Annotated in this window: 51 protein-coding genes, 1 other RNA gene and 1 riboswitch; of the genes, 14 read left to right on the top strand and 38 right to left on the bottom strand. The window is 49.8% G+C overall.

What is annotated here, in order from left to right; genetic code table 11:
* Nucleotides 1-58: 58 nt before the first annotated feature.
* Together EKM75_RS05210 and EKM75_RS05205 are read right to left on the bottom strand one after the other, a co-directional pair.
* Complete coding sequence (locus tag EKM75_RS05210) at nt 59-394, bottom strand: hypothetical protein (RefSeq protein WP_125692679.1); 336 nt, start codon at nt 392-394, stop codon at nt 59-61.
* 200 nt (nt 395-594) lie between these two features.
* Nucleotides 595-2,430 (bottom strand): DUF2207 domain-containing protein, encoded by a 1,836-nt coding sequence (locus EKM75_RS05205; protein ID WP_125692677.1) that lies wholly within the window; start codon nt 2,428-2,430, stop codon nt 595-597.
* A gap of 494 nt (nt 2,431-2,924) precedes the next feature.
* Here EKM75_RS05205 and EKM75_RS05200 point away from each other — a divergent pair, with 494 nt between their 5' ends.
* The 4 genes from EKM75_RS05200 (at nt 2,925) to EKM75_RS12700 (ending at nt 5,308) form a co-directional block, all read left to right on the top strand.
* Nucleotides 2,925-3,743, top strand: a complete 819-nt coding sequence (locus EKM75_RS05200) for a helix-turn-helix transcriptional regulator (RefSeq protein WP_191988792.1) — start codon at nt 2,925-2,927, stop codon at nt 3,741-3,743.
* Nucleotides 3,744-3,817: 74 nt separating this feature from the next.
* The gene (locus EKM75_RS05195) at nt 3,818-4,246 is read left to right on the top strand and encodes an SRPBCC family protein (protein WP_125692673.1); all 429 of its coding nucleotides are present in this window, start codon (nt 3,818-3,820) and stop codon (nt 4,244-4,246) included.
* Nucleotides 4,246-5,190: an NAD-dependent epimerase/dehydratase family protein gene (locus tag EKM75_RS05190; RefSeq protein ID WP_125692671.1), complete on the top strand. Its 945-nt coding sequence runs from the start codon at nt 4,246-4,248 to the stop codon at nt 5,188-5,190. Before EKM75_RS05195 ends, EKM75_RS05190 begins: the two co-directional genes overlap by 1 nt.
* Entirely contained in the window at nt 5,168-5,308 is a 141-nt protein-coding gene (locus EKM75_RS12700; protein WP_164508731.1) for a hypothetical protein, read from the top strand. The genes EKM75_RS05190 and EKM75_RS12700 overlap by 23 nt, the downstream gene beginning before the upstream one ends.
* Nucleotides 5,309-5,435: 127 nt before the next feature.
* Here the strand turns inward: EKM75_RS12700 and EKM75_RS05185 are convergent, their stop codons facing one another.
* The 7 genes from EKM75_RS05185 to EKM75_RS05155 all read right to left on the bottom strand — a co-directional run bounded on the left by EKM75_RS05185 (nt 5,436) and on the right by EKM75_RS05155 (nt 10,706).
* On the bottom strand, nt 5,436-6,086 hold the full coding sequence (locus EKM75_RS05185) for an endonuclease III domain-containing protein (protein WP_125692692.1): 651 nt from the start codon (nt 6,084-6,086) through the stop codon (nt 5,436-5,438).
* Between the two features lie 79 nt (nt 6,087-6,165).
* A complete protein-coding gene (locus tag EKM75_RS05180) occupies nt 6,166-6,714 on the bottom strand; it encodes a hypothetical protein (protein ID WP_125692669.1) in 549 nt (182 codons plus the stop codon).
* A gap of 413 nt (nt 6,715-7,127) precedes the next feature.
* On the bottom strand, nt 7,128-7,469 hold the full coding sequence (locus tag EKM75_RS05175) for a type II toxin-antitoxin system PemK/MazF family toxin (RefSeq protein ID WP_125692667.1): 342 nt from the start codon (nt 7,467-7,469) through the stop codon (nt 7,128-7,130).
* Entirely contained in the window at nt 7,463-7,726 is a 264-nt protein-coding gene (locus EKM75_RS05170) for an AbrB/MazE/SpoVT family DNA-binding domain-containing protein (RefSeq protein ID WP_125692665.1), read from the bottom strand. Before EKM75_RS05170 ends, EKM75_RS05175 begins: the two co-directional genes overlap by 7 nt.
* 136 nt (nt 7,727-7,862) lie before the next feature.
* Complete coding sequence (locus tag EKM75_RS05165) at nt 7,863-9,380, bottom strand: endonuclease MutS2 (protein ID WP_164508730.1); 1,518 nt, start codon at nt 9,378-9,380, stop codon at nt 7,863-7,865.
* Nucleotides 9,381-9,707: 327 nt separating this feature from the next.
* Nucleotides 9,708-10,031 (bottom strand): MazG nucleotide pyrophosphohydrolase domain-containing protein, encoded by a 324-nt coding sequence (locus EKM75_RS05160; RefSeq protein WP_125692661.1) that lies wholly within the window; start codon nt 10,029-10,031, stop codon nt 9,708-9,710.
* A 105-nt stretch (nt 10,032-10,136) separates the two neighbouring features.
* Nucleotides 10,137-10,706: a TetR/AcrR family transcriptional regulator gene (locus EKM75_RS05155; protein WP_164508729.1), complete on the bottom strand. Its 570-nt coding sequence runs from the start codon at nt 10,704-10,706 to the stop codon at nt 10,137-10,139.
* Nucleotides 10,707-10,859: 153 nt separating this feature from the next.
* On the opposite strand from EKM75_RS05155, the gene EKM75_RS05150 reads away from it, so the two are divergent.
* Nucleotides 10,860-12,605 carry an MFS transporter gene (locus EKM75_RS05150; RefSeq protein WP_125692657.1) on the top strand — a complete coding sequence of 582 codons (1,746 nt, stop codon included), beginning with the start codon at nt 10,860-10,862 and terminating at the stop codon, nt 12,603-12,605.
* Between the two features lie 117 nt (nt 12,606-12,722).
* Here EKM75_RS05150 and EKM75_RS05145 read toward each other — a convergent pair whose 3' ends face one another.
* Entirely contained in the window at nt 12,723-13,031 is a 309-nt protein-coding gene (locus EKM75_RS05145) for a hypothetical protein (RefSeq protein WP_125692655.1), read from the bottom strand.
* Nucleotides 13,032-13,493: 462 nt separating this feature from the next.
* Here EKM75_RS05145 and EKM75_RS05140 point away from each other — a divergent pair, with 462 nt between their 5' ends.
* Nucleotides 13,494-14,009, top strand: coding sequence for a VanZ family protein (locus EKM75_RS05140; RefSeq protein WP_125692653.1), 516 nt, complete (start codon nt 13,494-13,496; stop codon nt 14,007-14,009).
* A gap of 582 nt (nt 14,010-14,591) precedes the next feature.
* Here EKM75_RS05140 and EKM75_RS05135 read toward each other — a convergent pair.
* From EKM75_RS05135 to EKM75_RS05110, 6 genes are all read right to left on the bottom strand, one after another.
* Nucleotides 14,592-15,029 (bottom strand): GtrA family protein, encoded by a 438-nt coding sequence (locus tag EKM75_RS05135; RefSeq protein ID WP_125684693.1) that lies wholly within the window; start codon nt 15,027-15,029, stop codon nt 14,592-14,594.
* Between the two features lie 296 nt (nt 15,030-15,325).
* Complete coding sequence (locus EKM75_RS05130) at nt 15,326-15,850, bottom strand: folate family ECF transporter S component (RefSeq protein WP_225426664.1); 525 nt, start codon at nt 15,848-15,850, stop codon at nt 15,326-15,328.
* A gap of 42 nt (nt 15,851-15,892) precedes the next feature.
* Nucleotides 15,893-15,989, bottom strand: a riboswitch (THF riboswitch).
* 51 nt (nt 15,990-16,040) lie between these two features.
* Entirely contained in the window at nt 16,041-16,907 is an 867-nt protein-coding gene (locus tag EKM75_RS05125; RefSeq protein ID WP_125692690.1) for a DegV family protein, read from the bottom strand.
* Nucleotides 16,908-16,968: 61 nt separating this feature from the next.
* Nucleotides 16,969-18,216 carry an MFS transporter gene (locus EKM75_RS05120; protein ID WP_125692649.1) on the bottom strand — a complete coding sequence of 416 codons (1,248 nt, stop codon included), beginning with the start codon at nt 18,214-18,216 and terminating at the stop codon, nt 16,969-16,971.
* Complete coding sequence (locus EKM75_RS05115) at nt 18,203-19,507, bottom strand: alkaline phosphatase family protein (protein ID WP_263853490.1); 1,305 nt, start codon at nt 19,505-19,507, stop codon at nt 18,203-18,205. The genes EKM75_RS05120 and EKM75_RS05115 overlap by 14 nt, the downstream gene beginning before the upstream one ends.
* A gap of 20 nt (nt 19,508-19,527) precedes the next feature.
* Nucleotides 19,528-19,956 carry a MarR family winged helix-turn-helix transcriptional regulator gene (locus tag EKM75_RS05110; RefSeq protein WP_125692645.1) on the bottom strand — a complete coding sequence of 143 codons (429 nt, stop codon included), beginning with the start codon at nt 19,954-19,956 and terminating at the stop codon, nt 19,528-19,530.
* Between the two features lie 202 nt (nt 19,957-20,158).
* Here EKM75_RS05110 and EKM75_RS05105 point away from each other — a divergent pair, with 202 nt between their 5' ends.
* Complete coding sequence (locus EKM75_RS05105; protein WP_125692643.1) at nt 20,159-21,874, top strand: NFACT RNA binding domain-containing protein; 1,716 nt, start codon at nt 20,159-20,161, stop codon at nt 21,872-21,874.
* A gap of 410 nt (nt 21,875-22,284) precedes the next feature.
* On the opposite strand, the gene EKM75_RS05100 is transcribed toward EKM75_RS05105, so the two are convergent.
* The 7 genes from EKM75_RS05100 to EKM75_RS05070 form a co-directional block, all read right to left on the bottom strand.
* Complete coding sequence (locus EKM75_RS05100; RefSeq protein ID WP_125692641.1) at nt 22,285-24,858, bottom strand: carbamoyl phosphate synthase preATP-grasp domain-containing protein; 2,574 nt, start codon at nt 24,856-24,858, stop codon at nt 22,285-22,287.
* A 2-nt stretch (nt 24,859-24,860) separates the two neighbouring features.
* A complete protein-coding gene (locus EKM75_RS05095; protein ID WP_125692639.1) occupies nt 24,861-25,937 on the bottom strand; it encodes a carbamoyl phosphate synthase small subunit in 1,077 nt (358 codons plus the stop codon).
* A 23-nt stretch (nt 25,938-25,960) separates the two neighbouring features.
* Complete coding sequence (pyrR, locus tag EKM75_RS05090; protein WP_125684677.1) at nt 25,961-26,494, bottom strand: bifunctional pyr operon transcriptional regulator/uracil phosphoribosyltransferase PyrR; 534 nt, start codon at nt 26,492-26,494, stop codon at nt 25,961-25,963.
* A 138-nt stretch (nt 26,495-26,632) separates the two neighbouring features.
* Complete coding sequence (locus EKM75_RS05085) at nt 26,633-27,556, bottom strand: RluA family pseudouridine synthase (protein ID WP_125692637.1); 924 nt, start codon at nt 27,554-27,556, stop codon at nt 26,633-26,635.
* 4 nt (nt 27,557-27,560) lie between these two features.
* Nucleotides 27,561-28,025 (bottom strand): signal peptidase II, encoded by a 465-nt coding sequence (gene lspA, locus EKM75_RS05080; protein ID WP_125692636.1) that lies wholly within the window; start codon nt 28,023-28,025, stop codon nt 27,561-27,563.
* Between the two features lie 1,064 nt (nt 28,026-29,089).
* Nucleotides 29,090-30,748 carry a formate--tetrahydrofolate ligase gene (locus tag EKM75_RS05075; RefSeq protein WP_125692634.1) on the bottom strand — a complete coding sequence of 553 codons (1,659 nt, stop codon included), beginning with the start codon at nt 30,746-30,748 and terminating at the stop codon, nt 29,090-29,092.
* A 2-nt stretch (nt 30,749-30,750) separates the two neighbouring features.
* Nucleotides 30,751-31,164: an EbsA family protein gene (locus tag EKM75_RS05070; protein ID WP_125692632.1), complete on the bottom strand. Its 414-nt coding sequence runs from the start codon at nt 31,162-31,164 to the stop codon at nt 30,751-30,753.
* Between the two features lie 37 nt (nt 31,165-31,201).
* On the opposite strand from EKM75_RS05070, the gene EKM75_RS05065 reads away from it, so the two are divergent.
* The gene (locus EKM75_RS05065; RefSeq protein ID WP_125692630.1) at nt 31,202-31,609 is read left to right on the top strand and encodes a ribonuclease HI family protein; all 408 of its coding nucleotides are present in this window, start codon (nt 31,202-31,204) and stop codon (nt 31,607-31,609) included.
* Here EKM75_RS05065 and EKM75_RS05060 read toward each other — a convergent pair.
* From EKM75_RS05060 to EKM75_RS05050, 3 genes are all read right to left on the bottom strand, one after another.
* Complete coding sequence (locus EKM75_RS05060) at nt 31,585-32,709, bottom strand: NAD(P)/FAD-dependent oxidoreductase (RefSeq protein WP_125692628.1); 1,125 nt, start codon at nt 32,707-32,709, stop codon at nt 31,585-31,587. The genes EKM75_RS05065 and EKM75_RS05060 overlap by 25 nt on opposite strands.
* Nucleotides 32,710-32,862: 153 nt before the next feature.
* Entirely contained in the window at nt 32,863-33,465 is a 603-nt protein-coding gene (locus tag EKM75_RS05055) for a nitroreductase family protein (protein WP_125692626.1), read from the bottom strand.
* A gap of 166 nt (nt 33,466-33,631) precedes the next feature.
* A complete protein-coding gene (locus tag EKM75_RS05050; protein WP_225426662.1) occupies nt 33,632-34,114 on the bottom strand; it encodes a TetR/AcrR family transcriptional regulator in 483 nt (160 codons plus the stop codon).
* Between the two features lie 239 nt (nt 34,115-34,353).
* Between EKM75_RS05050 and EKM75_RS05045 the strand changes: the two genes are divergently transcribed.
* From EKM75_RS05045 to EKM75_RS05035, 3 genes are all read left to right on the top strand, one after another.
* Nucleotides 34,354-35,019, top strand: a complete 666-nt coding sequence (locus EKM75_RS05045) for a CPBP family intramembrane glutamic endopeptidase (protein ID WP_125692624.1) — start codon at nt 34,354-34,356, stop codon at nt 35,017-35,019.
* Between the two features lie 200 nt (nt 35,020-35,219).
* Nucleotides 35,220-35,486, top strand: coding sequence for a plasmid mobilization protein (locus EKM75_RS05040; RefSeq protein WP_125692622.1), 267 nt, complete (start codon nt 35,220-35,222; stop codon nt 35,484-35,486).
* Nucleotides 35,473-35,787 (top strand): type II toxin-antitoxin system RelE/ParE family toxin, encoded by a 315-nt coding sequence (locus tag EKM75_RS05035; protein ID WP_125692621.1) that lies wholly within the window; start codon nt 35,473-35,475, stop codon nt 35,785-35,787. The genes EKM75_RS05040 and EKM75_RS05035 overlap by 14 nt, the downstream gene beginning before the upstream one ends.
* 72 nt (nt 35,788-35,859) lie before the next feature.
* Here EKM75_RS05035 and EKM75_RS05030 read toward each other — a convergent pair whose 3' ends face one another.
* From EKM75_RS05030 to EKM75_RS04985, 10 genes are all read right to left on the bottom strand, one after another.
* On the bottom strand, nt 35,860-36,204 hold the full coding sequence (locus EKM75_RS05030) for a hypothetical protein (protein ID WP_125684657.1): 345 nt from the start codon (nt 36,202-36,204) through the stop codon (nt 35,860-35,862).
* A gap of 183 nt (nt 36,205-36,387) precedes the next feature.
* Nucleotides 36,388-36,852: an 8-oxo-dGTP diphosphatase gene (locus EKM75_RS05025; protein WP_125692619.1), complete on the bottom strand. Its 465-nt coding sequence runs from the start codon at nt 36,850-36,852 to the stop codon at nt 36,388-36,390.
* Nucleotides 36,830-37,951 carry an acyltransferase family protein gene (locus EKM75_RS05020; protein WP_225426661.1) on the bottom strand — a complete coding sequence of 374 codons (1,122 nt, stop codon included), beginning with the start codon at nt 37,949-37,951 and terminating at the stop codon, nt 36,830-36,832. The genes EKM75_RS05025 and EKM75_RS05020 overlap by 23 nt, the downstream gene beginning before the upstream one ends.
* 187 nt (nt 37,952-38,138) lie before the next feature.
* On the bottom strand, nt 38,139-38,330 hold the full coding sequence (locus EKM75_RS05015) for a hypothetical protein (protein ID WP_125684972.1): 192 nt from the start codon (nt 38,328-38,330) through the stop codon (nt 38,139-38,141).
* A 635-nt stretch (nt 38,331-38,965) separates the two neighbouring features.
* A complete protein-coding gene (locus EKM75_RS05010; RefSeq protein ID WP_125692617.1) occupies nt 38,966-40,306 on the bottom strand; it encodes an ammonium transporter in 1,341 nt (446 codons plus the stop codon).
* 169 nt (nt 40,307-40,475) lie between these two features.
* Nucleotides 40,476-40,856 (bottom strand): HIT family protein, encoded by a 381-nt coding sequence (locus EKM75_RS05005; protein WP_125692614.1) that lies wholly within the window; start codon nt 40,854-40,856, stop codon nt 40,476-40,478.
* 5 nt (nt 40,857-40,861) lie between these two features.
* On the bottom strand, nt 40,862-42,004 hold the full coding sequence (locus EKM75_RS05000) for a THUMP domain-containing class I SAM-dependent RNA methyltransferase (RefSeq protein ID WP_125692612.1): 1,143 nt from the start codon (nt 42,002-42,004) through the stop codon (nt 40,862-40,864).
* A gap of 230 nt (nt 42,005-42,234) precedes the next feature.
* An RNA gene (gene rnpB, locus EKM75_RS04995) (RNase P RNA component class B) lies at nt 42,235-42,614 on the bottom strand.
* A 19-nt stretch (nt 42,615-42,633) separates the two neighbouring features.
* Entirely contained in the window at nt 42,634-42,987 is a 354-nt protein-coding gene (gpsB, locus tag EKM75_RS04990; RefSeq protein ID WP_125684964.1) for a cell division regulator GpsB, read from the bottom strand.
* 55 nt (nt 42,988-43,042) lie between these two features.
* Nucleotides 43,043-43,612 (bottom strand): DUF1273 domain-containing protein, encoded by a 570-nt coding sequence (locus tag EKM75_RS04985; RefSeq protein ID WP_125692610.1) that lies wholly within the window; start codon nt 43,610-43,612, stop codon nt 43,043-43,045.
* 1,194 nt (nt 43,613-44,806) lie between these two features.
* On the opposite strand from EKM75_RS04985, the gene recU reads away from it, so the two are divergent.
* Nucleotides 44,807-45,412 (top strand): Holliday junction resolvase RecU, encoded by a 606-nt coding sequence (gene recU / locus EKM75_RS04980; protein ID WP_125692608.1) that lies wholly within the window; start codon nt 44,807-44,809, stop codon nt 45,410-45,412.
* A gap of 45 nt (nt 45,413-45,457) precedes the next feature.
* Nucleotides 45,458-47,788 (top strand): transglycosylase domain-containing protein, encoded by a 2,331-nt coding sequence (locus EKM75_RS04975; protein ID WP_125692606.1) that lies wholly within the window; start codon nt 45,458-45,460, stop codon nt 47,786-47,788.
* Between the two features lie 225 nt (nt 47,789-48,013).
* On the opposite strand, the gene EKM75_RS04970 is transcribed toward EKM75_RS04975, so the two are convergent.
* Nucleotides 48,014-49,003, bottom strand: coding sequence for a hypothetical protein (locus EKM75_RS04970; protein WP_125692604.1), 990 nt, complete (start codon nt 49,001-49,003; stop codon nt 48,014-48,016).
* A gap of 575 nt (nt 49,004-49,578) precedes the next feature.
* A complete protein-coding gene (locus EKM75_RS04965; protein WP_125692602.1) occupies nt 49,579-50,523 on the bottom strand; it encodes a zinc-binding dehydrogenase in 945 nt (314 codons plus the stop codon).
* Between the two features lie 95 nt (nt 50,524-50,618).
* Between EKM75_RS04965 and EKM75_RS04960 the strand changes: the two genes are divergently transcribed.
* Nucleotides 50,619-51,425, top strand: a complete 807-nt coding sequence (locus tag EKM75_RS04960; RefSeq protein ID WP_125692600.1) for a MerR family transcriptional regulator — start codon at nt 50,619-50,621, stop codon at nt 51,423-51,425.
* Nucleotides 51,426-51,685: the final 260 nt, after the last annotated feature.

Raw genomic sequence — 51,685 nt, 5'->3', positions numbered from 1 at the left:
TTAGGATACTTAAAAGTGTAAGCCTGCCAGGCTTTTTATGTACTTTAATTGTCCCATTTCAACTAGCACAACGGGTATTAGCATATTTAAAAATAGTACTTATCTCATCGTATACTGATTTTCCTGTAACATAATTCGGTGCAAAGTATGGTCTTAATACGTCATTCATAGTGGGTTTATCTAGTTGACTGATATCAGTAGATATATCTGGAGTTTCAATTTGTACAGACTTGCCATCTGGCGTCTGAAAAAGCAAATCCACCTCAACCAACGTTGGCGGAGTGCTATCGTCCGCCGATGCAATTACGGATTTTCCGGTGAATACCCCCAGAACCAAGGCAGTCATTACCAATCCTAATCCGATCATTATTCGACTTATCAGTTTGTTTTTCAATGAAATCACCCCTTAAGAATAGTTTAAAGCTTCACAAGAATGATTGCCACCGAAAGTTTAAGCGTTTGCATTCTTTGGGGTGCTTTATAGGCCAGGTCATACCTTTTCCACAGTCAAAAGGCCAACCTCATAATTACCTCCTTAAGGTTAGCCTTGGTTGCAGTAGCTCATATTCCATTACCAAATTGCGCCGAAACTGGCTAAAAAGCCCCACCGCCGGAACCGCCACCAAAACCACCTGAGCCGCCAAAGCCGCCACCCGAGAATCCACCAGACTTACCTGCCAGACTGACACTGTCCGCTGTGCTGATAGCAGTAGCAATGCTGCCCCCAACGACCCCCATCAATGGTTGCCCAATGTTGCCTATGAAATACACTGAATAAAGCTCCGGCATGCTGGTTTCAATTATCCGCTGGTCAAAGTCTGCGTTCATCTGCTTAGTTACCTGCTTCGCCAAGCCGAAAGCCACGGCGTACGGCAGAATTTGTTCCCAGAGGATAAGGTCCCCAATCTTAGCCGTGTTGAAGTGGCCAATATCTTTGAGCATCCGCCGAAACCCCTGTGCCTCGTTCATCGCCTGTAACCCGGCTGCATTGTACTGTGACACCCGAATGTGGCTGAATAGATACGTCCAAACAATCATCAGTAAGAATCCACTGGCCACCAAAGTTGCTAGAAATGCGGTCTGACCGAGTACCCAGGCAAAGATGAGCCACACGCCAGCTAATCCAGTTACCCCTAACGCAAGCCACCGCAACCGCTGGCGATATAAAATGTTGGGAACATCCTGATAGCTCCGGGCTACCGCATTAATTTGACTTTGCCAATCCTTAAACCATTGGTCTACCACCCCTTGCTTGTCGGCAGCTGCGAATGCCTCCAGCTCCGCCAAGGTAAAACTATCAGTTCGATTCCCCAAGTTGGCAAAACAGGCGTGCAAAAACCCATTCTCAACCGTGCCAACCTTTGTGAGCCGCGCCGTTTCATGCTCAGCCCCCTGCTCCATAATCAGCTTGAGGTCGCCATGCCCGACTGCCACCATAATTTCGCCCGTTAATGCATTGGTATCGGGCCACCGTAAATCAACAAGGACCTGGGCCACGGCTGGTGAAACCTGTGGCACGTCGAAGAAATGCGTGATTCTAGCTGGCACAGCATGCCGATTGGCCGAATGGCGTCTCAACCACCACCCAGCAGCCATAATGGTCGTGCCAATCATTGCCACCATGATCCAATAGCCAATCCACTGGCGTAACCGCCTCTGTTTTAACTGGGCGTTAGCCGCGCTTGCCAGTCTAGCCTCTTGCCGTTGTACCACCCGTTTACGCGCTTGCTTGCTCCGATTTTGATTCGTTGCCGTCACCTGCGTTGGAAAAAGTAAGTGACTTTCAATGAATTGATTGGCTGGATTGCTGCCCACGGTCATGGTCACCCGACCCGCCTTGGTGCTGACCCGAGTAACCCCCGCAGCGGGACCGTGCGTCCACGCCTGCAGCGTCGAAATATGTTTCGCGGGTAATTGGACCACCAATCGGACATCCTTCAAGGTAACGTCCCAGGCACTCCCGACCAGCTTCCAGTTCAACTCGGCCGTATCCCGGTAATTCTTAACCACCCCTCGCAAATGATAGTGGTACGTTACCTTGATCCGGTCACCAGCCTTAATTGTTTGATACAATTTAACTTTAATCTGCTGCTGAGTCTGGGTAAGTAGGTAGGTGTGGTTCGCCTGATCAGTTCCAGCATGGGCAATGATCACTGGACCGTTATTGCGTTGTGAAGAAATCCCGGTCAGTTTGCCACCCCGAATCCCTCGTAGATCTTGAATATTATAGACACCGTGGTAAGTGCCCGAATTAAAGTGATACGTCATGGTCTCCCTGACATTGGCATCACCATTGCGTAGGATATCAGCTGTTACCTGAAACGGCCGAATCGTATAGTCTGAATCTGCCAAGGCAGACTTACTTCCAATGACCCCTGAGCAGAGAACCAATAACCCAGCCAGTAACCACCTAAACCAGTCCCGTTTCATCGGCCACCACGCCTTTCCCTGTATTTGGCCTCAGTCTAGCATAACGTCTATGTATCAATACCCATGAATCACTTTTGGGTGAAGTTGTTAGTTAAGTGGATTACTGGCGATGAATTAGCTTCACCTGAATCTACAAGAAAAGTAAAGGCTGCAAGTCTGCAGCTTAAAGGTCAATTCATTTCAATTGCCATCACGTTAAATCTAGTTATACTAGTCATAACATCGTAATCTCAGGAGTGTATGCTATGGCAACCACAATTCGGATAATTGGTAATTTTGTGGGAGCCATTTGTGACCCCGTCACATGGGCCCGGGTCATTTCAACTATTGATCAATTTATCTAAAAATTTCTATCAAATTGATTAAGCTATCATCTTTCTTTCGATTTTACAGATATACCAATGCGTAATGCAAATCTAGCCAGTCACAACACAAGTCAGAGGACTATCCAACATAAAGCAACGTTGTCCTACAAATTCGGAGGAAAAATGACCATGTCACTTGGAAGCACGCTCAAACAAGTTCGTCAGCAGCAACACCGCTCACAGAAAGATATCGCCACCGGGATCTGTGCCCAATCTATGCTGTCGGCCATTGAAAACGACCATTACACCCCTAATGCCAAACTTCTGTTAGCGCTGTGCCACCGGCTGAGTATCTCACTTGACGAAATCAGTTTGGCCACTGATTTTGCAATCAGCGGGGATGACTCTTTGAATGCCCGGATGCAAGCGCTCTGCAACCAGCACCGCTATCAGGAACTTCATGATTTTCTAACCGACCCCCGCACCCTCGCTGCCGTATCGACTGGCGAACAGACGCAAGCCTATTACTATTACCTCGGCGTATCTGAGCTGCACGTTGACACCCAGCTCACCAATGCCGCGCAAAACTTGAAGTTTGCTGCAACCATGACTGAGGAACACACCGCCACCACTCTGACCCGCCTGGCCACAGTTTCATTAGCAACCGTGTTGGCAAAGCAACAACGACCAGTCCAGGCAACCCGGCTAATTGAGCAGTCACTAGCGAACCTTGAACAAAGGCCCTATGAAGAAAATCAAAATATCATTTTCTATCTAGCTGCTCTGTCCGCCTATTTTCTAGGAAGATCTGAAGTAGCGAGTCAACGACTATTGGCGGGTATTGCTTTCACGACTGAACACCAATCCCACTACATGTTAACCAATTACTACCGATTGTTAGCGGAAATCGCCGATCAAGCTGGTAAAGCAGATGAAGCCGAGGATGCGCGGCAGAAGCAGCAGTTCTTAACCGACCTCTTTCATGAAAAAGTTCCCGAAAATTTCTAAGTATCAGTATTCTGATTTTTCATCACTACCATAAACCGGTAGAGTAAGGCCATCCAATAAGGAGGCCTTTTTAAATGCCAAAAATTCTCTTTCAAAATCAGCAATCAACTCAGGCTGTTCACGAGCGCTTGCTGTCGATCCTCTCCCATCCAGAAAATCTCCCCCTGTGGGATGACGAAATTAGTCGTGTCGTGCCTACAACCGCTGGCTATGGCCTCACCCGCCAGCGACCAGCCCTCAATGAACATGAACTGCTGACCGTGAGCGCCAATGCAAACCAAGTCCGCTATCATAGTCAGGGAGGTCGGCTTAGTTATGACCTCATTTTCACCCTAGGTACATCAGCTGGACTAACTACTCTGACTCAAGAACTCCAACTAGCACCTAACTCGGCGCTTCTCGTTCCTTTAAAACTGCTGATGCCAATCGCCAACCATGCCTTTGCCCAGAAGTTACAGTCACTCATTACTTTAGCGGAGTCTGCCAGGGAGGTCATGATTTAATGCAAGGAATTGTCCAAACGTCCTACCAAGGAATCGATGCGCTACAACTCACCACGCGCCCACTCCCACGGTTAAATCCTCTGGCCGTACGAGTCACACCAGTCATGCCTTACGACGTTTCAACTGAGAACGGCGACCTAAAACAACTACGACCCATTAAACTGCCAATCGTTGTAGGTTACGGTTTCGGTGGCATTGTCAGGGAAGTCGGTCGGCTACGGAACCAACATCTGCTGAATCAACCGGTCATCGGTGTCCAACCAGCTGGCAGTAATCAAGAACAACTTGTTTCATCATTACCACCGCTGCTGTTTCCAGTGCCACAAGGTGTCTCCTTGGCCAGTGCCACCACGTTGATTGGTGGTGCTGATGCGGCTTACTTTGCCTTCAAAAAGTGCCATTTACGAGCCAGCCAAACGGTCCTGATTACAGGAGCTAGCGGCAGTGTCGGTAGTTACTTGCTACAATTAGCCCAACTCTTTCACGTAAAAGCCATAGCAGTTGGCCACTCGAGTCGTCACGAATTTCTTAACAGCTTGGGCGCTGAACAAGTATTAGACTACGACCGCCCATTGTCAGTGCAAGCCATCTCTTTTGCGACCGTTAGACACGTCATCGACTTAGCTGGGGCCACGTCATTGTTGGACCGCCTATCCGCCCAACTGGGAGCGGTAAGAATTCTCTCATTAACACTGCCACAATATCACCCACATCACCCACATCAAACCTTTAGTTTTGCCAGTGGGGCCATCCAGCCAGGTGACTACCGCTGGCTATTGGACCAGCTGGCTAAGGATCAGTTGACGGCAGCCATTCAAGAACAGTTGCCCTATACCGCCGTCAAAACGGCTCAGCATCATTTAGTAGATGCACATGCTGCCGGCCGGATCTTACTAACGTACAACCAGGAGGTCACCAAGCATGCTGACACTATTAACGATTAATTGGAATCAACTGCTCCCACAAATCCTGACGCTGTGGTTCGTTGGTTGGGGAATTCGAGCCATGCTCATTGGCGTTATTCTTGGTGGCTTGGTTTGGCTGATCAAGCGTCGCCGCTAGAACATTTTATTTAACTTAAGTCTGATACCCGCTAATTTTTGGTTAAAAGGACGCCCCGGTTGATCAACTCAACTAGGACGTCCTTTCTGGCATTTGGCATAAGAGGTAACGCTTTACTGAATTTGCTTCACACTTCAGCTTCATTCTCTTCATTCAATTGATCACAGTCAATAATCAGCTGACAGACCTCTTTGTCCGGTGTCAATTTCATCGAATACTTTCGACCAAATTCAATCATCGTATGATGAGCACGGTGTAAATCTTCGGGTTTTAGGATACTGACGATTTTATTTTCAATCTGCAAAGGGGTCGCCGTCTGAGTTACAAAATGTAAACGTTTAGAAATGGCTGACACATGGGTGTCCACAGCAAACGTTGCCTGACCAAACATGTCACTCAAAACGACGTTGGCGGTTTTTCGACCTGCACCAGGCAGTGCCATAATTCCCTTTCGATCAGTAGGAACTTCATCGTTTAAATCTTCATGGACGATTCTGGCCGTCTTGATAATATTCTTGGCCTTGTTGTGAAATAGGCCGACACTTCTGATAATAGCCTCCACGTCTTCAACTTCGGCATTCATCAAGTCCCGTGGTTCTGGGTACCGTGAAAACAGAATTGGTGTCACTTTGTTCACCGATACATCAGTGGCTTGGGCACTTAGAATGACCGATACCAAAAATTGAAACGGCGTTCTAGCGTCTAGCGACAAGCCAACTGGGCCAATCTCTTCCTCCATTTGCTGAATAGCCCAGATAATTTGGTGATCCTTTAGCATTGATTTCACAGCTTCTTTCATCTTACTTGGGAGTCTTTACCACCCAATATACCGTAAAAAGACAAAAGTACAAGCTTGATTACACCCTAAACCCTGCACCGTGACCGCCATAGTAATGAAATACTCCATTGTATTCTTGGATGCCTTGAACAATAATCGTTCTGCGACCAATTTGTTTTACTTTATCTTTCGTAAACGCTACGGACCCATCCGAATGCCAAAAGGTATAATATTCAACGTTAGCGGGTCTTCCTTGGGCACGTAGCTGCTTAAGCCGGTGTTGGTATTTTTGAGTTAGTTGATTGATCCTATGATTAACCGATTTGACCTGTGCTTTCGAATAAACGGACTCTTTTTCAACCGCAAGATGCTTCTTCAATTTCTTCAGCAGTTTCAACTTATACTGGAGCACAGCTGGCCAGGCAATTGAAAGTCCCTTGCGATTCAACGTCGCAATTCTTAGAGCATGTTTGTCTGTTTTGGTGAGGCCTGTTTCGTACGACTGCCGTTTTCCCTTAGTGACAGCATAGCCGTTGCTCGTTGGCAATTCCAAGCTAACCATCAGCATTAAACAGGCAACAATCACCTTAAGCCATTTCTGCCAAGCGCCCGTGCCTAATAATTGCATGAATACCCCTCCGTGTTCAATCTGCCATGAAAGTAAAGTTAACCAGTCAACAAAATAAGTCGTTCAATTCATCCAATGTTTATCAGAATTATAATAATCGATATTAGCATCCACATTATTAAGTATCAACACTGATACCATTTGTACCTCGCCAAAATCCTTGAGTTACTAAACCATATCATCCACCGCTGCCATTAGCAAGCTGTAAATTAGTACCAACGCCACCAGAAAAAAACGTAAGCTGATTGGTCTAATTTCAAATGCCTCTCAATTAACCGTGAATCTCCATCACGCCACATCTGGTCTGCCACCTACTATAATTATCTTTATTGCCCAAACCGAGCTAAAAGTAGCTGCCAATTAATGTATCTAAAAAGATGTCTAGCACAAACTAGACACCCTTCATATCTTTTTCAGTCATCAATACTAAACAAAAGTTTGTAACGCCTAATGACTTCTACCAGTTCCTCCCTGGTAACACGATCAATAATAGACTCTTCTGTCACACCTCGAGCTACCAAATCAAGTGCTATGGTTTGATCTAACAGAGCCTTGCCCGTAATTTTTTGACTTGATTTTAGGTTAAAATACATTGGAAAATCACGCAGGGTACTACTAATTGGCGCAACGATAGTCATATTACTAGTCTTGCATACCAAATCATTGCTTAGAGCAATTGCCGGTCGACGGTTCATTTGTTCATGACCACGACTAGGATTAAAGTTTACAAAGAAAATATCGCCTTGACTTACCATGGCTGTTCATTGCCCTCCGGTTTTCCCCAATCTAACTCTGTTTCACGCTGGCCATCATCCTGCCAATGGGCAAACAACTCATGAATGTTTTCCGGCTTTTTTTTGACAGGTGTTAAAACAATTGATTGATTTTGAATCGTTAAAAGCAATTCCTGATTGTCTTCTAGGTCTAGCTGTTTAATGACCTTACTAGGGATTCTAGCCGCTTTAGAGTTTCCCCACTGGGCCAAATGAATTTGTTCCTCTATTGATGCCATAAAATTGTTCACCTCAAATCTTAAAAGGAGTATATATTATGTAGATACATAATGCAACTATTTCTGCTTGTTTCATTGTCCAAAAAGGCAGCAACCAGTCGTCTGATTACTGCCTAACTTATTTGATATGAGTTGTTTATTTCGCTGCCAATCGCTGGCGAGTATCGGCCAAGATTGCTGGTGCCAAGCCCAGCCGTTCCGCGAGCCAAACCGCCTCACTAGCGCCCACCTGATGTAATAGCAACCGGTACGTTGGCCGCAACGTTTGCGGATCAAAAGCCATCGTCGCCGTCATAAACGTCGGGCACCCCACCGCGTATTCCTTAATAGCACTAAAATGGGTCGTTGCAATGATGGTCGCTTGTTGTTGCCGCAAGTACTCAATGATGGAGATACTAAGCGCTGAACCTTCTTCAGGGTCAGTCCCACTCCCAATTTCATCGAGCAAAACCAGTACATTTGGCTGAATATGGTTGGTCATCTCAACCAACGTCGTCATCTCGGCCGCAAAGGTACTCAATTGCGCCGTGATACTCTGGTTATCACCAATATCGACCCAGAACTGGCTGAAGACGGCCATTTGCGTCCCAGCCTCAGCCGGTAACTCTAGCCCCACCTGTACCATCAAAGCAAACAGAGCGATGGTCTTCAAAACCACGGTCTTCCCGCCGGAGTTAGCCCCCGTGATCATCAGTCCCTGGTGCGGCGCTAATTCGATATCTAACGGCACCGCGTTTTCACCAAGCAAGGGATGGCGACCCGCCACAATTTTAATGCGTTGGTTAGCGTTAAGCTCGGGCATTCGACTTGCCGTTTCCAGTCCATAGCGCCCCCGGGCCATGATTTGATCAAATTGACTGAGCAGTGCTTGATTCTTAACCAAGTCGTCCCAATGATCCAACACATCACCAGTCAACGTCGCCAGCAACTGGTAGACCTCGTCACTCTCATCACTGATGAGACTCGTCAGGACAGCACCTTTCTTTGCGGCCGCTTGTGGCTCAAAGAACACCGTCGACCCAGTCCCAGATTGGTCAACGACCTGACCACTAAACCGATTTTTATAGCTGGCCTTCAATTGAACACAGACCCGGTCATTCCGTGTGATCAGCCGGGGACTCTGGACCGCCTGCGCGTGTTTCTGGATAAACTGCGTTAGCGTTGCTTGCACCTGCTGGCGTTGCTTTTTAATCTGTCGGCGAATATCCGCCAACTGTGGGGTGGCTTCGTCCGCAACCTGACCCCGCACAATTACGTGTGCTAATCGGCCCTGAAGACCACTCAACCGGCTCGCTGAACCTAATAACTCGGCCAGCTTTGGTGCGAATTGTTGATGGAGGTCTAAGACTGTCTTTAACCGTTGAAGATTCGTCAAGAAGTCGCTGACCAGTCCTAGCTGTTGGGCGTTGAGTAACAGTCCTTGATCCAGCTTTGTTTGTAACGCTGGCAGTTGATCCAAGTCAAAATACGTCAGCATCACGTCGTTGGCCAGTAACCGGTGGGCCTCCGCCGTCAGGACTAACTGTTGCTGGACCACGGCCAAGTCGGTTTCATTGTCACTGGCCTGTAATTCCGCAGCCGCCCGTTTACTGTGGGTAAAGCTGGCAACGGTGGCCAGGATTTGATCTAATTGGGTAATTTGTTGTAAATTCATTTTTTCTCCTTGCAGCGAACAGCATGGAGAAACCATTCGTCAATAATTGAATTGTCAGTCCTGCTGTTTGCTAATGCTTGCACGAATTCGTGCCGGACATCGCGCGACAATTTTCCACACTCATTAACGTCACTCCTCGTTTTTTTCATAGATGTTAACCGTAACATATGTTCAAACTTTGAGCAAATTGCCAATCATTGATACCTGGCACATTGTCAATGATTACCATTAAAAGACAGACCGAGAAATTCAGATTTCATTTCCAGACAGTCAAAAGACCAGCCATCGCCTCCCGACAATGTACTGACCTTTTCCTAAAATACCGCTCTACATTTGCCCTTCGAACCGCCGTGTTAGTTTTGCTTCGCTTGCCTGCAAAAGGTCTTGCGCATCAATATCATACAGACTACTAATGACCAATACCTGGTCCAAGGCATCCGCAAGTTCTTCTTTCAAATTGGCCTGTAATTCCCCCGGTGTGGCCCTCTTCTCACCTGGATGGTCGCGTCCAATCTCAACGGCCCGAATAGCCCGCGAAACTTCTCCCATTTCCTCCGTCAAAAAATTCAAATGAACGAACGGTGAATACTGATACCAATTCCGTTGTTGATAGAACTTGACCAACCATTCTTGATGATCCGTGATTGTCATTCTGAGACTCCTCCTCTTAACCGTACTTCTTCAACCTTACCAGAGTTGGAGACTGACACAACTAAGAGTACTTACAAATACCTTTATACTGACTTTGCTGGCGATTTACTTATCTTTATCCGTCTCGCCCAGCCGCTTCAAACCCGCCATCAACAATGCGGCCATTTTTGCCGGGGATTCCGGTTTGTCTTGAACCAGCCAGCGGTTAAGTACATTCCAAAAGCCACCAGTGGCAAAGCTCATAATGTAATCGGTCTCGGTCGGTGACCCATCAATGTGCCAAGGTGCCGGAAATACCCGATAGATTTCACTAGCCATAGGCGTAATCTTAGCGAGCATCCGACTAAATAAGCCCTGGGCAATCAACACCCGAATCCGCTCACGCTCCTGCCACCAAAACTCAAAAAAGTACGTGAGCACATCCTTAAATCTTAGTTGCTGCGGCGCAATTTGCTGAAGTGCCACTAAGTACCGCTGACCAACCTCCCGATCATAGTAATCCAATAAGTCATCCTTATCTCGGAATGCCCGGTAAAAAGTCCGGCGGGATAGCTGCGCCTGCTCAGCAATTTGAGTCACAGTAATCGTGTCGTAAGGCTGCTCGCTTAATAAATCAAATAATGCGGCCACTAACCACTCTTTTGACTGTTGTGCCAGTCTTTCTTGCCCATTCATCGTTACCAACCTCCTGTCACAGACCACCAGCATTTGTAGCACTTGTCCCTCACGTGAGACCCCCGCTTGTGTCTCCCAGTATACGCTGTTAAGGTCAAAGTGTCACAGATGTGACATGACAACACAGATGTGCCACTTAAGGGGGAGTGTCCTATGAATAAGCTCAAGGGTGTTTTACCAGTTTTACTACTAGGCAACTTGCTATGCATGATGGATGTGTCCATTATGACGATTGTTTTGCCAGAGATTCAGTCAGCTTTCGGGGAAAGCTTAACCGAACTTTCCTGGGCTCTCAACGTCTACACCATCACCTTTGCCACGTTAATTATTCCATTCGGTCGGTTAGCGGAACGGTTTGGTCAAAATAAATTTGTCTTCGGCGGCCTATTAGTCTTTGGTACTGGGTCGCTACTCACCGGAATGGCACCAAACCTGGCCTGGATGTTAGTAGCACGCGCCGTTCAAAGCGTTGGGGCCGCCGCTATCATTCCCACCAGTATGGTTATTGGTTTGGACCTGAGCAGCATGGCTAACCGAAATCGGGTTGTAGCAGCATTGGCTGGCATTCAGGGCCTAGCAGTTGCCCTTGGCCCGACAATCGGGGGAATTGTTGCCCAGTACTGGGGCTGGCGTTGGGTCTTCTTCATCAACGTTCCACTGGTCATCATTGACCTGCTAGTTTTTGGTTTCGTCCTACCACTCCGTCACGAAAAAACCGTTCACGTAAAAATTGATTGGTTAGGCGCCCTACTTAGCATGATCATGCTTTTCAGCTTCTCACTGGGCCTGATCAAGGGAAATGATTGGGGCTGGCATACCGGAACTATTCTCGGGTTATTTATTTTGGCAACTGGCAGTTTTTTACTTTTCTTACTTTGGGAACGGCATACCGCCAATCCCATGGTTGATTTAGCACTCTTTCACAGTCGTAATTTCAGCGGATCTGGTTTGGCACTGGTTCTCTGCAACTTCTTTCTAGGTGGTCTGGCCGTCCTCTTACCGACCTTCTTGACCCGGGTCCACGGTACCAGCGAGTTAAAGGCGGCGCTCCTCATGACGCCTTACTCAGTAACGGTTATGCTAACCGTCATCTTGACGTCACTGATCATCAAGCGAATCAACAACAAGCTTATCTTGACCGTTGGTTTTCTGCTAATGGGTGTGAGTTATTACCTCCTCAGTACCGTCCCATTGGGTTCTAACTACCGTCATTTGATTGTCGCGGATATTCTCTTAGGCTTAGGTTACGGACTAGTGGCAGCTACTGCCAACATTCTCGTCGTCGCCGATTTTCACGGGTCTCGTTTAACCAGTTCACAAAGTGTCGCCAACGTTTTACGCCAAGTCGGCATGGTCCTGGCAATTGCCGTATTCACCACCTTGCTAACCAGTAACGTGTCGCAAGCTAAGCAAAATACGATGACGGACGCGCGAGTACGTATCAATCGCCTAAGCAACCTATCAACTGGACAACGGCAGCGATTGACCAAAAAGCTTCAGCACAAATTGCAGCCAACCAGTACCACTGTTTCCGCGACTAATTCAACAGTTAAGCCCACGGTCGTTACCGTCTCAACTGCCACTCGCTTGCAAAAAACTGATCAGGCCTATCAAACTGCCTTACAGAAATTAGCGGTCACCCAACAGATCTCACCAGCCTTGCTTCCACAGACGGTGAAACAGAAAATTCACCACACTGTTAGTCAGGTAGTCAATCAAAAAATCACACAAAAGATCCATCAACTCAACCAAGAACTGGCCAATCTTGTTCAGAGTGTTCACCACACCCTCAAGCACCAGCTAAATCATGCTTTTCTAAATGTCTTTACTGCCCTCAGCTGGTTACCATTTGCTGCCATTTCAATCATTCCTATCTTCAAGTTCCGCCACACAACCTAAACGCCTGCTAGCGCACGTTTCAGCAGGATAAACTTTGAAATAAAACAAGGGTCTGGGATTTTCCCCAGGCCCTTGTTGCGCGCCAAATGTATGAAACGTGAGACAGATGGCCAGTGTCTAAGCAACTTTCCGCCACACCCACCGAGCCACCATGAACAAGCTGATAATTGGCCCAAATAGAATTAGTAAAAGCGTGGCCCAAAGTCGCTCACAATAAACGTAAAGTGGATTAAAAATCTCATCTGTGCTTTGCGTCGCATCAGTTGTGAATGCCCAGGGATTGACCGTCACACCATTGGTCGTCCAGCGCCGATCACGGTGACTATTCTGCATATCTTGTTGATGCATGGCCAGTGAGCGAGTTTTATAGGACGTCATCTCTTCGTCATTTTTAATGAACAAGTTCGCAAATTGCCGCCGTAGCACCGGGTAACACACCAACCAGCTCAGAAGAATCCAGACCACGTAGGGGGTTAGCGGGACTTGCCACTGCCCCTTGATTCGTTGCAGCCCAAACGCTAACAGAATTCCAGTGATCAGAAATCATTTAAAAAGCGCGACCAGATAAGCTGTGAAGCTCATTCGATTTCCCATAAAGAACGCTCCTTTCTATGATTCTCATTGAATTTTAATGTAATTATACCATACCTCAATAAGCTGACTAACGCGAATTGCCAAAGAGTTTAGCTACTTACCCCACCTGGTCCTTCGCCCGCCAAATCCTTAAAGAATGTGATGATTTTTTGACGAGATACTTATGATTTCACTAAGGGCCGCAAGAAACCTTAAAGTCCCAGTCAAAAGTCCCCGCTAGCAACCGATTTGCGGTAGGATAGCAACATGTTGAACGGAACGAATGACTGGTAATAATCTCACGGAGGTGATTGGATGCGCTGGGAACCCCTATTACTCATAATCTTAATGGCCGGATTAAGTGGCCTGTTTATCCTCGCAACCGGTAAAAAGGTCCATTGGCTGGCCCTCCTGATCTTAGCTTACTTTACTGGATTAGCTGGAATCGTCTTCACACCACTGTCCTTTTCTGGAACGGGTGTCTACATCATGCCAGCAGGCATTGGTCGAGTAAACTTGACCAACCTGGACCTATTTAACCTGGGATTTGCGGAAAATATTTTAATGACCATTCCCATCGGGTTAATGATCAAATGGCTGTTTCCCAAGCTATCCTTCTTGGCGACTGCTGGATTCGGTGTCTTCGTGGGCGGCAGTATTGAAACGATTCAATACATCCTATCCCACCACTGGTTGATCAACCGCAGTAGCGATATCAATGATGTTCTGGCTAACGCACTCGGCATCATCGTGGGCGGTATCGTGATGGCGATTTACTACAAAGTTAGCGTCAGTCGTCGACAGGGACGACATACTCGCGCGCTAGCTTAAACCAACTGGCGTGACCTAGTCTAAAAATAAACTGGGTCACGCCGGTTTTCTGTTCTCTAAATATTCACAGCTAAACATTGAAAGTTCGAAAACAGTATCAAACCAAGAATAGTAAGGCGTTATTGACTTAAAATTAGTCTTAACCAACCACCCGCGGCAGTCAGAGATTCCGGTTAAACGGATTCTTGGAAACAAAGCTAGTTTAACTACCTGTATAAAACATCACTTACGCAATATTATTTGCGCGCCACTAGCTAGCCGAGAATGAGTCAAATCTGGACTAAGCCGTGGGATATTTTTAAGTGATTTTCTTGAAAATGGCGACTTGAAGACGTGCTTTGCGGCTTCAAGCGAGGGGCAAGACCGCTCTTTGGCTTGCCCCGTCCTGCCCACCGCGTTCCAGTCCAAATTTGGCGAACGGTAAGGCGGCAATTTTCCACTATGTTTGATTAAAACCTAATCCTTGTTATATCAGGCATAGTTGGAGCTTCAGTGCTTTCACTTTTAGACAACAGTATCAATTGACCACCAAAGAAAAAAACAGCCCCTGCGCACGCGCAAGCAACTGCTTCACTTAAAAGTCTATTCATCGACGGTCGACGTCGCCTTGGTCTTACGGAAAACGAACCATTTACTGAAGAAGTAGTTGGCCAATACAACCACGACTTGATCGACTAACTTCGTTAACATTTCATTTTGAGCGAGTAGTGAGACCCCGATCCACATGATACCCTCATCCATAATCAGCGTTGCTGCCCGGACCGAGAAGAACGTCACGATTTCTCGCCAGAGCGCTTCAAACGTGGTGAAGTGAGAATGGAAGACCCACACCCGGTTGGTCACGTAGGCGAACAGCACGGAAACGAACCAAGCAACGGCCGTCCCAATCTGATAGTTCCAACCCCACATGGTGGCCGTCACGTAAAAGACCACCAGGTTGACCAACGTCGTTAACCCACCGAAGAATAGGTAAGCAATGACACTTTTATATTTTGCGTAAAGTTGACTTATCCGGTTCATTGAAATCCTCCCCGAAGAGCTGCCCCTTCATTCTTGTTATAACGGAGAATCCCGCTTTAAGCAAGGTGTTGACTCCTTTTGATAGAAAAAATTAAGGTGTTCACTCGGCCACTGACTTTACCATGGTGACTGAGTTGTTCTGTGAGGCATTGTTTATGTGTGTCGTGGTAGTGGTGGTGATTGTTTTGTTATTATAAGTTAAAGTAATAATTTTAATCATCACTATTGCACCCATACCCTCAGATTACCCCATTGAAAAACACCACCTCGGCGCACTGCCAAGATGGTGTCCATAGTTAAATTTTTAAGCGTTCTTGAATCATTTGAATCGTATGACTCTTCAGCACTAAGTAAACCAGCACAATTTGAATCGGTGTGGTAATCAGCTGCTTCAACGCCCGAACTGGGAACAAGCCCCAAAACGGCGTCTTATACATGATAGTCACCCACAACGTATTCAAAATGGCGTTAACGACTAACGAAATTAAGACGGAAGCCCCAATCACACGCCACCAGGTTACCGGTTGTTGGTAAAGAAATAACGCGTAGATCAGTGACCCCAGGACTGCCGATAACGTGAACCCTAGGAAGAACGGCCCACCAGTCATCAACGTGCCAACCACGTCGACCACTGCCGCCGTCATCATCCCCCACCAGGGACCATACCACTTCGCGATTAGCGCAACAATCAAGAAAGTAAAGCTAAACTTGATAAAGGTGTTACCCACCGAGAAACGACTGATCACCAGTTGTAATGCCATCAACAGTCCCATTGTTACCACGCTCAACGTGTCCAGCTTGGGAAGCCGGGTATTTACCATCGTCTTCAATTCAGACATCTCCTAAGGGAGTTGCCACATCGCTGCGGCCAATGCGGAAATAAGATCGCGGGACACATCCCTTCGTCTGGTGTTCACATTGCGTTCCACCAGCACTTGACGCCTTATTTCCTACTCCGTAAATTTTAATTACAGGAGACAGCATACCATATCCACACACAGGATGCACGACTTATGCGCGATCAAAATCCTTCATCCACGCCAAAGCCAACGCCTTTTCACCCAAATGGGCCCCAATAACGGGTCCAAAGTAGGACTGTTCTACCGGGATCTCTGGGTATTGTGCCGCAATTTTATCTGCCCAGGCTTGACCGCCCTCAGGATCGTTTGCATTAATAACTAACGCCCGCAACGGGTAGTCGACCTGTGCTTGAGCTTCCACGAAGAGACTTTCTACTCGTGCCAACGCCTTCTTACGCGACCGAACCTTTTCAAAGGCCACGATTTCGTGGGTATCGTCATCAAACGTCAGTAACGGCTTGATGCGTAAGACACTTCCAATAAAACCGGAGGCGTTCGACAACCGACCACCCCGAACCAGGTTTTGTAAGTCATCCACAACGAAGTATTCCCCAATAGTGGCTCGCAACGCGTCTAAGCGCGCAATGATCTCCTCGGGCTCCGCACCCTTGTCGGCCATGCGAGAGGCCTCAATGGCCAAATACCCCATCAATTTAACGGTGATCTGTGAATCATACGGGATCACCTTGATATTTTCAATGGTGGGCGCAATGTTTTTAAGTTGGTTCACGAAGCCGGAAATGGTGCTGGCTAAGTGAATGCTGATAACGGCGTCGTATCCTTCGTCTGCCAATTGGTTGTAGAGATTGATCATCTCACCCAACGGTGGCTGGGACGTACTGGGAAACGACTTGGAATTTCTTAAACGATCGTAGAATTCATTGGTGGTAATATCAACATCTTCATCATAGGAGCGACCATCAATGATCACCGGAATTGGTACAACGTGAATGTGATACCGCTCGACCTCTTCTGCGGACAAATAGCTAGTACTATCGGTGACCACAGCAATCTTCATTTTTACACCTACTTTTTCTTTCATTTCGTCTCCCTAGAATACCATAAAACTTTCGACGCGACTAGGAATTGTCGGCCATCCCCCGGGGAATCCGCCAAAATATCAGTAGGCCCACCACAAATAGGATCGACAGCGAAGCCGCCCCAATGCGGGATTGTCCCGTTAATTGCGTGACGATTCCCACCAATACCGGTCCTAAAACGGCCGAAAATTTTCCTAAAATATTATAAAAGCCGAAGAACTCACTGGACCGTTCCTTGGGTACTAACCGGCCAAAGTAAGACCGCGATAACGCTTGAATTCCCCCTTGACTGGTCCCCACCAGTACCGCCAAGATCCAGAAATCCGTCACAGATCTCAGGAACAAGGCATCCACACAGATAACGAGATAAACAATAATAGCAATTAAAATTCCCGTGCGGGTACTGGTTCGATTGGCCAACCAACCATAGAGGATTGAAAATGGAAAGGCCACCAACTGCACGACTAACAACACCATAATCAGGGTCGTACTCGTGATCCCAATATCTAAGCCGATCGACGTCGCCATGGTAAAGATGGTATCGACCCCGTCAATGTAGCAAAAGTAGGCCACCAAGAACCATGCCAATACCTTGTGTTGCTGGAGATGGCGAATGGTGGTCCAGACCCGCTGCCAGCTCTGTTTGAGCGGTGCTCGAGTCGTCGTCAACGAATGGCGCTGATGAACGTTACGCTGAATCGGTAAGAAGAAAACGACCCACCAAACGGCCGCCAACACAAATCCCCAGCGAGCCACATCGATACTCGACATCTGCCCAAACCCGTGGGTCAGCTGCAGAATCATGAAGAGGATAAAGGCGATCACGCCCCCCAGGTACCCGAAGCCATAACCCACACTGGATAGCTGGTCCATTTGCCGGTCGTCACTCACATCCGTCAGAAAGCTGTCGTAAAATAGGTTCCCTCCAGAATACCCCAGAACTGAGAGAATGTAGACCACCAGTAACCACTGCCACTGACTCGCTGGCATCAACGCTAGGCCCAGTGTCATCACCATCCCCAACGAAGCAAATCCTGTCAGTAGGCGTTTTTTATACCCTTGATAGTCAGCCAGAGCACCTAGAAAGGGGGCCAGGACGGCTACCAGCAACGTCCCCAAACTATTGGCGTATCCCCAAAAAGCCGTGGCGTTGGCCGCACTGACCCCACTGGCCTGCGCAATGCCCTTAAAGTAGATGGGCAAAACCGCCGTGGTCACAATGATTCCATACCCTGAGTTGGCCCAGTCGTAGAACACCCAGCTCCACTGTTCCTTATTTAGCTTCATGACGGCCCTCCTTGAACGCTGCCGTCAAGGCCTTGCCTGGCAGTGATTCTGGAAAACGCACGTCCAGTAAACGGGCAAAGGTCGGTGCCTCATCGATCAGCCGCGCCGTTTCGATCACCTGATGCTCTTGGATGGCTGGTCCATTCAGAACCATCGTCGTAAAGTAGTCGGGTTTGTCCGGATCATATCCGTGGACACCGTGGTAGCGGTCTGGTTGCCCCAAACTAGCTGGATCGACCGGTTCCACGACGGTTGGCCGACCAGTCTCATCGGTGAAGTAATACCCCGCCTGAGCCTCAACCATGAATTGGCAATCCGGGTCGGCACCCCGTTCAGTGGCTTCTGCCCGTGAATGCACGGCAGCCACCCCCTCGGTCTGCGCTAACAAGCCCTTTAGCGTCTGCATATCCGCAAAGTTACGCGTATAAATGTAGGTACAGCCATCACAGGACTTGGCCCAAACGTGCCAGTCGTTCTTAACCGTTCCGTTGGCCGTGGGCGTCAGCCAGCCTTTGGTCGCGAACGCTTGATTCAGGTGAATCATGTGATCAACGTTGATCTGATAGTGGTCCCCCAAGACGGCAAAGTTGGTCTCGGCAAACGTCCCAGCCGCAATCGTGGCATCGATCAGTTTACCGACCCGAGCGTCCAACCGTTTCAACGCGGCCATTGCCTCGTCTGAACGCACACCGTAACGGTGACGCATACTATCCATATCGACCAAGTGGATCAACGTTAGCCACGGTTTTTTATGGACCAATGTATCCACCGCACACGCCGTGATAAAATCATCGAGCTCTGGTTGCTGAATCCCCCGGCGCAAGTGTCCGTACTTCTGGTTCATCCGCCAGAGAAAGGCCGGACTGCTGGCCTTCAACGAGACCAACACCTGATTCGTCCAAATGCGGTTGGGAAAAATCTCCGCTAAGTTGTACGTGATCTTGCTGCCGGCCGTGACGGGCCAGAGAAAGGCCGCCGTCTTCTTGTGCTGCTGCCGGACCAAATCGTACAGCGTCGGCACCTTCACGTCGCGTTGATACCAGTACCAATCCGGTGATTGGCGTTGTGGTTGCAGCTTCGTATTATTGACGATGCCATGTAAGCTAGGATACTGCCCCGTAATAATCGTGGTATGAGACGGGTACGTCAACGTCGGGTAGATTCCCCGTACTTGTCGAACCCGGGTCCCAGTGACCACCAGTCGTCGCAGGTTTGGTAGGTCATCTAGATGGTCATCCAAATCGCGACTGCCCATTGCATCAAGTGAAATTACAACTAATCTCTGCTTAATGAGTCATCACTCCTAACCAGTTAATCTTTAACGGACCGCTGCCGATCCATACTTTTATCTAAACGGTTTAAAAGAATCTGTAATAAGTTGCGTTCATCCGGAGACCAGTGTTCAAAAACCTGGTCCGAAAGTCCCTCAAAGGCTGAGTTGATTTCTGCAGCGGTATCGGTTCCTATAGCGGTTATTGTATATACCAACTGACGTTTGTCCCGGCCAATGGCTTCCTTGGTCACCATTTCCTTGGCCACGAGGCCCTTGAGTTGTCGACTCAATGTCGACGTATCTAGCTTCGTGTTCTGAGCAAGAATCTCTTGCGTATTTTCCCCGCCACCGATGTGGTCGAGTAACTGCCACTCCGAGACGGTCAGATGGTGCTGCTTGGTCATCCGCTGGAGTAGCGTCTGTTGAATCTTACTAATTGCCATTAATGCTGTAAGACTGGATTTCATTTGGCCCTCACTCCTTTGATTGTATTGTACAACGGTTTGCTTGTTGACCACAAGCTTAAATCTGGGTAATTTGGGGACCTTTTTCACTGACCAGAGACGTTCTTCTTTGCGTTAAAGCGGTTCGGCCGTTATACTTTAAGTTGTGTCGCTTTTAACGAAAATTAAATTTAAATTTCTTATATAGAAAGGTGTTGTTTCCCCGATGTCATTTGATGGTTCTTTCACCCACGCCATGGTCCACGAACTGAGCTCAGCTCTGACCACCGGCCGGGTCAGCAAAATCAATCAACCCTACGCCAACGAAATTGTGTTGACGGTGCGGGCAAATAGCCATAATTATCCCATCCTGTTATCGGCTAACCCCACCTACGCGCGGATTCAAGTTACTCAGATTCCGTACGTCAATCCACCCGTTCCCACCAACTTTACGATGATCCTGCGGAAGTACCTGCAAGGTGCCATCGTCAAGGGCATCACCCAGTCCGCCAACGACCGAGTCGTTCACCTGCACTTTACCTCCCGTAACGAGTTAGGTGATCAGCAGGAGCTGCTCTTGATCATTGAAATCATGGCCCGTCACAGTAACGTGATTCTAGTCGACAGTTCTTCCATGAAGATTTTGGATGCCATCAAGCACGTTGGTTCCGACCAAAACCGTTACCGGTTACTCCTGCCTGGTGCGCAGTACATCAACCCACCAAAGCAGGACCTCGATGATCCCTTCAACGGACCACGGGCCGACTTAGCCGCCACTATTCGGGAATTTCCGAACCGTGAAGTACTAGCCGGTACCCTGCAGCATCAATACCAGGGACTTGGTAAGGATACCGCCGCTGCTTTGGCCGTAGCGTTACACGAACCTGGTGACGCCGCCCAACACTTTAGCGACTTCTTTGCTGGGTTTGACGCCCCCCAACCAACACTAAACATTACGCCCAAGGGCAAGACCAGTTTCACTGCCTTTCCGTACCCCATCACGGGGACCCAACAGTCAGCTGAAACCCTCAGTGAGTTACTGGACGCCTACTACCAGGACAAAGCCGAACGCGATCGGGTCCAACAACAAGGGAGCGTCCTGATTCGGGTGGTGCGCAACGAGCTCAAGAAGAACCGCAACAAGTTAAAGAAACTCAAGCAGACGTTGGCCGAAACGGAAAATGCCGACGAATACCGGATCAAGGGGGAAGTCCTCACGACTTACCTGCATCAGGTCGAACGTGGACAAACCGAAGTCTCCCTACCTAATTTCTACGACAATAACGAACCCATCAAGATCAAATTGTCGAACCAGCTCTCACCAAACCAAAACGCTCAGAAGTATTTCAAGCGGTATCAAAAGGCCAAGAACGCCGTCATTTACGTCAACGAACAACTTGAAAAGACGCAGGCCGACGTGGACTACTTTGCCAACATCATGGCCCAGATCGAACTAGCTGCCCCTAAGGACCTCGTCGATATTCGCCTGGAATTACAACAAGGCGGTTACCTCCGTGACCACGACCACCAGAAGAAGCAAAAAAAACAAAAACGGCAAAAGGTCAGCAAGCCAGACCGCTTTACCGCCAGTGACGGCACCAAGATTTCTGTCGGTAAGAACAACCTGCAAAACGATCAGTTGAGTTTGCACACGGCCAAACGAACTGATATCTGGCTGCATGTGAAGGATATGCCGGGGTCTCACGTCATCATTCACAGCGATGACCCGACGGAGGCCACCATCATGGAGGCTGCCAACCTGGCGGCCTACTTCTCCAAGGGCCGTGAATCCAGCAACGTGCCGGTGGACTACCTACCCGTTAAACGACTGCACAAGCCTAATGGTGCCAAGCCCGGTTACGTGATCTTTACCGGTCAACGAACCGTCTACGTAACACCAGAGAGCGAACTGGTTGAAAAATTAGCTGCTAATGCCAACTAGTTGTTGGTTACAACATGTGTGTCTTCCCGCCTTACCGGTCGCCAGATATGGGCTGGAACGGTGCGGACGCAACTTGAAGCCTCGAAAGACCCGAGTCTTCAAGCTTGGTCTTCTGCTAAGCCAGCAGGAAAAACACCTACTGACTAAGCAGAACGACGCGCCTGAGCCCATATTTGGCGACCTCTCGGCTGACACAGCATTTTGTTGCCAACCTAGCTGGGGTTAGCAATCCCAGCATAAAGGGTGCAAGTAACTCTCTCTGCTGTAGTACTGTACTCGTGCTAAACCACAATCAGAGCCGCAGGCTACCTCGCTGGCCCCCGGAGTGCGACCAATTTATCTTTCAAACTAAAAAGGCGACTCATCAAGAATACTGATGAGTCGCCTTTTTGCATATAACAATTAATCACTTAAATCGTACGATTGATGATTTGGTCCAGCTCGTCCGTATCGCTCAGGTTAGCCAGTGACAAAGCCTCGCTCGAACCAAACGCAATGGTCGCACCCACCTCTTGGTCGGTCGTCCCTGGTCGGTTCAAAACGTGTAACTGGCGGAACGGAAAGACTGCGTTCATTAATGCTACCCGGGTGCTGTTGAGGTCGACTGAGATATTGGCCAACTCCGTTTCATCCAGTGTCCCGATGTGTTGCCGGGTTAGCATCCGCACCCAGTTGACCCCCGTGACCTTACTCAAGAAGGCCACCTCGGTCAAACGGGTCGGCCGAACGCCCACCACTGCCAGCTGAGCCGAATCCGCTGACTTAGGCGCAAACAGGACCTGAATCATCCCCGTCATCTGTCGTTCACTCGCGGCCTGCTTGGCCAGTTCCACCAAGTTAGCGCGTTTTGCCTTGGGTAATTCCGCCGGCATCCGGAAGGCCGTGACCTGAGCCAGCGACTTGTTCATCCCCGGTGCCAACATATCCATGACCCCGACCGCAACCTTTTGTTGGCCGTGAATGAAGAGGCTCACCCCAATGGTGGCACTCTTTGGAGCTGGCTTCCCAGTCTCTTGATCCGGTGGCAACACGTGGAGGTTGAGCGGTAATTTGCTCAACTCCCGCGTTAGGTAGTGCCGATTCCCAGGAACGATGACGATGTCCGGGTGCTCCAATTGAATCACGTTCAAGACATCCCCCAGTTGAATGGGATCCACGTACTGTTTGTCGGAAAATTCCGGTGCAATTCCCACAGCGTTGGGATTGGTATTCATCAAGATAGTATGATACCCTGCGCGCTTCAATTGCTTGAGCATCTCCGTGGTAAAGTATTCAGCCGCTGAATTAGGGCCGAGTTGATTACCGCCCCGACCGAGCACTAAGGCCGTCCGGTCGCCCAGGGGCTGGCTTTCATTCTCATACTCAAAGGTACTGTAATACCCACTGGTATCTTCGGGAAATTCACCAGCCGTCGGTTCAATCATCTTGTAGGTCGGCTGAATGGCCGCCTGAGCCGATAATTCTCGAATGGCCGCCGTATCCGTCTGCCAGATGCGGGCAATCATCCCGTCACCGAACCCAAAGTACCGCGCCCGTTGCAGGGTCTCCGTGTCCATTGGATGGTCTTGAATTTGTTTTTCAATCGTCAACAGGTGTCGCAGCTTGACGAAGTAAAAGTTGTCGATTTTGGTCAGTTCACTGAGTTCTTCCGGTGAGTATCCCCGCCGCAAGGCTTCAATCAGCACTAAAATGCGGTTAGCCAGCGGATGGATCAGTTGCCGGATCATTTCCCCATCCGTCAGGTTGCTGACGCTAGGGAGCACGTCACGGGGCGAAAACTGCGAGCTCCGCACGGACTTCAGGATGGCTTCCTCAACGGAGCGGCCAATGCCGACCGTCGATCCCACCGCCTTCATCACCGTATCCAGGTGTTGGTCAGCGTCTGGAACCTCTTGAAATGGCCACAGCGGAATCCGCACACTGATGTGATCAATGGTTGGTTCCATAATGGCCGTCTGCTTCACGAAACGACTAGGCAGCTTCACGTCGACCAGACGCTGTCCTAGCAGGAGCGCCCCGGTGACCAACGCCACTGGATACCCGGTCGTGCGGGCCGCCAAAGCCACGCCCCGTGAAAAGTACGGGGCGACCTTGGTGACGTAGAAGTGCTGGTTGGCGGGGTTCAGGGCAAAGTGAATATGCAAGACCCCGACAATGTTCAGTTCAGTAGCAATCCGGAACGTGGCGTCCCGTAAGTCTTGATACTCACGGTCGTTCAACGTCTGCGGTGGCGTCACCAAGATAGAATCACCGGAGTGAATCCCAATGGGGTCCATGTCCTCTAAGCCACTGATCAGGACGGCCGTGTCGGCCACGTCTCTGACGGCGACCATTTCGATCTCCTTGTAGCCCACAACGCTGCGTTCCAACGTACACTGGTCAAACCGGGATTGCTGGAATCCCTGATTCAACGCCGTTAACATGTCGTCCACGTTTTCACAAATGGTCCGGTTAGTGTCCACCCGCGGTGCTACTGGCTTAACAATCAGCGGAAAGCCGATCGATTCGACCAGGCCCATCGCCTCGTCAGTCGTGGCCACGATTTTAGCCTCGATCACGGGTTCGTGGATTTCCTTGAGACTGGCGTTCAAAGCCGCTGGGTTATTGATCTGGCGGAGCGTGTCCGCTGGCATCCCCAGTAACGTGATGCCTAGTCGACCGATATCCCCATTTTCAACCAGTTCCTGGGCAATGCGAATCCCCAGCAAGCCGCCGAGTGATGGCAGAACCGCGTCGGGTTGATCTTTTTCCAGAATGTGACGGACATTGGCCGTGGTAACGGCTTGCACGTACATGTTCGTCGGTTGGATCTCTTCGAGGGCAACGGAAAAGGGATTGTTATCGATGACCAGTGTGCGGACCCCGCGCTTCTTAAAACCGGTAATGATCTGCACCATGGCGCTGTCCAACTCGGTCTCGTGACCGATCTCGGTTGGGCCACCCCCGATGATCAACACTTTTTGTATGTCATCTAAATTTGGCAAGCTTATCCCTCCCGCGCTGTCATAGCTTCCATAAATTCATCAAACAGGTCGCGACTCTCGTGTGGGCCCGGGGCGCCGTCCGCAAAGAATTGCACGGAAAAAGCCGGGAAGTCCCGGTGCCGTAATCCCTGGACGGTCCCATCGATCAAGTCGACGTACGTCGTGATCAGCCGGTCACGGTCGATCGACTTGGCGATCACCGCGTACCCCTGACCCTGCGTCGCGTAAATAATATCATTCGTAATGATTCGGCGAATTGGGTGGCTACTCCCGTGATACTCCACGGGTAGTGCCTTCAGTTCAGCTCCGTTGGCCAGAGCAAATAGCTCGTGACCGAGGCCAATCGCAAAGAGTGGAATCTCCGCTTGGACCTCTCGAATCATGTCCAGGACCCCAGTCCCCAAATCAAGGGGTGAACCGGGCCCAGTCGACAGGAGCACCCCATCCGGATCCAGATTCAAGACATCCTGCGCACTGGCCGTCCACGGGAGGACCGTCACGTTGCACCGCCGCTCGGACAGTTGCCGCAAGATTCCGTGCTTCAGACCAAAGTCGATGACTACCACGTTCTTGCCAGTATCCGGGTTAGGATACGGCTTCGGCGTGGCCACTTGGTCAACCTGCCGATTGGTCAAAACGGTCGCGTTCAGCTGGTCAAAGGCGTGCGCATCCGCCACGTCGACAATACTGCCCTTCATGGGACCAGCACCCTGCCGAAGCTTGCGAATCAAGTGACGCGTATCAATACCACTGATTCCGGGAATGTTGTGCTGTTGTAAGAATTCGTCCAGTGACAGCCGAGATAGCCGGTTGGTCGAGATGTTCGTCACGTCTCGGACCACCATCCCCTTAGCCGTGGGTAAGATTGACTCATAGCTATCGTGGTTGATTCCCACGTTTCCAATGGCTGGCTGCGCGAAAATAATAATTTGATTATGATAAATTTGATCGGTAATCGTTTCTTGATACCCTAAAAGATTCAGGTTGGTGATGACTTCACCGCTCGTGGTAGCGCCGGCACCAAATCCTTCACCGGCGTAGGCCGAGCCGTCTTCTAAAATTAAATAGCGTTTTGCCATGTAAAATCGGCCCCTTTACCAGTCTATGCCTGTTGGATCTCCACTGCATCGCGATCGTCGATCTCACTGACAGAGACCCGAATCCGTTCACGCTGCGAGCTTGGGATATTTTTCCCCACAAAGTCTGCCCGAATTGGCAATTCACGGTGGCCCCGGTCAACTAACACGGCCAAGTTGATACTCTTAGGCCGGCCCAGGTCCATCACGGCACTCATCGCCGCCCGAATGGTCCGTCCCGTGTAGAGCACGTCGTCGACTAGGATGACCTTTTTACCTTCTACGGAAAAATCGATGTTGGCCCCGGTCACTTCCGGTTCAGTCTGGGCATCGTGTTCAATGTCGTCACGGTACGGGGTGATATCGAGGTCACCCACCGGCACGGTCACATTTTCCAGCTGTTGCAAGCGACTGGCAATCCGCCGAGCTAAGTATACTCCGCGCGTTTTGATTCCTAAAATGACGAGGTCATCGACCCCTTTGTTGCGTTCGATGATTTCGTATGTGATTCGGGTCAGGGCCCGTTGCATTGCCATTGCGTCCACAACTACCTTTGCCATCTGTATTTCCTCCTTAAAGTGTCACGGCGTCTGCGTCTATGCAGGAAACGGGCGCAGTTTCTTCGGCAAAATGGTGAAGAAACCCGCCCGCCTGACTACTTGGCAAACCCGCTTATCTCAATAATTAGCATAAAAAACCTAGATTGCTTTGTCAACCGGTAACCCCGCCTGTAAACGCAGACGATGGACTGCCTCAGCAAAGTTTGCTGGTACCGGCGCAGTGAAGTCTAATTGCTCGCCAGTCGTCGGTTGCTTGAACCCTAACTCCTTGGCGTGCAGAAACTGCCCAGCGCCCTTCAGCGTCTTCTTAGGCCCATACAAGGGGTCCCCAGCAACGGGGTGGTTGATGTAGGCCATGTGGACCCGAATCTGGTGGGTCCGGCCAGTCTCCAAGCGACAAGCAACTAATGAATAGTCCCCATAGCGCTCGAGAACCCGGAAATGAGTCACTGCAGGCCGACCATCAGCCACAATGGCCTGTTTCTTACGGTCCTTGGGTGAACGGCCCAATGGGGCGTTGATGACCCCATTTTCTTCCTTGAAGTTACCGTGCACGATGGCCACGTACTCCCGCAGGTTCGTCTTGGCTTGGAGCTGCTCGGACAGGCTGTGGTGGGCGTGATCATTCTTGGCCACCATCAAGAGTCCCGAGGTGTCCTTGTCGATGCGGTGCACGATACCTGGCCGCAGCGTCCCGTTGATGCTAGACAGTGGGCTGTGGTACAGCAGGGCATTGACCAGCGTGTGATCGGGATGTCCTGGCGCCGGATGAACGACCATCCCCTGGGGCTTGTTGACAACGATGACGTCGTCGTCCTCATATACGATGTCCAAGGGAATATCCTGAGGCTTCGCGTTCAGTGGTTCGGGGTCTGGTAACGCAATGTTGACCGTGGCGCCCACCTTAGGCTTATCCTTGGGCCGTAAAGTGGCTCCGTCGACCGTAATTTGACCGGCCTCAATGGCGGACTTGGCCTGGGACCGGGAAATGGTGGTGACCGTCTCCGCGACCAGCTTATCCAAGCGATCCGTCGTCGTTACTGTAAATTCTTCTGTTTGCATAAAGTTAATGTGCCTCCCGGCGGTCGGCTAAGTAAACCCCGACCGCGATTAAAATCACGCCGACCGTTAAGCACGTATCGGCAAAGTTAAAGATCGGAAAATTGATGAAGTCGAGCTGAAACATATCGACCACGTATCCCTGCGTCAAACGGTCCCAAAAGTTACCAATCGTTCCCGCCATCATTAAGACTAGGCCTAATTCTTCAATGCGGTGGTTCTTTTGGTTCCGGTAAGACCAGAAGAAGTAGCCCATGACGCCCAACGCCACCACGGCGATGACGGCAAAGAACCACATCTGGCCCTGTAAAATACTCCAGGCAGCCCCGTCGTTACGCAAATGCGTCAGCGACAGCAGTCCCGGGATCAGCGGGTGTTCTCCACCTAAAGCGATGTTGACTACCACCGCGTGTTTGATCAACTGGTCAATGGCGACCAGGACCACGAGCAAAATCATATCTGCTATCAGCATAAAGTTTGGAACACCTCTCCTATAAGTCGTCGTTCTAAAGGTTGGCTTGATGTCGAATCGCCTGGGCCGCCTCCAGCTGTCAGGGCGGGCGTCTGCTGTGGGGACCGGACCAAGCCTGAGGAACGGTCTTGCCCCCTCGACTTTAAGCCTTGGCAGACCACCAAGGCTTAAAGCTCGTCCCACGCTGTAAGCTGGTAAATCACCAGCTAACACCGTCGATACAGCCGGCACCCGCCCTGACAACCTACGGCTACATTGGCGTTTAACCATAACCGGCATCAAGAACATATCATCCAATACTTTGGCGTCAGATTAACGTTCATGGTCCCAATAATTAGTGGACCAGTACATCCCCAGTCATGGTTCGTAACTCACCTAGTTAATGCGGCGCCATCCAAGTTTCTTCAACCTTTAGTCGTTGTTGAAAAGTATACCAGAAAAAGAGGTGATTCGGCGTTAGATATGGATAAAATTATTTCTAGTTGGCAAGCCTACTCGATAAGCAATCATTTACTCTTAAAATCAGATTACTAAAAGTTGAAAACACTGAAGCACCAACCATGCCGGATACAACGAGGATTGAGTGTTGGGGGTTAGTCAGACATAGTGAGAAATTGCCGACTTACCGTTCGCCAAATTTGGACCGGCACGCGGTGTGAAGGACGGAACAAGCTAATAATATTGCGTAAACGCTGTCATTCAGGCATTTCAGCTAGCTTAATTGCTAAGAACCCGTTTAACCGAAGGCGGTCAGAGGTGGAGTCAGCTGTGTCAACGGTGTTAGCCGATTTTCGGCTTACAGCGTGGGACGTGTTTGGAGACTGGTGTTTTTTCCAGGCTTCAAGCCGAGCCGCAGGACCGCTTCTCAGACCGGAGGCGTTCCCCACAGCAGGCGGAACCTCTGACAGCCGCAGGTAAATTGCCGAGTTCTCAGCTTCTAACGAAAAACACCCGTACCAACCGTCAAAACGACGATTCATACGGATGTCCGTTACCTATTTTAGTGTTCTAGTCAAAAATATACTGCCGACCGGTAAGGCGAACTCATGCAACAAATTTGCTCGTTAGAACAAGCCCGTGATCTGCCCATCAGCGTCAATATCCATATCCAACGCCGCAGGATGCTTAGGCAAGCCGGGCATCGTCAGGACGTTCCCCGTCATGGCAACCACGAAACCAGCCCCCAACCGTGGCGCAAACTCGCGGACGTGGATGGTGAAGTCATGTGGTGCCCCTAAAGCGTGAGCGTCGTCCGTCAACGAGTATTGGGTCTTCGCCATGCAGACGGGTAAGTGATCCCAACCGTACTTGGCAAATGTCTTTAACTGACGTTCTGCCTTGGTTGAGAGTTCAACCTTAGCCCCACCGTAAATTTTCTGAGTGATCGCCGTCATCTGCGTCATTAAGTCGGCATCAGCCGGTGTTAAGCGGGTGAAGTGACTTGGTTGTTTCGTGGCCGCAACCACCTTTTCAGCTAAGTCCAGCGCCCCGGCCCCACCATCGGCCCAAACGGTCGTGGTGGAAACGGGCACGTCTAAGGCTTCGACGTCGGCCGTCAACGCAGCGACCTCGGCGTCCGTGTCACTGGTAAAGCGATTGATGGCAACGACGACCGGCACACCATACTGCTGCATGCTCTGGATGTGACGTTTCAGGTTGACACTCCCCTGTTGCAGGGCGTCCAGGTTTTCCGTCTCCAAGTCAGCCCGCTTGACCCCACCGTTGTACTTCATGGCCCGAATCGTGGCTACGATGACCACGGCATCCGGCGTCTTACCCAGGACGGGCGTCTTGATGTCCATGAACTTTTCGCCACCCAGGTCGGCCCCAAAACCGGCCTCAGTCACAGTGTAATCACCCAATTGTAGAGCCGTTTGGGTGGCCAGAACTGAGTTACAGCCGTGAGCGATGTTGGCAAAGGGCCCACCGTGAATAATGGCGGGATTGTGTTCCAAGGTTTGGACCAGGTTAGGCTTGATAGCATCCTTCAGGAGCAGGGTAATCGCCCCACCGACCTTCAAATCACCCACCATCACTGGTTCCTTGTCATAGTTGTACCCAATCAGGATCCGGTTGACCCGGCGCTTCAGATCGGTTAAATCTTCGCTCAAGCACAACACAGCCATCAGTTCACTGGCCACCGTAATGTCAAACCCATCCTGACGAGGCACACCAGAGGTCCGACCCCCCAGACCGATCACCGTTTGGCGTAAGGCCCGGTCGTTGATGTCAATGACGCGTTTCCACACGATCTGACGAGGGTCTAGATTCAGCGCATTCCCCTGTTGGATGTGGTTGTCGATCAAGGCAGCCAACGTGTCGTGAGCCTCAGTCAGCGCGTGCATGTCACCCGTAAAGTGTAAATTGATGTCTTCCATTGGCACCACCTGAGCGTGACCACCACCGGTAGCGCCACCCTTCAAGCCCATGACGGGGCCTAAAGAGGGTTCGCGTAAGGCCAAAACGGTCTGATGGCCGGCCTGGTTCATGGCATCCCCCAGGCCCACGACGACCGTCGACTTCCCTTCGCCAGCCGGCGTGGGGTTGATGGACGTCACCAGCACCAATTTACCGGGCTGCTTGGGTGCGACCAGCGGCAAATCGATTTTGGCCTTAGTGTGGCCGTACGGTTCGATCTGTTCTGGTGTCAATCCCAACTTAGCCGCAATTTTTTCAATGGGTTCTAACGGTGTTGCTTGTGAAATTTCAATATCGCTACTCACTATTAATCCTCCTTCATTTCTACCGCGGGCATGGCCCCTTGGATCAGACCAGCCAGTTCGATTGCTGAGTTACGAGGCAACAGAAATTGATAAATCTTCCCCTGCGCCACGATTCCCAGCCGGTAACGGGTCACCTTAACGCTGCTGACTTGGTTCAGTGGAATTACCAGGTGACGATGGTTCAAGACGGTGCTGACCGTCAAGACACCATCGGCCATGGTGATATTACGAAAGTGAATCTCTAACCAGCAGAGTAACGCGAAGGCTAGGAAGAGGCCTAGCGTGTACCAGTTAAAGGTCGTGACCTCCAGCCACATGATGGCCCCCATGAAGAGGACGAGGAGGGTCCAGCTCCAGTTGATAATGCTGCTGAGTGGATTGGGTTGATACAAAAAACGGCGTTCCTGGGTTATCATTAGTTACAACACCTCACGAAAAAATTGGAGTGATTCTTTGTTTTCTTTATATACCGATGCCGCAACGCAACCACAAAGCGGTCTGAGCGCTGGGGGCATCCTCATCGTACATGATCATCACCAGACACAGCTCAAGGTCGAACTGACCGCCACGACCAATCACACCGCCGAGTTCGAGGTCGCCCGCTTGGGGTTTGAACACTTAGCGAGACTGATCGGTGACGCCTGTGAGACGACCACCGTCCTATTTTATACCGATAGTCAGATTGTTAGCGATAGTTTGGCGAAAAAGTACGCCAAACATTACCAAAAATTAGTCGATGACCTATTGGCCGCGCAAGCACCCTTTCAATTGGTGCTGACTCAGTGGGTCCCCGAGAAACAAAACCAAGGCGCCCACACGTTGGCCAATCAGGCCCTTCATTCTGCAGAAGAACGCAAGTAAGTCGTCAATGGCAACTCGTACTCGCTCCAGTCCGGCGTGCCACCATAAAGCGCGGACCCCGCCAGCAAGCGACCAATTTGAGGCCCTGTCGTTAAACCGGAGGATCCCAGCCCAGAGGCGGCCAGGAACAATTCGTGTTCTGGCACCGGCCCAAAGAACGGCGCAAAATCGCTGGAATAAGCGCGAGTACCGACCCGAACGCCGGAAATATCATTAGCAGTGATTCCAGTCATCAACCGTTGCGCACTGCCTAAGAGGTCAGCGGTGACGGTGGCATCCGGCGTCAGGTTAAACTTACCGTCGTCCTCGTGGGTCGCCCCGACGATTAATTTGCCGTGGCCAAATGGGATAAAGTCTCGTTCACCCTCAGGCATTACGACGGGCATGTTTTCTTGGAGCTCGTAGTCCTTCACGGCTAACTCGATCAGTTGGCCCTTCTGTGGCCGCACGTCAGCGGTCACTGCCAGTGGGGCCACCAGGTCCTTCAACCAGGCTCCCGCTGCTAGAATCACCCGATCATAGTGCCGGGGGCCCATCGACGTGACGACCTGGCCATCTGGTGTCAGGCTGACCCGTTCTTGGCGAACGGTCAGGTTCTTTTCACTGGCACGGTCCAGTAATGCGTGGACTAAGGCATCCCCATCGACCCGAGCGCCCCCGGTAATGAACACCCCGGGTTGCGGCTTGGATAAGAGCGGAACTTTTGCCTGGACTTCTTGGGCCGTGAGGGTCGACACATCACCCATGGTAGCGGCGGTCTGCCGCCGTTCCTGAGCCAACGCAAACAATGTTTCCAGGTCCGTGGCCTCTTCTCTGGTCACAATGGTTCCCGTCTGCTGGTAGACCTCGGTCCCCAGCTGGGCGTCATGAATCAGTTCTGGATACAGGTCAGCGCCCGACTTGGCGAGTTGGTACCACCGCTGGTTGCGGCGTTTCGATAACCACGGCGAAATGATGCCTGCGGCGGCCTTGGTCGCTTGACCGACACCACTGTCGAACAGGGTGACCTCCAAACGTTGGGTTCCAGGGAGCTTACTCAGGTAATAGGCTGCGGTCGCTCCGACGATTCCGCCACCAATAATTGCGATTTTCTTTTGCATAAACGTTGACCTCCTTACTAAGAAAGACCTTCACTTGTCCATTTTAGCATACCTCCACACCGTAAAACGGTTCAGAAGTTTGCCCCCAAAACAAAGGGCCCCCAAACCCGCTAAAATGCGTGATTGGGGGCCCTTTTCATTTATTCATTAAGCTTACTTGAAGACCATGAACCGGTCGTCATCAGCCATGTAATCCTTGTCACCGGCTGGGGCTTCGATGGACCCAAAGTCCATTTCACCGCGTAGACGCCAAGTTGCGGGGATGTTGAAGGCTGCCCGAACTTCGTCGTCGATCAGTGGATTGTAGTGTTGCAGGTTGGCACCGATCCCGTTTTCAGCTAAGGACGTCCAAACGGCGTACTGAGCATTCCCTTGGGATTGTTCTGACCAATCCTGGAAGTTAGCCGCGTACAGTGGAAAGTTGTCCTCGAATTCCTTGACCGTCTTCGTTTCAGTGTAGAACAAGATCGTTCCGAAAGCGGCCTTGAAGCTGTTAATTTTAGCAGCCGTCTTCGCAAAGGCTGCTTCGTCAGGAACTTCTTGCTTCAGCCGGTCAATGACGATGTCCCACAACTTTTCGTGAGAATCACCGAACAAGATGACTGCCCGGGTCGTTTGATTGTTAAATGATGAAGGACCATTCTTGATATTTTCCTTGATCAGGTCGGTCAATTCGTCTTCAGACAACTTGACGTTGCGGCCTAAGTTGTAAATGGTCCGCCGTTGCTTAGCTAATTCAATAAATTTCTTTTCCATATTGTAAAGAACCTCGCTTTATTTTTCCCGGTTATGGGGATTGATTTCAGATGTTGGAATTATTTTATCACTTACTTTTTGAAAGTAAAGAGTTTTGTCGCTGCTACTCCAGCGCATCGTCCCTATTTTAGCACCCCTAGCCGTCAACCAGATACCCATTCATCAGTTACTGGTGAATCAACACTACTAATTGTTGGGTAATCCACTCAGCATCGGCAGATTCGGCAGTGCCTTGCACCAATACACCTAGTAGAAACGTCCAGACCCCACGGGCCAGTTGTGCCGGAGCTGTCGTTAGCTGGTCCTGTGTCGCCAATAGCGTAATGACGGTCGTCAAGCTCTGGGGCACCGGTTGCGGTTGGGTGAGGTAAAATGCCACTGCTTGGGGATGATTTTGAGCGTAGTCGCTTAGATTGGTCACCATCCGGTGCAGCATAGTCGTCGCATCCGCTGAAGCCAGCACATCCTCCCGCAAAGCAGCGGCGAACTCCGCTTGGATTTCCACACCGAGAGCGGCAATCAAGCTGGCCTTATCTGGAAAATGTCGGTACACGGCGGCCGGTGTTACGGCCAAAAATTTGGCGATTTGCCGCAAAGAAATTTGGGCGACCCCCTGGTTTTCTAATTGTTGACGGGCCTGTTGCTGAATTGCCGCGGCTAAATTCTAACGGTGATACGGTGGCTTGGTCATAAGCCATTCCTCCTTGTAAATACCAGTGTTATCCCTATTTACTCATCATGTTATCACTGTTCACATTGAATGTAAACAGTGATAACATGTGATGTATGTAGCACTTACATCCTAGTTGCTGGCAAAACTTCCCTAGCCGCATTCCCCCACTTTGCCTTATACTAAAAACAAACGTTAATCTAGAAAAGAGTGGCTCTATGTCAGAAAAAGTTTCGGGTCGTCGATTGCTTCTACAATTTGTTTTCTTCTGGTGCCTGTGGTTAGTGGTTCAAATTTTTCTCAACACACCAGTTGAACAGCATTTATCTGGATGGTCACAGGAGCTCCTGCTGGACGCCATCAAGCTAGTAGTCTGGCTAGGGGCCGGTTGGTGGTTCCTTCACACAGCAGCCCCCAATCAGCTAAGCATTTCCAACCGGCAGCAATGGCGACCGGCTTGGCGTTTCAGTGCTGGCTACGTTGTCTGGGCGCTGATCGTCGTTTATTTGCTGGTTGAATTTTGGTTAGCGCACCACGGTTTGCGTATTTCACCCAAGTTCATCCCTGAATTCTGGGGCCGGTACTTCCTGGTCGTCGGCGTGGCTGAGGAATTCGTCTTCCGCGGATATTTCCTAAACGCCTTACTGAAACAGACGTCACTGACGACCGCCAATGTGATTCAGGCATTAGCCTTCGCCAGTCTCCACATTCCACGCTACCTCACGACGGTTCCCGCAATGAGTCCGGTCGTTTGGCTCAGCAACTTAATTTCCGTCTTCGTGCTGGGGCTCCTCTTCGGCTGGCTTTACGCCAAGAGTCGGTCCCTGTGGCCCGGAATTCTGGTACACATGACCTGGGATATTTTGGTCACGTTGTTCGGCTAGCCTCGCCCCTTCTCAATCAAATAGACAAAAGTTAGTAAAGGCGTGAACCACTCAATTATGAGGATGTTCACGCCTTTACTCGGCTATCAAGAGAATAACTTCTCTGCTCAAAACTGAAACTTTGCTATTCCTTATTAATCCTGATAGAATTAAACTCGTTTAAGACTTGCAAGACAAACGTAAGACAAGGAGACCTTAAAATGCCCAAAACAAAAGTTAACACTGAATCAATTACATTTCGTCTATCTCCTACAGTCAAAAAAATTGCGCAACAAAAAATTGAAGAGTCCGGATTAACCCTTTCTGAATATCTACGACTCTCAATGATCCAGATTGCAAATGACGGGTTCAACGATTTTTTATCTACAGATGAAGCTTTAGCTGCAAAAAAAGAAGTAGAAAATGGTCAACTCAAAAGATTCGATTCATTCGATGAACTCTGGGCTGACCTAAATGATGAAAACTGAGCGAACATCTCGTTTTAAACGCGAATTCAAAAAACTTCAAAAGAAACACTATCCGACAGACTTGCTGAAACAAGCAATCCTCGCCATTCTCACTAAGGATGCACAAATTTTAGCGAGGTTGCACGACCATGGGCTTCATGGTCAATGGCAGGGATATCGTGAACTTCATCCAGCCCGCATTGCTACCTCTCAAATCCGAGGAGACTTGGACGGATGGATTCTAATTTACAAGATTTCAAGTGATTGTTTAGTTCTTGTTCTAGTTGCCACTGGTGACCATCAATCACTAAAAGTTAAGTAACTTAGTAACGCCAAAAAGGGCTGCGGAAAATATTCCGCAGCCCTTTTTAATCTAACAAACGTTTAGACCAGATTACGCCTGGACTAGACGCTTCATATAACCTAACAAAACAATCAAAAAACCTAACGGTAAAGCAAAGCCAAACAGTGCTGTAACCAGAACTGGGGCCACCGTCAACGCGAGGGTCACGTCAAGAATCGCCACCAGTGAACTCACACCCAACAGCAGGCGCCACCAGCCCCGGTGAATCCGAGGTTGATACGTCAGTCCGTAGACCAATAACGTTAGCGCGGTCGTCAGTAGTAAGGCCCGGTCAATTAATGGCATCGCTAGAATTCCAGCTAATCCCAGGGCCACCACACTCAGCCCGATAAAGAAGTAACCGTACCAGCGTTGTGTTTGAACAGTTGATTTCACGATTATCGCTCCCTTTATCTAACCTTTACACCCTTAGTTTAACCGATTTTGTAACCGCTTACAACAATTAAAACGAAACCTGCCTAGTCGTTGCGCCGACTAAAAAAGCTGTAACTCTCTACAATTATGGTAGGTAGTCACAGCACACATCTTGGCATCTATTTTGACTGGTTTATCGATTGTCTAACACCCAGCGTCTACAAATAAGTCGCCGTTCCACTCATCACTCTTAGCAGCCGCAACTTCACGCCGAAAAATCTTCAACAGTGTTAGCATGCTGGCGGCACTCTTTTCCGCCGTCATTTCTGACAGTGGGAGCCAGCTGATTCGGCCCTCAGCACTCGAATGAATCTCACCGGTGAAGGCATCGCTACGGTACAGCAGGCCCAGCTTTCGTTGGCCGCCATCGTGGTCGAACCACTCACAGGTCCCACAGAATTCAACGTGCGTTAGAGTCAACCCTGTTTCTTCGTATACTTCACGAACGGCCGCTGCCGCACAGCTCTCACCGACCTCGACGTGCCCGCCTGGAAAACTGTGACCACCCTTCCATTGAACGTGAATCTTATCTTCTACTAATACCTTTTTGGTCGTGGGATCCGTCACCATGACCATTGTGACTAATTCAACTGGTTGTGTGCGAGTCATCAGCAATCCTCCGTTGTTTTTTCAAGTTTTTAACCGCCTGCCAAGCCATGTGTAACCCGTAGGCACTAGCAAACGATAGGCACCAAGTCAAGCTGTAGCAAACAACGATGCCCACTACTGGAACCATGGTCGTTAACTGTCTGCCCCCGGCTAGCCAGACCAGTTGCAGCCAAAAGACGTTGGCCAAATAGGCGCGATAGGCGTAGGTCGCCAGCCAGTGTACTCGCGGCAACCAGCGTGAACGGCGCCGCATTTGCCAGGTGGCGAGACAACCAATCAGACCAATAATAGCTAGCACGTAGAAAACAGTCGCTGGTAAGTAGTAACTGGTTTGGGTCAAGCTTACCGGCCGGCCCTGTCGCAATAAAGTATCAGCTTGCCAAATCAATGAAATGCCTGCCAACAGGGCTAACGGTAACCAGGGCCACCGTAGTTGGCGCAAGCGTGGCCACATTTGCCAAAAGATAATTCCTAAAATTGCGTACGGGAAGAATCCCCAGCAAACACGGTCCAATAAGTACCACTGCGTAAACCGGGCCGTCGGATAGATGAGGCGGTCTGCTACGACCAACCACCCGACGTACAGCCAGGCTGTCGCGCTCAGCACGATTCCTAGGCGCCGCCGGGTAGTCAGCCAGTTACGCACACCCCACCAAATTGGCATCAACAGGATTATCTGCAACATCATCGTGTTGTACCAGAGATGCGGTGCCGCATTCCCATTGATAAATTGCCAGCCGAACTGAACCGCGGTCGTATAGGCATGATGTTGCTGAACCTGCGGCATCAGAACCAGGTAAGCTAGGGTCCACCAAATTGTGGGCACCACCAGGGCCGACCACTGTTGTTTTAGATAAGTGCCGTATGCCGGTTGTGGCCGGGTCACACGCATCGTGGTAAATAAGATCCCACATATAAATGCGGGTGCCGTGAATTTAACAGCTAAGTAGACCCAAGCCACACCGGATTGGATACTACGGCCGCCAGTCGTGGTCAAGGTCAGACTCAAAACCGCCTGTAGCATGACTGCCGTACAGGCAAATGCCTTTAAATAGTCGCCCAGATCCGCGGTTTCTTTAATTCTCGCTCGTCGTGCCACCAGTCCACTCATCACCTTTGTCTTTCATTCTAGCAAGACGGTTTCGCAGACGCAAGTTGCCGCTAGTGTGAAATCGGAGCTCTTTAAGCAAAAATGACCACGTGCCAACCGAAAATTCAGCGAGTCCCACGACCATTGAAAAAAATGCCAACAAAAAAGACGGCTCACTGGCCGCCCTTATTTCAGGTTACGCTTCACGCGTATTCTTCTTTAATTTATCGATCAAGGCCTCGGCTCCGTAGCAGACCGCACCCAGACTAGCAAACGCTAGTGGGAAACCGAACGCCCAGAGGGGTGACTTCATTAGCATCAAGACTAATGCCAGCAATCCCACAGCCAGTACAACTAAAATCGTTAAAACAATTTTTTCCATTTTCATAATCGTTCCCCCAAACTCGATTAAAACTTTTGTGGCCCCTAACCACACAATCAGTTTAGCAGTTTCCGGGAGAAACGACAATCAAGTCGACCATTCTTAAGAAAGTTACTAACTTTAGTTACCATTGAAAGATCAAAAGCTTGTCACAGCAATGATATTTGCGTGCACTTCCGCCTTACCGGCCGCCAGCTTTGGGCTGGAACGGTGCGGACGCAACTTGAAGCCTCGCAAAACCCGAGTCTACAAGCTTGGTCTTCTGCTAAGCCAGCGGGAAAAAACCCCACTGACTAAGCAGAACGACGCGCCTGAGCCCATAGCTGGCGACCTCTCGGCCTACACAATATTTTAGCGCCAACTAAGGAACAGAAAAACCTATTATCAATTAGCTCAGTAAGAGCGGTACACGCCAAACTTTCAACTACAATTGTGCTAAAGCCACAATCAAAGTCGGAGGTGGCCAGGGATGGCGCCTGCCGTGAAAGTGGTGTTAACTGGTGATCTTCCAGTTTACAGCACGGGTGACTTTGAAGACGCGGGGGTTTCGTGGCTTCAAAGCGAGCGAGAAGCCCGCCCTTTGGCTGAAGCGTCCCCACAGCTGGCACCATCACTGGCCCCTGAGCACGACCATTTCACAGTCAATTACCGTTAAGATGAGTCGGCTCAGGGTTCGGATTTTTCAGCTGTTGCAGTTGGCCCTTGAATTCCGGCTCGTACAGTTCCTGGTCCGGCTTGTAATCGGCTAACCGTTCCGTCAAACCAACCGCGTAGTCGGCCTGCTCACCATGTTCACCTTGATCCAGCCCCAGGCGCTCTTCCTCAGCGCCAACTCGCATGGAGGTAACTTGCCGCAGGCCCCAGATGATCAAGCACCCCATCGCCGCAACAAAAGCAATCGTCACGCCGGTCGCCAATAGTTGGATCAACAACAAGTGCAGCCCACCACCATAAGCCAACCCGTTCGTCGTAATCGTCGGGTTCACGGCCTTAGTCGCAAAGACCCCGGTCAAGATACTGCCAACAATGCCGCTGACTCCGTGACAGCCAAAGGCATCCAGCGCATCATCGATTCCTAACTTTGGCTTGAGGAATTGGATAAACGCAAAGCTGGTACCAGTAGCAATGGCCCCAATGGCCACCGACCCCATAATCGTAACGTAGCCAGCGGCCGGCGTGATGGCAACCAGTCCACAGAGAGTCCCGGTGCAAACCCCAACCAGTGTTGGCTTACCGGTCTTCCAAATGTCTAGACCCATCCACACGACCATCGCCGTGGCCGTAGCCACCGTACTGGTAATGGCAGCTTGCAGGGCAACCCCGTTGACGGCCAGAGCACTCCCGGCGTTAAACCCGTACCAACCGATCCACAGAATCGCCGTTCCTAGTAATACCCAAGGCAAATTGTAATGTTGGTTGTGACCACGATTCAGCCGTGGCCCCAACCATGCGGACAGAACTAAGGCGGTGACCCCGGCGTTGATGTGCACGACCGTCCCACCGGCAAAGTCCAATACCCCTAATTTTGCCAACCAACCCGCTGGGGCCCAAACCAAATGGACCATCGGGTAGTAGATCAGAATTGACCAGGCAATCAGGAAGAGTAACAGGAATTTAAACCGAATCCGGCCGACGACCGCCCCCACGAACAACGCTGGGGTAATGATTGCAAACATCATTTGAAACAAGGAGTACGCCCCCACCGGAATGTGACTGGCGGTCAGGCTGGCTAGGTTGACCCCGGCCATGAAGACGTGATTCAAATTACCCACGACCCCTGCAACGTTGCCGGAGAACGCCATGGTGTAGCCCAGGAAGACCCACAGTAGAATTGCGACCCCCGTCATAATGAAGACCGATAACATGGTGTTGACAACGTTTTTCTCGGAGACCAAGCCCCCGTAAAAGAAGGCCAATCCAGGAGTCATAAACAGGACCAAGACACTAGCGACTAAGACAAACGCGGTATTCGCAAGATTCATAACAACGCCCTCTTCTCTCTTAATGTTAGAAATTCTAACACCATTTTCAGAAAAAGTCCCGTTATACTTTCAGGATACCACCCGTTTAACGGGTAATTTAACAAACAAAAAGCCCGTAAGATTGGCTTACACCAGTGCTTACAGGCTTGTGAAAATTAAATGTTAAGTTTTATGACATAAGTCTCCGGACGGCCTTCGGAATCATCTTCCGCACAACACCCGCCGGATTCTTCACGTCGCCGACGTACCGGGGAATCAGGTGGACGTGGGCGTGCATCACCGTTTGACCAGCCGCTGCGGCCACGTTGACCCCCACGTTGTAACCCGCGGGATGATACCGGTCATCCAAGTAGTCTTTAGCGACAAACAACAAGTCGTCCATCGCGTGACGCGTGGGTGCTGGCACGTCAAAGTAAGTGGCATAGTGTTGCTTAGGTACGATCAATAGGTGACCGCGCCGCACGGGATGGGTGTCCCAGAAGGCTTTGGCCAAATCATTCTCCAAAACGATTTCCTTTTTCTGACAAAAAACACAATCGTCTTTGATCATTGAAATTACCCCTTATGACGTGGATGACGTTGAGCCCAGAACTGGAAGTAATCGGTCCGCAGCGCCCCGTTATAGAGCTTCCGCGTCTTCGTTGCCTTCTGGCCGTAGAAGTGTTCAAACTCCAGGTCAGCCGTCAAAATGTACTTCGACCAATCGGTCAGTGGCTTGAAGACCTGACCCATTTGCTTATAAAGTTCCCGGACGCTAGCCTGGTCACTCAACCGTTCCCCATAAGGTGGGTTGGCAACGATGACCCCGTGTTCGAGGTCCGTCTTGAAGTCCTGCACGGCCAATTGACTGAACGTGACATCTTGTGACAGGCCGGCTTCTTGGGCGTTACGCTTGGCAATCGCCACCATATTTTCATCAATATCCGTCCCAAAGATCTGGAGTGGTGTATCGTAATCGGCCTTAGCATCGGCTTCGTCACGAACCTGATCACTCAGTTCTTGCGGAACCCAGTCCCAGCTTTCGCAGGTAAAGGTCCGGTTAAACCCAGGGGCCAAGTTACGTCCAATCAAAGCGGCTTCAATCGGAATGGTCCCAGACCCACAGACGGGATCCCAGAACGGCATGTCCTTATGCCAACTCGTCAGGGCAATCAAAGCAGCCGCCATGTTTTCCTTCAGTGGTGCGCCACCCTTACCGACCCGGTAGCCCCGTTTGAAGAGACTGGACCCGGTGGTATCTAACGTCAGCATCACGTGATCCTTGTCGATCATGACTTCCAAAGGATACGTGGCCCCAGTTTCAGGCATCCGCGTCCGCCGGTGATAGACGGCTGCCAATTTAGTGGCCACAGCCTTCTTCACGATGGCTTGCGCGTCCGGCACACTGTGAAGCTGTGACTTCTTAGAACGGCCCTCCACTGGGAAAGCCGCGTCCATTGGCAACAATTCATCCCAGGCGACCGCCTTGGTAGCTTCGAACAATTCGTCGAAGGTCACGGCGTCAAATTCGGCCACAATGATCCGAATCCGGTCAGCAGTCCGTAACCACAGGTTGGCCCGTAAGATGTCTTCAATCGTACCGTCGAAACGAACCCGGCCGTTTTCAACCTGGGTGTCATACCCTAAGTCACGTAATTCGCGCCCGGCGATGGCTTCAATACCACTGGCAGTGGCCGCGTATAAATGGAATTTCTTCATAACGTCCTCCTAATCATGATGCTATTCATTTCATTTTCATCTAAAAGTTGCGTCGTAGAACCGCAACACTTAACACTCCTAATTTGTTGACCGGTCTCGTTGACCCGCTTGTACGGTCACGTAAGAAACACTACTTAGTCTTATTCAGACCAATCAACCGCCTTTCAAGGCAATTATAGCTATAAAAAAAGGCGGGAGCAAGCTCCCACCAAACCTGACATGGTGTAAATCCCTGTAAGCCATGTTTTGTACCACCCAGCCGTTTCAGGCAAACGACTGACTGGCAGTAATCATCTATCTCGAGAGTTTCCTCTCCCCCCACACTTCGTTCAATTCCATGTGTGAAGCGCCCCTACCAAAAGTTTGGGTTGCCCGCTCGAGGGGTTTACCGCGTTCCACCGTCTAAGTTTCCTTAAACGTATCGTCACTGTGGCACTTTTCAGGGATACTAGGACATAGCCGAAGCCTTAGTCGTTTTTTCCCGCCGTAACGTTATTGCTAACGTCCCCCGGCTTATTTTTTCACCGAGCACGAACACTACAGGCATCGCAGCCTGTGCGAGCATGGACTTTCCTCAGCCGACTTAAGCCGACCGCGATTACTCAGGATTTACACCAGTCTATATAATTCTACAAACGATGTGACTCGTTTGGATCATTATCTAATTGTGAACCGAAGACGTGCCGTTCCAGGTTGGATAACCGCTTCAAGATGTCCATGTTCGTGACACTTGAAGTTGGTTGGCTGGTTGTAGCAGCTTGTGGCTGACTTCCGCCCACTTGCACTTGCTTCGTGAGTTCGTCGACCTTGGCCAACAACCGTTCGTTTTCGTCTTGAAGCCGTTGATTCTCCTTAACAAAAGTATCGTAGTCCTTGATGACGTTGTCTAAGAAACTGTCAACGTCGTCTGGATCGTAACCACGCATCTTTTGACGGAATTGCTTTTGCAAAATTTCCTTGGGAGTGAAATTAACGTTTTCCATTGATCATTACACCTCGTTATCCTAATCAAACCGGCAAGATTAATCATACCAGTTTTTACTCAAATTGGGAACCATTATTTAAATTTTCTTGATATTCGTTGGCACTTTCTTGTAACCAGTCCATATCAATCAACGTCAGGGGATAAGTATGCTGCTCTTGAAACCGTGCAACGGCTTGCTGATCATACTTAGGTTTTCCTTCAACCTCTAAATCATAAACCATGACTGCCTCATCCGTATGGGTCAGCATAAATTCTTGATAGTTTCTTAACTGTTGGGGGCCATGATAGGGTTGCTCGCTGACTGACTGGTGAAAATCAACGCGACTCGCCAGTTGCGCATACTTCGCCCGGTTGTCTTCATTCCAATTGTTCCCGAACTCAGCAAACGGCGTCATCATGGCCACCTGCAGCTCCGGATAATCTGGCTTCAATGCCAAGCCAACCTCGGCCGCCCACTGTTCAACGCCCAGTTGACCACCGGTAATTAACCAGTCCGTCCCGTTTTCAATCTTGTTGATCAATAACTTTTTCAGTGTATCTTTAATCACTAGCAACTTGGGGTCCTGATTACCAAAGACACCCAGTTCATAGCTCCGATACCCAGTTAGCCATAACCGACTCACTTGGTCAGCCCCCTTTGCCTTACCCTTCTTAGTTTAGCGAAAAATCACTGACTGAGCAACTTACACAGTTAAAATTTTTGAATTCTGCAATTATTTCGTTTCAATTGTGGCAGCATCTGCAGCGCTAGTGCCACTTAACTCTGTGGTGAGTCACCTTGGAGGCAGTCAAAGATCCCGCCCGCTGTGGGGAACGCCTATGGCCTGAAAAGCGGTCCTGCGGCTCGGTTTGAAGCCTGGAAAAACCACCAGTCTCCAAACACCGTCGACACAACTAGCTTCACCTCTGACTGCCTCCGGTTAAACAGGTTAGCTAGCTTAAATACCTGAATGACAGCAATTACTCAATATTGTTGGCACGCCACTAGGTAGCCGTGAGTGAATCAAATTTAGACTCAGCCGTGGGATTTTCGAGTGATTTACTTAAAAATGGCGACCTGAAGACTTGCTTTGCGACTTCAAGTGAGGGACAAGACCGCCCTTTGGCTTGTCCCGTCCTTCCCACCACATTCCAGTCCAAATTTGGCGAACGGTAAGGCGGAAATTCCCCACTATGTCTGATAATCCTTGTTGTATCAGGCGTAGTGGGCGTTTCAGTGCTTTCAGCCTTTAGCTAAAACATAAGCAAAGTCGACGAAAACCTTAGCCATCAGAGTACCATCAATTTAATTTTCAACCTTTAGACAACTATCTACACAATGATTGCTTCATTGAAGACTACTTGACTACCTCCCAACTCATTAAAAAAATCGATATCGTACTTGGGTGGCCAACCTAAATCGCTACTTCCCTTGCAGACACATCCACCGTCAAACAATCATCTAATCAAAGCCGGAGGTGGCCAGGGCTGGCGCCAGCTGTGAAAACGGCATTGGCTAGCGTTCTAGGCTGGCCTAGGCCGTGGGCGCCTTTGAAGACACGCGGTTTTCGTGGCTTCAAAGCGAGCGAGAAGCCCGCCTTTTGGCTGAAGCGTCCCCACAGCAGGCACCAGCCCTGGCCGCCGGAGCGCGGACATTTTAGTTTCTCTGCCACAGCCAAAGCCAAGGTGTCCTCAAGTTAAGTTACGTTTAAATTCGGGGAATCACGGGCTTCAAGTGGCTTTAGGAGTTTTTATTTCGCGGTCACCTTGGTATAATGTCAATAACTAGGTCATAAACTGGAAGCTTCGGTTTTCAAGTGAAGGAGCGTGAGGAATCAATGACCATTCGGTATCCCAATGGGAATGCCTACCGAGCACCTGCAACGTCAACTGGACGGCGTTTCCCCAGCACCTACACCACCGACTATGGTAAACGGGGAATGACGTTGGAAGAGGAACTCAACGAGTCCAATACCTACTATGAGTTACACGGACTGGCTGTCGTTCACAAGAAACCAACGCCCATTCGCATCGTCAAGGTCGATTACCCTAAACGCAGTGCCGCAGTCATCAAAGAGGCTTACTTCAGTACGGCCTCCACGACCGACTACAACGGCGTTTATCAGGGCCATTACCTGGACTTTGATGCCAAGGAAACTCGCAACAAGTCGTCGTTTCCCTTGAAAAACTTCCATCAACATCAGATTGATCACATGCGTGCTTGTATGACTCAGGGCGGTATTTGCTTTGCTATTATTAAATTCGTTACCCGCCAAGAGATCTACCTGTACCCTGCGGCCAAGCTGTTTGCTTGTTGGGATGCTCAGGAGACCGGTGGCCGTAAATCAGTCCCTTACGCAGACATTGCTGAGCAAGGCATCCTGATTACGCCAGAACTCCAGTTACCTGTTCCCTATCTCAAAGCCGTGGATCAGCTTCTATAGTAGAAACACCAGAAGTGAACACGTTTAAACGCAAAGGAGATTAACATGTCTAGTAACAATTCATCGTCGGAGACCCGGATGAGCCGCAATAATGAGCGCACCCAGGGCGCCGGCCCCAAACGCCCGCACAACGGGTGGCGGTTATTCCGTCGCATTTTGTTCATCATCGTTGCCATTGGTGTTCTGGGAATTCTCGCCGGCGCCGGCCTGTTCTTTTACTACGCGCAAAGCGCCCCTAAGGTCACAGAAGGTGCCCTGTCGAGTGATACCTCGACACGGGTCTACGACGCCAACGGCAAGGTCATTTCACGACTCGGGGCACAGAACCGAAACTACGTGAAATCGCCAAACATCCCCGCCACGTTGAAGAGCGCGGTCGTTTCCACTGAAGACCGACGCTTCTACAAAAACAACGGGGTCGACCCCATCCGGATCATGGGAGCGGCGTTTGCAAACGTCACCGGCTCCTCACTGGGGATGCAAGGTGGGAGTACCTTGACGCAACAGCTGGTCAAGCTGTCCGTCTTCTCCACCAACGCCTCCGACCGAACGCTTAAGCGTAAGGCCCAGGAAGCCTGGTTAGCCTTGAAGGTCGACCACGATTACTCCAAGGACCAAATTCTCGAGTATTACGTGAACAAGGTCTACATGGGTAACGGGGTCTATGGGATGCAGACTGCCGCACAGTACTACTACGGCAAGACGCTTAAGAGCCTGGATCTCGCCCAGTTGGCCCTCTTGGCTGGGATGCCACAATCGCCAACCAACTATGATCCAACCAGTTATCCAGCGCTCGCTAAGAAGCGGCGTGACCTGGTCTTGGAAGCCATGGCTTCGAACAATGCCATCACGTCCGCTCAGGCGAAGCAGGCTGAAGCAACCAGTATCACCACTGGGCTGGTCAAGAACCATCAGACGACCACCAGCAACGACCCTAAGACCACTAAGGTCATCGACGCTTACCTCAAACAGGTCTACGCTGAATTGAAGAAAAAGGGTTACAACACGACGACTGGTGGCCTGAAGGTGCATACCAACTTGGATATGGGTGCTCAGAAGAAACTCTATGATATCGTCAATGGTAACAGCTACGTCTCCTTCCCTTCCAGCAAGTTCCAGGTTGGCTCAACGATCGTTAACCCGAACAACGGGAAAGTTGTGGCCATGATCGGTGGCCGGAAGACTGGCAACGTCACCTTTGGTCTCAACCGGGCCGTGCAAACCGACCGATCCAGTGCCTCAACGGCCAAGCCACTGATGGATTACGGTCCGGCCATTGACTATCTGTATTATCCAACCTACGAACCAGTCAAGGATACGGCGTTTACGTACCCTGGCACGACCAAGAACCTTTACGACTGGGACCGACAGTATCAAGGAACCATCACCATGCGTAAGGCCCTCTACGAGTCACGGAACATCCCCGCCGTGCGGACGTTACAAAATGTCGGCATCAAGAAGGCAACCACCTTCCTGAAGGGCTTGGGAATGACGTTCGACAAGCCGTTGACCCTACAAAACGGGATTGGTCTTTACATCTCATCCGAACAAGAAGCTGCGGCCTACGCCGCCTTCGCAAACGGTGGGACGTACTACAAACCTTGCCTGGTCTCCAAGGTCGTCACGCAAGATGGTAAAGCCCACAACTACGCCTCCACTGGTAAACGGGCCATGTCCACCGCGACGGCGTTCATGTTGACGGATATGATGAAGGACGTTATCACGAACGACAATGGTTCCGGACGTTCCGCTGCCATCTCTGGTCTCTACCAAGCTGGTAAGACCGGGACGGACTCCTACCCTGACGACTACGCCGATCAAGTGCCAGATGGCGCAACGATGGACTCCTGGTTCACGGGTTACACCAAGAACTACGCCGTCTCTGTTTGGACCGGGTATGATAAGCAATTCCAGACGGGCCACTACGTCAGTGAGTCGCAAACGGAAATTGCTCAACAGATTTATAAGTATGAAATGAGTTACTTGGCTTCTAAGTCTACGAACACCGATTGGACGGCACCAGGCACCGTGACCGCTACGTCGCAAGGTAACAAGACGGAGTACTACGTAACGGGTCACGCTGGCACGGTTTCCGATACGACAGCAACTAGTCAGTACGGGTCAACCAACACCACGAGTTCCTCTGCTTACAGTAGTAACGGTCAGGCCACGACGAACAACAGCTCGTCTAAGACCAACACCACGACCACTGAGTCCAGCACCAGTAAGGAATCCTCCAGCACCACGGAGCAAAAACCTGGTGGCGGTGACGGTGGCGATGATGACAACACGGATTCAACCACCACTTCCTCGGCAGGCAGCACCGCAACGTCTACCGATAAACATACGAATTCAACAGCAGACACGGATGATTAATCTCTGGGGATGCTAAAAACTCCCGTAAGTCTTGCGCTTAGCGCGTAGATTTACGGGAGTTTTTTATGGTCTGAAATATCTGTTGTTGCACTTTAATTGTGAATTTGTCACATAAAAGGTAACGCCTACAATTAAAAATGATAATGGAGTATCAAATAATATGTCAGCGATTATATTACGTATAACAAAAAAAGACACGAAATAAATATCATGTTTTTATAAATACTACTTAAAGAATAAACCACTTTCAGCTGCTACCTTATTAATTAAAAGAGTCTTATTTGCCCAATTGTAAAGAACAGAATCTGGATCTGAATTAATATTGATCCCAAGTTGCCCAAATCCATTTTGAAGTTGTGGATTCATGTGGCTAATAGGCTTATACCCCGCATGTGGTTCCGCTTCAAGTTTTTTGCCGTTTTCGCCATTACCACTGATAAAATAAAGCTTCCAGTGCTTAGACTTATTAGTAAACGTTTCGCTATTGGAATGCATTCCAGGCATAACTTCAAGCGCGTATTTAGGATGACTTGTCATTCCTGATAAGCGATGTCCGTTACTTAAAGTTGCGACATATGATGTGTCATCTAACATATTGAGCTTAGTGCCTTTAGCCGGGATTAGGTATCCCTTAGAGTTCGTTAAAGAACCGGAACCTTTTTTACCAGGTTTTATTAACCAATCATTCATAGTCTTAATATTGTGTCCTGTTTCAAAGCCTTTACTCATGCTCTTCAACTTGCTCTTACTAATCTTATTGCTTGAGCTCACAGATGAGCTTAACTTAGACTTAGCACTTGTGGCTACAGCCTTGTTCGTCTTCGTCTTAGCCTTTGGAGCCTTGCCATTCTTCACATAACCATGCCAAATCCAGCCCTTCGTCTTACCATTGCTTGATTTGATATAGTTATAAACAGCAGTCTTCTTATTAGCCTTAACAACCTTAGCTTGCTTAGTCCGATAAAAGGTGGTGTGCTTATAATTCTTAGCCTTGTGAGAAATCTTACTGAGCTTAGCTGATGAATACATATTTCCTTTAGAAACATGAACAGCCTTCTTAGCTAACTTCTTATAGCGAAGAACTTTATTCTTCTTGCTGGCTTGTGCGACGGTCACGTTAGTACCATCATATGTAATTGGATCACTTAAAACACTAATTCCGAGACCTAGGCTTAAGGTCGCTACGATGGCCAACTTTGCAGCTTTAGACTTCAAAATAATTCACTCTTTTCTTTATGTAGGATAAGTACCATTATAGTGAGAAAATATTTAGATTACAATACTTAGCAACTGCCAACGGGTCCGTAAGATTGTCATCCAGACACAATCTTACAGACCCGCCTTATTACATTCACAATCAATTACCACTCTAAACGCGGTTGAAATCCGACCTAGGACCCCTGGTTAGCTGAAGGCTTTCGCAGTCCTGCGATAAGCACGGCAAATAACAAAACATCCTTTAGATGCAGCTCGCCCGTCATAATTCTCGTCAAGCCAACCCTACCACCAGTATCATCAAACCGCTCATAAAGTATTTAAGTCTCCGCTTATCAACCACGCTAGGACTCCCCTTCAAGCCATCACTAAGCTTAACTCTGATTTTACTACGCCGTAACGGTGTGGCTCAGTGCTAACATTGCCTTGGAACAGTCACCTTAAAAAGTTGGCACTAAAAAAGGACTGGAAGATTCTCCCAGTCCTTTGCTTACTGCTCAGCTGACATTCCTGAAACGTACGCCAGCAGGCAGTTAATTTGACGCTCTTTACTTCACTATAACCGTTAAGTCGTCTTAGTCGTTATCAACGATAACCTGCCCCAACTCCCGGCTTTCCATCACGTATTTGTGAGCAGCCTGAATGTCGGCCAGTTTGAAGACCTTGGCAATTGGAATCTGTAAGTCATTCGCCTTGATCAATTTAAAAATCTCGTCCACCAGATCCTGTTGAACGTCGGTGGTGTCAAACACCGTGAGTGACTTGCCCGCTAGGATGAATGGGTTGAAGTTCTCTACGATCCACTCACCGGCCAACAACCCAATTAGGCAGACCGCACCGCCCTGGTTCAAGTGTGTAACGGAATTGGCCAGAGTGACGGTGCCCACCATGTCGATGATCCCGTCAAAACTCTGGTCGGTCACTAAACTGTTGTCGGTATCCAAGACAGCATCGTCCGCCCCATTTTCAATCAGTTCAGACAACATGGCCTTCCGCCGCGTGGTGGCGGTTACTTTCAGGCCAAACGCTTTAGCCAGTTTAATGGCAGCTAGCCCCACGGCACTAGTACCGCCACGGACCAGCAACGTTTGGCCCGCCGTCAGTGAGAGCGACTTCAGGGCACCAATGGCCGTGTAAAAGTTTTCGGGATACTGGGCCAACGTGATCCAATCGCCGTCATAGTCTACCGGATACAGATTTTCATCAGCGACCAGCGCAAACTCTTGGTAACTCCCGTCGACTTCGCGGCCAAAGCCACCCATCATCGTCATGACCTTCTGACCAACCTTTAACTGGCTGTTCGTAGCGGGCTCAGTCACTTCACCAACCGCTTCGACCCCAATCACACGAGGGAACTTGACTGCGGGGGACCCTCCGGCCCGCGTCAACACTTCATAACGGTGCACGCCAAACGCATGAATCCGCATGACTGAATGCGTCGCATCGGCCCGGGGAATTGGCCGGTCCACCATCTTCAAAACGCTCGTGTCACCCGGCTTATCAATCACAATTGCTCGCATTATTTTTCCTCCACTCATTTAGCTATTTGCTTAATCAACAGCATCAGTATAAAGTATAACGTAACGGAACAGTCAAGCCATGAGAGGGGAATTTGATGCTAACGATTCAAAATTTTGCCAAATTATCCGGGACCACCCGGCGAACACTCCTGTTCTACGATGAAAAAAATCTCTTCAAGCCTAAAAAAGTCGCGGACAACGGTTACCGCTACTACGACTACGACCAGTTGTATAAATTAACCTTTATTCTCCAGTTACGGCGACTGGGACTCCCCATTGCCCAAATCAAAGCGTTAACCGACACAACCAACGGCGACTCACTGGACACTGACTTACAAAGCATCTTGGCCGAAATCAACGACCAACTCGATAATTTGACCCTACTGAAGGAGACCCTCACAACTCGGTTCAAACAACCCGAAACGACCGCAGTCCCCACCAAGAATCTGCCTAAAATCGTCACGGGTCAAGCGAGCCTGTTTTGCCGGTCCCGCCAATCGGTCGCCTGCACCGAGGAAGAAATTGCCGAAATTTATACCGACTTCTACGAACAACTGGGAAAAATCAATCTCGTGAATCAACGTGACTCAGGCTTCTTGACCCAGTTACCCGATAGTAGTGCTAACGGGTACCCCACTGCTTCATTTTGTATTTTGAAGGCAGTCTCCGCACGAACCAACACCGGTGACCTGCCCTTGATCAAAAAGCCAGCGGGCCAGTTCGTTTCAATCGACACCACCAACGACACCAAGAACATCTGTATTGCGCTACAGATTCTCGCTGAATACATCGACGACCATCACCTGCAGATCACTGATCAAATGTGGCAGATGAATCTCGGTGAAAACTTTACCAGTAAGGGTGCGTCCAAACTGGTGCGGTTACAGTATCAGGTACAGTAAATTACTAACTATCGACGTAAAAACGCTAGAAACGGCTGCTTCTAGCGTTTTTTCATAGAATTAGTTTGTATTTAGTTTGTATATTGATAGTGTACGTGGACCGCACTCCGGCAGCCAGGGAGGTCCCCTGCTGTGGGGACGCTTCAGCCAAAGAACGGGCTTCTCGCTCGATTTGAAGCCACGCAAAACCCGTGTCTTCAAAGTCGCCCGTGCTGTAAACTGGCACAAAACACCAGTTAACACCACCTTCACGGCCGGCT

The organism is Levilactobacillus tongjiangensis (assembly GCF_003946345.1).
Lineage (GTDB): Bacteria > Bacillota > Bacilli > Lactobacillales > Lactobacillaceae > Levilactobacillus > Levilactobacillus tongjiangensis.
This window is presented reverse-complemented; position numbering and strand designations above follow the sequence as displayed.

Excerpts from the sequence above, each read along its gene's own strand:
- recU (WP_125692608.1), top strand. The coding sequence starts at position 44,807 with ATGACCATTCGGTATCCCAATGGGAATGCCTACCGAGCACCTGCAACG.
- EKM75_RS05130 (WP_225426664.1), bottom strand. The coding sequence starts at position 15,850 with ATGGTAAATACCCGGCTTCCCAAGCTGGACACGTTGAGCGTGGTAACA.
- EKM75_RS05200 (WP_191988792.1), top strand. The coding sequence starts at position 2,925 with ATGTCACTTGGAAGCACGCTCAAACAAGTTCGTCAGCAGCAACACCGC.
- EKM75_RS05125 (WP_125692690.1), bottom strand. The coding sequence starts at position 16,907 with ATGAAGATTGCTGTGGTCACCGATAGTACTAGCTATTTGTCCGCAGAA.
- EKM75_RS05025 (WP_125692619.1), bottom strand. The coding sequence starts at position 36,852 with ATGACTCGCACACAACCAGTTGAATTAGTCACAATGGTCATGGTGACG.
- EKM75_RS05195 (WP_125692673.1), top strand. The coding sequence starts at position 3,818 with ATGCCAAAAATTCTCTTTCAAAATCAGCAATCAACTCAGGCTGTTCAC.
- EKM75_RS05070 (WP_125692632.1), bottom strand. The coding sequence starts at position 31,164 with ATGATAACCCAGGAACGCCGTTTTTTGTATCAACCCAATCCACTCAGC.
- EKM75_RS05160 (WP_125692661.1), bottom strand. The coding sequence starts at position 10,031 with ATGACAATCACGGATCATCAAGAATGGTTGGTCAAGTTCTATCAACAA.
- lspA (WP_125692636.1), bottom strand. The coding sequence starts at position 28,025 with ATGCTGATAGCAGATATGATTTTGCTCGTGGTCCTGGTCGCCATTGAC.
- EKM75_RS05045 (WP_125692624.1), top strand. The coding sequence starts at position 34,354 with ATGTCAGAAAAAGTTTCGGGTCGTCGATTGCTTCTACAATTTGTTTTC.
- EKM75_RS04960 (WP_125692600.1), top strand. The coding sequence starts at position 50,619 with ATGCTAACGATTCAAAATTTTGCCAAATTATCCGGGACCACCCGGCGA.
- EKM75_RS05190 (WP_125692671.1), top strand. The coding sequence starts at position 4,246 with ATGCAAGGAATTGTCCAAACGTCCTACCAAGGAATCGATGCGCTACAA.
- EKM75_RS05000 (WP_125692612.1), bottom strand. The coding sequence starts at position 42,004 with ATGAAGAAATTCCATTTATACGCGGCCACTGCCAGTGGTATTGAAGCC.
- EKM75_RS05110 (WP_125692645.1), bottom strand. The coding sequence starts at position 19,956 with ATGAAATCCAGTCTTACAGCATTAATGGCAATTAGTAAGATTCAACAG.
- EKM75_RS05140 (WP_125692653.1), top strand. The coding sequence starts at position 13,494 with ATGCGCTGGGAACCCCTATTACTCATAATCTTAATGGCCGGATTAAGT.
- EKM75_RS05060 (WP_125692628.1), bottom strand. The coding sequence starts at position 32,709 with ATGCAAAAGAAAATCGCAATTATTGGTGGCGGAATCGTCGGAGCGACC.
- EKM75_RS05010 (WP_125692617.1), bottom strand. The coding sequence starts at position 40,306 with ATGAATCTTGCGAATACCGCGTTTGTCTTAGTCGCTAGTGTCTTGGTC.
- EKM75_RS05040 (WP_125692622.1), top strand. The coding sequence starts at position 35,220 with ATGCCCAAAACAAAAGTTAACACTGAATCAATTACATTTCGTCTATCT.
- EKM75_RS05095 (WP_125692639.1), bottom strand. The coding sequence starts at position 25,937 with ATGGCAAAACGCTATTTAATTTTAGAAGACGGCTCGGCCTACGCCGGT.
- gpsB (WP_125684964.1), bottom strand. The coding sequence starts at position 42,987 with ATGGAAAACGTTAATTTCACTCCCAAGGAAATTTTGCAAAAGCAATTC.
- EKM75_RS05175 (WP_125692667.1), bottom strand. The coding sequence starts at position 7,469 with ATGGTAAGTCAAGGCGATATTTTCTTTGTAAACTTTAATCCTAGTCGT.
- EKM75_RS05165 (WP_164508730.1), bottom strand. The coding sequence starts at position 9,380 with ATGAATTTACAACAAATTACCCAATTAGATCAAATCCTGGCCACCGTT.
- EKM75_RS05150 (WP_125692657.1), top strand. The coding sequence starts at position 10,860 with ATGAATAAGCTCAAGGGTGTTTTACCAGTTTTACTACTAGGCAACTTG.
- EKM75_RS05170 (WP_125692665.1), bottom strand. The coding sequence starts at position 7,726 with ATGGCATCAATAGAGGAACAAATTCATTTGGCCCAGTGGGGAAACTCT.
- EKM75_RS05205 (WP_125692677.1), bottom strand. The coding sequence starts at position 2,430 with ATGAAACGGGACTGGTTTAGGTGGTTACTGGCTGGGTTATTGGTTCTC.
- EKM75_RS12700 (WP_164508731.1), top strand. The coding sequence starts at position 5,168 with ATGCTGACACTATTAACGATTAATTGGAATCAACTGCTCCCACAAATC.
- pyrR (WP_125684677.1), bottom strand. The coding sequence starts at position 26,494 with ATGGCAAAGGTAGTTGTGGACGCAATGGCAATGCAACGGGCCCTGACC.
- EKM75_RS05035 (WP_125692621.1), top strand. The coding sequence starts at position 35,473 with ATGATGAAAACTGAGCGAACATCTCGTTTTAAACGCGAATTCAAAAAA.
- EKM75_RS05085 (WP_125692637.1), bottom strand. The coding sequence starts at position 27,556 with ATGCAAACAGAAGAATTTACAGTAACGACGACGGATCGCTTGGATAAG.
- EKM75_RS05055 (WP_125692626.1), bottom strand. The coding sequence starts at position 33,465 with ATGGAAAAGAAATTTATTGAATTAGCTAAGCAACGGCGGACCATTTAC.
- EKM75_RS05015 (WP_125684972.1), bottom strand. The coding sequence starts at position 38,330 with ATGAAAATGGAAAAAATTGTTTTAACGATTTTAGTTGTACTGGCTGTG.
- EKM75_RS05135 (WP_125684693.1), bottom strand. The coding sequence starts at position 15,029 with ATGAACCGGATAAGTCAACTTTACGCAAAATATAAAAGTGTCATTGCT.
- EKM75_RS04975 (WP_125692606.1), top strand. The coding sequence starts at position 45,458 with ATGTCTAGTAACAATTCATCGTCGGAGACCCGGATGAGCCGCAATAAT.
- EKM75_RS05155 (WP_164508729.1), bottom strand. The coding sequence starts at position 10,706 with ATGAATGGGCAAGAAAGACTGGCACAACAGTCAAAAGAGTGGTTAGTG.
- EKM75_RS04965 (WP_125692602.1), bottom strand. The coding sequence starts at position 50,523 with ATGCGAGCAATTGTGATTGATAAGCCGGGTGACACGAGCGTTTTGAAG.
- EKM75_RS05105 (WP_125692643.1), top strand. The coding sequence starts at position 20,159 with ATGTCATTTGATGGTTCTTTCACCCACGCCATGGTCCACGAACTGAGC.
- EKM75_RS05180 (WP_125692669.1), bottom strand. The coding sequence starts at position 6,714 with ATGCAATTATTAGGCACGGGCGCTTGGCAGAAATGGCTTAAGGTGATT.
- EKM75_RS05120 (WP_125692649.1), bottom strand. The coding sequence starts at position 18,216 with ATGAAGCTAAATAAGGAACAGTGGAGCTGGGTGTTCTACGACTGGGCC.
- EKM75_RS05185 (WP_125692692.1), bottom strand. The coding sequence starts at position 6,086 with ATGCTAAAGGATCACCAAATTATCTGGGCTATTCAGCAAATGGAGGAA.
- EKM75_RS05005 (WP_125692614.1), bottom strand. The coding sequence starts at position 40,856 with ATGATCAAAGACGATTGTGTTTTTTGTCAGAAAAAGGAAATCGTTTTG.